At 33.6% G+C, this 41,361-nt stretch carries 37 protein-coding genes (1 of these 37 cut by a window edge); 17 read left to right on the top strand and 20 right to left on the bottom strand.

What is annotated here, in order from left to right:
• Positions 1 to 2,034, bottom strand: a 2,034-nt coding sequence (locus tag DUZ96_RS02520; RefSeq protein ID WP_147267045.1) for a PKD domain-containing protein, incomplete at its 3' end; no start/stop codon positions are given.
• 3 nt (positions 2,035 to 2,037) lie between these two features.
• The gene (locus tag DUZ96_RS02515; RefSeq protein WP_114300218.1) at positions 2,038 to 2,505 is read right to left on the bottom strand and encodes a hypothetical protein; all 468 of its coding nucleotides are present in this window, start codon (positions 2,503 to 2,505) and stop codon (positions 2,038 to 2,040) included.
• A 191-nt stretch (positions 2,506 to 2,696) separates the two neighbouring features.
• Here DUZ96_RS02515 and folE point away from each other — a divergent pair, with 191 nt between their 5' ends.
• The 5 genes from folE to DUZ96_RS02490 all read left to right on the top strand — a co-directional run bounded on the left by folE (position 2,697) and on the right by DUZ96_RS02490 (position 6,669).
• Positions 2,697 to 3,374 carry a GTP cyclohydrolase I FolE gene (gene folE / locus DUZ96_RS02510; protein WP_114300216.1) on the top strand — a complete coding sequence of 226 codons (678 nt, stop codon included), beginning with the start codon at positions 2,697 to 2,699 and terminating at the stop codon, positions 3,372 to 3,374.
• A gap of 59 nt (positions 3,375 to 3,433) precedes the next feature.
• The gene (cysS, locus tag DUZ96_RS02505; RefSeq protein ID WP_114300214.1) at positions 3,434 to 4,915 is read left to right on the top strand and encodes a cysteine--tRNA ligase; all 1,482 of its coding nucleotides are present in this window, start codon (positions 3,434 to 3,436) and stop codon (positions 4,913 to 4,915) included.
• Positions 4,916 to 4,917: 2 nt separating this feature from the next.
• On the top strand, positions 4,918 to 5,154 hold the full coding sequence (gene yidD, locus DUZ96_RS02500) for a membrane protein insertion efficiency factor YidD (protein WP_114300212.1): 237 nt from the start codon (positions 4,918 to 4,920) through the stop codon (positions 5,152 to 5,154).
• 184 nt (positions 5,155 to 5,338) lie between these two features.
• Positions 5,339 to 6,169 (top strand): prolipoprotein diacylglyceryl transferase, encoded by an 831-nt coding sequence (gene lgt / locus DUZ96_RS02495; protein WP_114300210.1) that lies wholly within the window; start codon positions 5,339 to 5,341, stop codon positions 6,167 to 6,169.
• 83 nt (positions 6,170 to 6,252) lie between these two features.
• The gene (locus tag DUZ96_RS02490; protein ID WP_309484643.1) at positions 6,253 to 6,669 is read left to right on the top strand and encodes a DUF192 domain-containing protein; all 417 of its coding nucleotides are present in this window, start codon (positions 6,253 to 6,255) and stop codon (positions 6,667 to 6,669) included.
• A 200-nt stretch (positions 6,670 to 6,869) separates the two neighbouring features.
• Here the strand turns inward: DUZ96_RS02490 and secDF are convergent, their stop codons facing one another.
• The 11 genes from secDF to asnB all read right to left on the bottom strand — a co-directional run bounded on the left by secDF (position 6,870) and on the right by asnB (position 21,502).
• A complete protein-coding gene (gene secDF / locus DUZ96_RS02485; protein WP_114300206.1) occupies positions 6,870 to 9,926 on the bottom strand; it encodes a protein translocase subunit SecDF in 3,057 nt (1,018 codons plus the stop codon).
• Between the two features lie 140 nt (positions 9,927 to 10,066).
• The gene (locus tag DUZ96_RS02480) at positions 10,067 to 10,684 is read right to left on the bottom strand and encodes a hypothetical protein (RefSeq protein WP_114300204.1); all 618 of its coding nucleotides are present in this window, start codon (positions 10,682 to 10,684) and stop codon (positions 10,067 to 10,069) included.
• A gap of 69 nt (positions 10,685 to 10,753) precedes the next feature.
• Positions 10,754 to 11,680 (bottom strand): malate dehydrogenase, encoded by a 927-nt coding sequence (gene mdh, locus DUZ96_RS02475; RefSeq protein WP_114300203.1) that lies wholly within the window; start codon positions 11,678 to 11,680, stop codon positions 10,754 to 10,756.
• 142 nt (positions 11,681 to 11,822) lie between these two features.
• On the bottom strand, positions 11,823 to 12,869 hold the full coding sequence (locus DUZ96_RS02470; RefSeq protein ID WP_114300202.1) for a DUF6588 family protein: 1,047 nt from the start codon (positions 12,867 to 12,869) through the stop codon (positions 11,823 to 11,825).
• Between the two features lie 216 nt (positions 12,870 to 13,085).
• Complete coding sequence (locus DUZ96_RS02465; protein ID WP_114300200.1) at positions 13,086 to 14,261, bottom strand: formylglycine-generating enzyme family protein; 1,176 nt, start codon at positions 14,259 to 14,261, stop codon at positions 13,086 to 13,088.
• Between the two features lie 6 nt (positions 14,262 to 14,267).
• Positions 14,268 to 14,960 carry a hypothetical protein gene (locus DUZ96_RS02460; protein WP_147267044.1) on the bottom strand — a complete coding sequence of 231 codons (693 nt, stop codon included), beginning with the start codon at positions 14,958 to 14,960 and terminating at the stop codon, positions 14,268 to 14,270.
• Between the two features lie 593 nt (positions 14,961 to 15,553).
• Positions 15,554 to 15,751, bottom strand: a complete 198-nt coding sequence (locus DUZ96_RS12875; protein ID WP_181855216.1) for a hypothetical protein — start codon at positions 15,749 to 15,751, stop codon at positions 15,554 to 15,556.
• Positions 15,752 to 15,817: 66 nt separating this feature from the next.
• Complete coding sequence (locus DUZ96_RS02450) at positions 15,818 to 16,483, bottom strand: hypothetical protein (RefSeq protein WP_114300195.1); 666 nt, start codon at positions 16,481 to 16,483, stop codon at positions 15,818 to 15,820.
• Positions 16,484 to 16,506: 23 nt separating this feature from the next.
• Positions 16,507 to 17,232 carry a DUF3575 domain-containing protein gene (locus DUZ96_RS02445; RefSeq protein WP_114300193.1) on the bottom strand — a complete coding sequence of 242 codons (726 nt, stop codon included), beginning with the start codon at positions 17,230 to 17,232 and terminating at the stop codon, positions 16,507 to 16,509.
• A 248-nt stretch (positions 17,233 to 17,480) separates the two neighbouring features.
• On the bottom strand, positions 17,481 to 19,418 hold the full coding sequence (gene gyrB / locus DUZ96_RS02440) for a DNA topoisomerase (ATP-hydrolyzing) subunit B (protein WP_114300191.1): 1,938 nt from the start codon (positions 19,416 to 19,418) through the stop codon (positions 17,481 to 17,483).
• Positions 19,419 to 19,840: 422 nt separating this feature from the next.
• Entirely contained in the window at positions 19,841 to 21,502 is a 1,662-nt protein-coding gene (asnB, locus tag DUZ96_RS02435) for an asparagine synthase B (protein ID WP_114300189.1), read from the bottom strand.
• Between the two features lie 238 nt (positions 21,503 to 21,740).
• Between asnB and DUZ96_RS02430 the strand changes: the two genes are divergently transcribed.
• Positions 21,741 to 22,286: a DUF2911 domain-containing protein gene (locus tag DUZ96_RS02430; RefSeq protein ID WP_114300187.1), complete on the top strand. Its 546-nt coding sequence runs from the start codon at positions 21,741 to 21,743 to the stop codon at positions 22,284 to 22,286.
• 45 nt (positions 22,287 to 22,331) lie between these two features.
• Here DUZ96_RS02430 and DUZ96_RS02425 read toward each other — a convergent pair whose 3' ends face one another.
• Together DUZ96_RS02425 and DUZ96_RS02420 are read right to left on the bottom strand one after the other, a co-directional pair.
• Entirely contained in the window at positions 22,332 to 22,964 is a 633-nt protein-coding gene (locus tag DUZ96_RS02425) for a 7-carboxy-7-deazaguanine synthase QueE (protein WP_114300185.1), read from the bottom strand.
• Between the two features lie 84 nt (positions 22,965 to 23,048).
• Positions 23,049 to 23,348: a Rid family hydrolase gene (locus DUZ96_RS02420; protein ID WP_258774294.1), complete on the bottom strand. Its 300-nt coding sequence runs from the start codon at positions 23,346 to 23,348 to the stop codon at positions 23,049 to 23,051.
• Between the two features lie 205 nt (positions 23,349 to 23,553).
• Here DUZ96_RS02420 and DUZ96_RS02415 point away from each other — a divergent pair, with 205 nt between their 5' ends.
• Genes DUZ96_RS02415 through DUZ96_RS02390 form a run of 6 tightly spaced genes read left to right on the top strand, consistent with a single transcriptional unit; the run spans position 23,554 to position 28,076 of the window.
• Positions 23,554 to 25,092, top strand: a complete 1,539-nt coding sequence (locus DUZ96_RS02415; RefSeq protein WP_114300181.1) for a helicase HerA-like domain-containing protein — start codon at positions 23,554 to 23,556, stop codon at positions 25,090 to 25,092.
• Positions 25,093 to 25,122: 30 nt separating this feature from the next.
• On the top strand, positions 25,123 to 25,683 hold the full coding sequence (locus DUZ96_RS02410) for a hypothetical protein (RefSeq protein ID WP_114300179.1): 561 nt from the start codon (positions 25,123 to 25,125) through the stop codon (positions 25,681 to 25,683).
• Between the two features lies 1 nt (position 25,684).
• Positions 25,685 to 26,056: a cupin domain-containing protein gene (locus DUZ96_RS02405; protein ID WP_114300177.1), complete on the top strand. Its 372-nt coding sequence runs from the start codon at positions 25,685 to 25,687 to the stop codon at positions 26,054 to 26,056.
• Positions 26,056 to 26,883: an alpha/beta hydrolase gene (locus DUZ96_RS02400; RefSeq protein ID WP_114300175.1), complete on the top strand. Its 828-nt coding sequence runs from the start codon at positions 26,056 to 26,058 to the stop codon at positions 26,881 to 26,883. The genes DUZ96_RS02405 and DUZ96_RS02400 overlap by 1 nt, the downstream gene beginning before the upstream one ends.
• Before the next feature lie 6 nt (positions 26,884 to 26,889).
• The gene (rluF, locus tag DUZ96_RS02395; protein WP_114300173.1) at positions 26,890 to 27,651 is read left to right on the top strand and encodes a 23S rRNA pseudouridine(2604) synthase RluF; all 762 of its coding nucleotides are present in this window, start codon (positions 26,890 to 26,892) and stop codon (positions 27,649 to 27,651) included.
• 2 nt (positions 27,652 to 27,653) lie between these two features.
• The gene (locus tag DUZ96_RS02390; protein ID WP_114300171.1) at positions 27,654 to 28,076 is read left to right on the top strand and encodes a VOC family protein; all 423 of its coding nucleotides are present in this window, start codon (positions 27,654 to 27,656) and stop codon (positions 28,074 to 28,076) included.
• 14 nt (positions 28,077 to 28,090) lie between these two features.
• On the opposite strand, the gene DUZ96_RS02385 is transcribed toward DUZ96_RS02390, so the two are convergent.
• From DUZ96_RS02385 to DUZ96_RS02375, 3 genes are all read right to left on the bottom strand, one after another.
• Positions 28,091 to 28,966, bottom strand: coding sequence for a bifunctional 5,10-methylenetetrahydrofolate dehydrogenase/5,10-methenyltetrahydrofolate cyclohydrolase (locus tag DUZ96_RS02385; protein ID WP_114300169.1), 876 nt, complete (start codon positions 28,964 to 28,966; stop codon positions 28,091 to 28,093).
• A gap of 30 nt (positions 28,967 to 28,996) precedes the next feature.
• Positions 28,997 to 30,328, bottom strand: a complete 1,332-nt coding sequence (gene ffh, locus DUZ96_RS02380) for a signal recognition particle protein (protein WP_114300168.1) — start codon at positions 30,326 to 30,328, stop codon at positions 28,997 to 28,999.
• 186 nt (positions 30,329 to 30,514) lie between these two features.
• Positions 30,515 to 32,797: a hypothetical protein gene (locus DUZ96_RS02375; RefSeq protein ID WP_114300166.1), complete on the bottom strand. Its 2,283-nt coding sequence runs from the start codon at positions 32,795 to 32,797 to the stop codon at positions 30,515 to 30,517.
• A 103-nt stretch (positions 32,798 to 32,900) separates the two neighbouring features.
• Here DUZ96_RS02375 and DUZ96_RS02370 point away from each other — a divergent pair, with 103 nt between their 5' ends.
• From DUZ96_RS02370 to DUZ96_RS02355, 4 genes are all read left to right on the top strand, one after another.
• Positions 32,901 to 33,416 (top strand): RNA polymerase sigma factor, encoded by a 516-nt coding sequence (locus DUZ96_RS02370; RefSeq protein ID WP_114300165.1) that lies wholly within the window; start codon positions 32,901 to 32,903, stop codon positions 33,414 to 33,416.
• Between the two features lie 69 nt (positions 33,417 to 33,485).
• A complete protein-coding gene (locus tag DUZ96_RS02365; RefSeq protein WP_258774293.1) occupies positions 33,486 to 34,379 on the top strand; it encodes a FecR family protein in 894 nt (297 codons plus the stop codon).
• Positions 34,372 to 36,687 (top strand): TonB-dependent siderophore receptor, encoded by a 2,316-nt coding sequence (locus DUZ96_RS02360; RefSeq protein ID WP_114300161.1) that lies wholly within the window; start codon positions 34,372 to 34,374, stop codon positions 36,685 to 36,687. The genes DUZ96_RS02365 and DUZ96_RS02360 overlap by 8 nt, the downstream gene beginning before the upstream one ends.
• Before the next feature lie 247 nt (positions 36,688 to 36,934).
• A complete protein-coding gene (locus DUZ96_RS02355) occupies positions 36,935 to 37,120 on the top strand; it encodes a hypothetical protein (protein ID WP_114300159.1) in 186 nt (61 codons plus the stop codon).
• Here DUZ96_RS02355 and DUZ96_RS02350 read toward each other — a convergent pair.
• Entirely contained in the window at positions 37,117 to 38,400 is a 1,284-nt protein-coding gene (locus DUZ96_RS02350; RefSeq protein ID WP_258774292.1) for a carboxypeptidase-like regulatory domain-containing protein, read from the bottom strand. The genes DUZ96_RS02355 and DUZ96_RS02350 overlap by 4 nt on opposite strands.
• Positions 38,401 to 38,530: 130 nt before the next feature.
• A complete protein-coding gene (gene argS / locus DUZ96_RS02345; protein WP_114300157.1) occupies positions 38,531 to 40,306 on the bottom strand; it encodes an arginine--tRNA ligase in 1,776 nt (591 codons plus the stop codon).
• Between the two features lie 654 nt (positions 40,307 to 40,960).
• Between argS and DUZ96_RS02340 the strand changes: the two genes are divergently transcribed.
• On the top strand, positions 40,961 to 41,361 hold the 5' portion of the coding sequence (locus DUZ96_RS02340; RefSeq protein WP_114300156.1) for a tetratricopeptide repeat-containing sensor histidine kinase. Its footprint extends 1,651 nt past the window's final position; only the first 401 of its 2,052 coding nucleotides appear in the window; the start codon lies at positions 40,961 to 40,963; its stop codon lies off the right edge, out of view.

The raw sequence follows: 41,361 nt of genomic DNA, 5'->3' as shown, positions 1-41,361 counted from the left end.
CGTCTGGGACTCCAGATTGAAAAGCTCGATGCCATCGTTCAAACCGTCGTCGCAACGCTCCAAATCTGATACCGGGTTGATTATAGGTTGGCCTGATAGATTCAAACTAAAGGAATAGACATCATTACAACCTGAATCTAGATATTCGATACGTACAAATATAATTTCACCATCAGTACCCAAATAATTATTTGTTCCAGTAATTGCTCCAACATCATTTTCTGCATCGGCTTGTGAATTATGGTAGGTAACTACTAAATCACCTGGAGTAGGTGCACTTGAAGTGACTACTGGTGTATTTAATTCTAAATCAAAACTATATGGTGGATTACCTCCATTACACACCTCTAAGTTATTGGGAAGTTCTGTTTGGAGCTCAAACCCATCTATAGTAATGGTAATCTCATCTTCAACTACAACAGGGTTACCCGTGCACGTATTATAGGTAACTCTTGCCTTGTATGTAGTAGTCTCTGTAGGTATAACTTCAAAATTAGCATCTGTTGAAATCACATTATCATTTTCATCTAACCACTCAAATACAATTATACTATCTCCTGCTGGTGAAAACCTCCAAGCCTCAGGAACATCAATTGTCCACCCTCCATTTTCATTGGTATTTCTTCCTGGTGGAACAAATGCTTCTGTACCAGCATTATTTTGAATTCCTATAGCTTTATTATTATTAAAAGCATCACAAAAAGGAGCTTTTTGAACATAGATGTCAATAACATTTGTTGTTTCATAAAAAACTGCCATATGGGTAGCCAATGCACTGCTACAACTGTACATTTGAACATTATAAAAGCTCACAGCTAATACCCTATTAGGCGCATTACCAATAATTTCCCATGCTATTTCTTCACCTGAGGAGGCAGCAGGATCAATATCGTGTACTGGGGTAAATACATTACCTTCAGCTAAAGCTTCATTGGTATTATTTGGTAATGGGTTATTTTGTAAATTATAAGCATTGTAGGTATCCAATGGATCTACATCGAATCTTATAATACCGTTTGAACCCACTTGAAATTCTTGTTCTAAATTTCCAAAAAAACAAAAATCGAAGGGTAAATTTCTTGGTTCATCCCACGAATCGTCAATATTTGTATTTACAGAATTTGATAACCCTTGAAAGGAAAACGGAGGTACAAATGGAATTTCATTAACAGTATAAGTATTTGTTTCACCTAAATCTAAAAACTGCGCACTTAATTGAACTGGTTCTGGGCAAGTAATAGAAATATCGTCTCCTGCCTCAACATAAGGATTGCCAGGTACTGAAGCCCCAACTTGAGCAATTAAACCAATATTATTTATGCTTTGACAACCACTAGGATTAGTATCTGTAATAACAAGGGTAACATCATAAATACCAGCATTGGTATACGAATGGGTTACAGAAGGCCCGAGCGCAGTGTTACCATCACCAAAATCCCATAAATAAGTCGCACCAGTTCCATCGGAGGAAAAAGTTCCACTACCGTTAAATGTAATTATTTCATTAACATCTGCGATTACCAAATCACCTGACGCTTCTAAATCTGGTAATGTACTATCTAAATTTGCTGTTATATCTTGACATGGTTCAAAGCATGAAATTTCTGCTGCCCAACCTGCAGATGGGCCAGTTGAATTACTTGTATATACAAATGTTAAGCATCCATCTGGATTAGGTTGTCCTCCAGTATTAATAGCTGTTAGTGAGGCTGTAATTAAACCAGGATTGGTTACTGCTGTAAACGTACCTATTTCGTCATATGTTGCATTTGGTCCATTATAAATAGTCAAAAAATCTAAATTAGCTTGAAGTTGAAAAAAGGTAAAATTCACTTGAGATTGAAAACCTGGGTTGTCAGGGCATAGTGTCAAGGTTAAATTTTCATTATTTCCAGCAGGCCCAAATTCTCCTCCAGAATCATAGAAAAATCCTGCTGAGCATTGATTAAATGTCGCATTTTGCATAATAAAGTCTTGCGCGCTTGCAAAAGAGGACAATAATATGATTATTAATAAAAGTAATCTTCTAATCATGTTCTATTGAAATTGGGACATTATTCTTATGTAATAGTTAGTACCATCTATCCTATATAGAATGTTTTCTGAAGGATATAAGTTTAGATTATATTTTAATGGATTGAATCCATATTTATCAAAAACCAAATCTCTTGTTAAATTTGGATTAAAGTGATTAAACAATTCAACCTCAGATAATAGAGTATGTCTACGGTGTTGGTCTTTTATTCCTAACTTTAAGATTTTGATTCTATTTCTTAATAAGTGTTTTATACGTTTTAAATGTGCTTTATCATTTAAAATCACATCTTCTGTTGACTGTTTATAAACCTCTTTAATCTTTGTCAATTCGTCATTTGTCAGTGGTGCATCAACGTTAGACTTATACTTAACGGCCCTATATTCAACTCTTTGTGCCGTTTGTGCAATAATACCATAAGAACAAAGTAATAAAAACAACAGAAAGATTCTTAGGTGGAATCGATTCATATTTATTAATTATTAAAGTTTTGAAAATTAAGAAAATTTTAGAATTATTAATGTTAATTTGTCAATGTAATGCGTAATTCATCGGATATATTAATAGAACAAGGTTAATTATAAAAGTCCTACCTTATTGATACTATTTTTATTACGTATCTTTGCACCTCCTTTTAGGAAATGAAAAATTATTAAAGACTATGAGAATTGATAGCGATTTTAATGATATAGATGCTCTTGGAGATGATCATATTTCTTCATCTAGCGAAACCCCTATGAGAGCCGATGCTTTTAAGCTCTCAAATGAGGAGAAAATGGATATCATTAAAGACGATGTTAGGCACATAATGGAAACCCTGGGCTTGGACTTATCCGACGATAGTCTCAGTGGAACACCAAGACGTGTTGCAAAAATGTTTGTTAACGAAATTTTTGGCGGATTAGACCCTGCTAAAAAGCCAAGTGCCTCTACTTTTGAAAACAAGTACAAATATGGTGAGATGCTAGTTGAGAAGAATATTACAGTCTATTCTACATGCGAACATCATTTATTGCCAATAGTTGGTAAGGCTCATGTAGCCTATATATCAAATGGAAGTGTAGTAGGTTTATCAAAAATGAACCGTATTGTAGATTATTTTGCAAAAAGACCACAGGTACAAGAACGGCTTACTATTCAAATTGTAAAAGAACTTCAAAAAGTATTAAACACAGAGGATGTTGCCTGTGTGATTGATGCTAAGCACCTATGTGTTAATTCGCGTGGTATTAGAGATGTTGAAAGTAGTACAGTAACATCTGAATTTGGAGGAAAATTTAAAGAGAAAGAAACTAAAAGAGAATTCCTTGATTATATTCAGCTAGATACAAAATTTTAGTTGCTAATTCTATAGCTTAATTATAGATTTGTTTTCACATTCCATTTGAAAATTACATTATGCCTTTATACGAATCTCAATCCATAAAAATATATAATTCACTAAACGGTGAAAAGCAAGATTTTGAACCAATAATTCCTGGTTATGTTGGCATGTACGTATGTGGACCAACCGTATACAGCAATGTCCATCTTGGTAATGTGAGAACTTTTATGTCCTTTGATATCATTTATAGATATCTGAAGCACTTAGAATATAAGGTAAGATACGTCAGAAATATTACTGATGCTGGGCATTTAGAAAACGATGCTGATGAAGGTGAAGATAGAATAGCTAAAAAAGCAAGGCTTGAGGCTATAGAGCCTATGGAGGTTGTACAGCGATATACAGTTGATTTTCACAATATTCTTAACACCTTCAATTTTTTACCGCCAAGTATTGAACCTACTGCAACAGGGCATATTATTGAGCAAATTGAAATCATTAAGAACATAATCGATAACGGCTTTGCTTACAAAGTAAACGGATCAGTTTATTTCGATGTATTAAAATACAATGAAAGTAAGAGTTATGGTATTTTGAGCAAAAGGAAAGTTGAAGACCTTATCCATAATACAAGAGCTCTAGATGGCCAATCAGACAAAAAGAATCCTCAAGACTTTGCACTTTGGAAAAAAGCAGAACCACAACATATTATGCGTTGGCCATCACCTTGGAGTGATGGTTTCCCGGGTTGGCACTTGGAATGTACTGCGATGAGTACGAAATATTTGGGTGAACAATTTGATATTCATGGAGGTGGTATGGATTTAAAATTTCCACATCACGAATGTGAAATTGCTCAGGCCGAAGCCACCAACGACAAAGCACCGGTAAACTATTGGATGCATGCCAACATGTTAATTATGAACGGCAAAAAAATGGCCAAGTCTACAGGGAATTATATTTTACCTAATGAAATATTCTCAGGTGATAATCCTCACATCACTAAGGCGTATTTACCAAGTGTTGCTCGGTTTTTCATGCTACAAGCACACTATAGAAGTATTTTAGACTTTACAAATAATGGATTATTGGCTAGTGAAAAGGGTTATTTTAGATTAATGGATGCTATCAATTTGATGGATAACTTAAAAACTAGCAGTACTTCATCAGTGGATATTCAAAACTGGAGGCAGAAATGTTATGATGCCATGAATGACGATTTTAACACACCAGTGTTAATCGCAAACCTTTTTGATGGCGCTAAGTTTATCAACCAAATTAAAGATGGTAGTGCAACTATTACACATGAAGATTTAGACCTTTTAAAATCTACAATTACCACGTTCACATTTGATATCTTAGGACTTAAAAATAGTGATAAAGAAGTAGTAGGAAGTGACAAATTATCTAGTGCTGTTGAAATTTTAATTAACCTGAGAAAAGAAGCACGAGTAAATAAAGATTTTGCTTTATCTGATAAAATTAGGGATGAATTAGCTGAGGCTGGTATTCAGTTACAGGATGGTAAAGATGGTACGACTTTTACGACCAACTAGTTGTGAAAAAGCTTCTTACATATCCATTTGTTTTAATAATTAAAATTTATCAAACCGTTATCTCACCTTTAACTCCAGCTACTTGTAGGTACCAACCTACGTGTTCTCACTATGCCAAAGAAGCATTGCAAGAACACGGTTTGTTTAAAGGAGGAAAATTAGCATTGAAACGTATTTTTAGCTGTCATCCTTGGGGTGGAAAGGGTTACGATCCTGTTCCTAAGAAGGATGACAACTAAAAATTTTCCCTCGCGCCAGCTCGCCCTTTCGCTAAAAATGTACAGTGTACATTTTCTTATTCGCTCTGTCGCCTTAGAGCGGAAAGGGATTTGACCCGGTTCCACCAAAGGAAGATTAATTATAAGTTAATCTCTCTATCAAAACCTATCAAAATATTATATTTACTGAATAAATAAAACACCTATGCATTCATTACATATTGTTTGGGATCCAATCAAATATTTAGATCTGGGATTTTTTAAACTTCACTTTTATAGCGTTATGTGGATAGTAGCCTTTGTTCTAGGTTTTTATATCATGAAACGTATTTATAGAAACGAAAACCAATCAGATGAGTCGTTGGATTCTTTATTTATTTATTCTGTAATTGGGATAATGCTAGGTGCGAGATTGGGCCATGTTATATTCTACCAGTCTGAATTAATCACTGAAGATTTCTTCAGTATATTTTTACCTTTTAAGTTTAAGGGAGGAATTGAATTTACTGGTTTTCAAGGCCTAGCAAGTCATGGGGCTGCAATAGCCATGATAATTTCAATGTACTTGTATAACAAAAAAATATTGAAAAAAACTGTGCTTTGGATATTAGATCGCGTCGTAATACCAGTAGCACTAGGCGCTGTATTTGTAAGGATAGGCAACTTTATAAACTCCGAAATAATTGGAAAATATACTAATAGTGACTTCGGTGTAGTATTTAAACAACTAGGAGAATCCGAACCAAGACATCCTGCTCAATTATATGAAGCATTTTGTTATGTTTTTGTCTTTTTAATACTCTTTTACTTTTATTGGAAAACCAAAAAGGCAGAACAACAAGGCTTTTTATTTGGGTTCTTTTTAGTTTTACTATGGACCATAAGGTTCTTTGTAGAGTATGTTAAGGTAAGCCAAGGTGGTATTGAGGAATACTTTGGTAATACATTATCTACAGGGCAATTATTAAGTATTCCATTTATACTTATTGGGCTTTATTTTATGTTTATGTATAAACCTAAAACCCAGTTATCATAATGCCTTATAAGCCGTTAATTAAATTTGGTTTTTTTATTTCAATTTTGATTTCTCTACAAAATTGCAAAGAAGAAAAGACATCTTTGACTTCCGATAAAATTGAAGTTTCTTTCAAAAAAGAGGGTGTTCTTAAGCTTAAAAAAGGACTTTCAGATTCAATAGTTAAAACTATTGATATTGAAATTGCAGATGATGAATACGAAACGCAGACAGGTTTAATGTACAGAACCGATCTGGGTACTAATCAAGGAATGCTCTTCATATTCCCAGATGTTTCTTACCGTAGCTTTTATATGAAAAATACCAAGATTCCATTAGATATTATATATATTGATGAGCAAAAAACCATTGTGAGTTTTCAAAAAAATGCAAAACCTTTTGATGAAACATCACTACCCTCTGAGGCACCAGCCAAATATGTTTTAGAAATTAAGGGCGGTCTTTCGGATGAATGGCAACTTGAGATTGGAGATCAGATTGAATTTGAGAAGACAAACTAAAAGGCTTTGTTTATTCATTTAGAATTATGTTGCCTGTACAATAATTGAAACTTTCATAGTAAATTCTTAATTCAACTCGTAAAATATGAAAGACAGTTCTTGTGCTTGGAATTGCTATCATACTTAGTGAGAAATATAAAATAAAAGTGCCTTTCCTAGGAGGAAAGGCACTTTAAATATTTATTTAAAAACGAGCCTAATTATTCCTCGTTATCGTCTTCTTTCACTTTCTTTTTTAAAGATTCTGCTGCATCACCCTTCTTAGCTGTATCATACATTAATGGTGTTGCTATAAACATAGATGAATATGTACCTACTATTACACCAACAATTAAGGCAAATAACAATCCTCTAAGAGAATCAGCTCCGAAAATGAACATAGCCAATAATACTACCAACGTAGTTACAGAGGTATTCAATGTTCTACTTAAAGTACTATTCAATGAAGCATTTATGGTTTTACCAAACTCCCATGACGTATGCTCATTTAAGAATTCTCTAATCCTATCAAACACAACCACCGTATCGTTAAGTGAGTAACCTATAACCGTTAATATCGCAGCAATAAAGGCTTGATCAATCTCCATGCTAAATGGCATAAACCTCCATGTTAATGAGAAGATACCAAGTACAATTAATACATCATGGAATACTGCTGCAACAGCACCTAATGAGAATTGCCACTTCTTGAATCTTATTAAGATATATAAGAAGACCACTACTAACGAACCAAGAACTGCCCAAAACGATGATTTTTTAATATCATCTGCAATCGTTGGACTTACTTTACTCGATAGCATCTTACCTATTTTTGCATCTCCTGAACCGTTATCAAATTCTTCATAAGTCATACCTGAAGGTAAATATGGTTTTAAGGCTTCAAATAACTTAGTTTGCACCTCTTCATCTGCTTCAACAGAATTATCTTCCACCTTATATTTAGTAGAGATTTTTAATTGATTAGGTGCACCAATAGTTTTAACTTCCGCACTTGCAAAAACAGCAGGATCATTTAAAACACTAGTCACCTCTTCTGTGCTTATAGGCTGCTCAAATCTTACCTGGTATGTTCTACCACCAACAAAATCTATCCCTTGGTCAAGACCCGTTGTAAATAGAGAACCTAAGCTTGTTAATAGTAAAACAGCTGATATTACATACGCAATTTTACGCTTTCTCAAGAAGTTGATATTTACATTCTTGAAAAGACCTTTAGTCATTGCAGTTGAGAAGTCTAATTTACCTCCTCTATTTACATACCAATCAATTAATAATCTTGTAATAAAGATTGCAGTAAATAATGACGTAACAATACCAATTATTAAAGTAGTTGCAAAACCTTTAATTGGCCCTGTACCAAAGACGAATAATATTAATGCTGTTAAACCAGTAGTAATGTTGGCATCTAAAATAGAAGACAATGCATTGGCAAATCCATCTTTTACCGATTCTTTCTGTGATTTCCCTTTATCTATCTCTTCCCTAATTCGTTCGAAAATAAGAACGTTGGCATCAACCGATATACCAATAGTTAAAACGATACCAGCAATACCAGGCAATGTTAATACCGCTCCTAAACTTGCAAGTACACCAAAGATTAATAAGATGTTTAACAATAAAGCGATATCTGCAAATCCACCTGCTTTACCATAGTAAAAAATCATCCATAACAATACAAATACTAATGCTATACCAAAAGACTTAATACCACTGTCTATTGCTTCTTGTCCTAGAGAAGGACCTACCTCATCTGCTTGCACTATCTCAGCAGAAGCAGGTAATTTACCTGCTCGTAATACATTTGCTAAATCTACAGCTTCAGTTAATGAAAAAGCACCTGATATCTGCGAATTACCACCAGCGATTGGTCCGTTTGAAACACTTGGCGCAGAATAAACAATATCATCTAAAACAATAGCAATATAGCCTTGAGTTTCGAATGCTTTTTTAGTCATTTCTTCCCAAGTCTTCGCACCCTTTGCATTCATTTGCATACTTACAGCTGGTCTACTAATCTGATCATAATCTTGTCTAGCATCAGTGATTACGGCACCACTCAATGGAGGAACACCGTCTCTATTAGCCTTAATTACATAAAGTTCAGAGTACTCTGAATCCTTATTTTGAATTCCCCAAAGGAATTTTGCATAACGCATTTCTGCCGGTAATAACGCTCTGTTCTTAGGGTCATTTAAGTGAGCTAATATTTTTGCTCTATCCTTAGCCAAGAACATTGCTGCTACAGAACCACCATTACCATAACTCTGAATACCTAATGGATTTAAATCGGCAACAGCTGTTGAGTCTGTTTCTATCTGACCTGTTAACTCATCAATTGCACTTTCTGTGCTATCAACTACCTCTTCAGTCTCAGCAACTTCAGATGTTTCTTCCTCTTTTTCCTTATTTGTTTCAACTAATGCTTGATTTACTTGAAGAATATACGGTAAAACTTCTTGTGTTTTATATGTTTCCCAGAACTGTAATTGTGCTGTTTTTGTTATGATATCAACAACACGTTTTTTGTCTTTTGCACCAGGTAATTCAATTAAAATTCTACCTGAATTTCCTAAACGTTGGATATTTGGAGATGAAACACCGAATCCATCAATACGATTACGCAATACCTCAAAGGCAGAAACTATAGACTCGTCTATTTTTGTTTCTAAAATACTTTTTACCTCGTCATCAGTCATGTCAAATTTAATCACATCACTTAAATCGCGATTAGCAAAAATATCTGGAGAGGCTAATTTTGTCTCACCTTTAATGGCATCAAAAGCTCTAAAGAAAGATTCTAAGTAAGATTCTTGTGCATCTTTCTGTAACTCTTCTGCATCATCAAGAGCCTTGTTAAAGATTGGGTCCTTACTATTGTTAGACAATCCTTTCAAGATGTCTTTAACAGAAATTTGAATAATTGCATTAATACCACCTTTAAGGTCAAGACCTAATTTCATGGCATTTTCTTCAATTTCAGTATAAGTATATTGAGATACACCTAACATATTGTATACTTCAATTGGTTCAGATTCATCTCCTACCTTAATTTTAGAAGTCTTTAAAGAATCTAGGTAATTGATTTCGGCTTGATTTCTTTTATCTTGATAATCCTCTTCGGATACGTCAAATTTGCTAACGGCATATGCTTTAGCGTCATCTTCTATTTGGTTAGCCTTAAATGTGAAAGACAACTGGTAAATACTTACCAATCCAAATAAGAGTGCAAACAGTTTAATTATTCCTTTGTTTTGCATTTTATTGTTTTTATGTCGAAAATTAGTCGGGCAAATATAGACTTTAGCGCCCTATTCGACAATTATTTTTAATTGTTAAATGGGTTTCAACTTTTTTGATTGAAAAAAGTATTTGATTTGAAAATGGGAATTATTTCAGATTAGCTATTCCCTAAAAATGAAGGTCCTGCACGTACCTGTGGAATTCGATGAGCGAATTTGCTCTTATTAAAATGATATATACTTGGTATTTTTAATCTTAAGCATTCTTTAAAACTATGATTCTCAATATCTTCTTTTGTAAACGAATACTTTAATTTAGGAAAATAATAACGGTCACTTTTATGGTTTAACTCAGTTACTAAGGTACCTTCAAAATCCCAATTATTTATTGGACTGTCTTGTATTTCTGATACATTAAACTTATAGAGTTCTTCTTTTTCAGGGATTGATTTATCATTTGATTGATTTTCCAATGAATAATCTAATACTAAATCATCATCAGTGAGTACCTTTTGGATACGCATTACATCAGTATCACTATAATAAGTGATTGTTAATTGACCACTGTTAAACTCACCAATATCTAGTTTTTTAGCACCAATATCCTTAAGTTGTTGTTTTAGGGCTTCTGCGGCAGAATTTGCCTCCTCCGAAGTTATTTGATGATTAGAAAATTGAATTACAATTTGTTGATTAGGTACTAAGTTATGCTCTATATATGTTCCTAAGAACATAAGTATAACCATAACAACACCTAAATGCAATTTAATTTTCATGCGCCAAATATAAAAAAATAAAGACTGTATTGCTACAGTCTTTATGATAATGTCTAATGTACTTATAGTTTAGAATTCTAAAAGGCCATTTGTTTTCTTAACGCCTTCTGCGCTTTCTGCCAAGTGTGCTTTTTCAGCATTACTTAACGGTACATCAATTATCTTTTCAATACCATTACGTCCTAAGATTACTGGCACACCAATACATAGACCGCTCAATCCATATTCACCTTCTAACAATGTAGAACATGGGAACATTTTCTTTTGGTCACATGCTATAGCTTGTACCAACCCGCTTACTGCAGCACCTGGAGCATACCATGCTGAAGTCCCTAATAGTTTGGTTAATGTTGCACCACCAACCTTAGTGTCTTCTTTAACTTGGTTTAATCTTTCTTCTGAAATAAATTCAGAAACATTGATACTGTTTCTTGTGGCATGTGATGTTAAAGGAACCATACCCTTATCACTATGGCCTCCGATTACCATACCATCTACATCACTAATTGGTGCACCTAAAGCTTCTGCTAATCTGTATTTAAATCTAGCAGAATCTAAAGCACCACCCATTCCTATAATTTTATGCTTTGGTATATCCGTAGTTTGATGAACCAAGTAAGTCATTGTATCCATTGGATTACTTACCACAATAATGATTGTATTCGGTGAGTGCTCAACCAAACTAGCTGAAACTGTTTTTACAATACCTGCATTGATACCTATTAATTCCTCACGTGTCATACCTGGTTTACGCGGAATACCTGATGTAATCACACAAATATCACTATTTGCTGTTTTAGAATAGTCGTTTGTGCTACCTGTAATTTTGGTGTCAAAAGCATTTAAAGATGCGCATTGCATAAGATCCATCGCTTTACCTTCTGCATAGCCTTCCTTAATATCAAGAATGACAACTTCAGAAGCAAAGTTTTTTATTGCTATATATTCTGCACAACTTGCGCCTACTGCACCTGCGCCAACTACGGTTACTTTCATTTTAAAATTTATTTATAACGTTAAAAAATCGAGTACAAATTTACGGCATTAGAGTCTAATTTCCATGACATAAGTCATAGTATTAAAAAATAAAAAAAGCAACCAATTAATGGCTGCTTATATCAAAATATGCGTGAAGATTTTATCTAAAACTAAAGGCAATGCCTACCGATGCCGTATTGTATTCTTGAAACGTATAATCAGCAAAAATCTTAAAAAATGCAAGATTTAATCTGGTACCTAAGGTAGCTCGCATACCATTTGCTTCAAAATCTAGATTAATTGGATCACTAATTGTCTCATCAACAGTCTCAATTTGATTTCCACTACCATCTTCTATATCATAGGTTAGGGTATAATCCCCCTTCATCTTAGCTGTAGTTTTACCACTATTATAACCAAGACTTCCATAAAAGGTAATAATTTTAAAATCTAGCGATGCTAATGCTTGAACTGTCCATGTATTCATTTTAAATTCTAACTCTCCATTGCTTACAGTCACATCATCAGTTATGTTGTCATCTTCAATATCATAAGTTACAGTCATATTAGTAAAAGCGCCTAAAATTGAAATACTTAAAGGTAAATTATCTAATGGACCAAGGTATTGCGTTAAATCATGCTGAAGACCAAAACCAACTAAACCAGACTCAATATCTTCGTCAAAAGCTAAATTAGGTACATACCTAGCTTTAATATCTGTTTTAAAAGGAAGACCAAAACCAACCTGAACTCCAGGAGCTGGTACTGCACTTGCGGGTAAGTCACCCGCAATACCTCCAGGCATATCAAAACTGGCAACCTTAAAGGTACCGTCTCCGACAGGTATAGATATATCTATAGTTGTCTCAACGTCATCTTCACTCATAATAGTAGGCAACTGATCCTCATCATTAGGTAAAGTCAGAAATTCATATTGATCTGGAATAAAGTCAAAAAATTGAGCTTCATCTGGTACAAATGACAAATTAGCTCCAATTGTAATATCGAATCCGAATTTTTTGTGAACTTTGGCTGTTGTAGCCCAACCACCATTCATACTGTACATTAGTCCCTCCATTGCAGGAGATAAATAATTTTGAGTGAGTAGGCTAGCATCATCAGCGGCAAGCAAAATAGTTTCTAGCTCTTGAGCTTTACAAAGCTGAATACTAAAAATAACAAGTATTGAGGTAAATAACTTCTTCATAATTAATAGGTTAAGATTGGTGTAAATCTATAAAAAATAATTTAAATATTACGTTTTATCGGTGTTTTTTGTATTTAATCGTAAAATATTCTACAAATTCTATGCAATTCACTGAGCCTTTATCTAATTCCTACCGTAGTCTAATTTAGTACCGTTGTGCAAAACTACTTAAGCAAATAAGGAGTATTACTATAGTCAAGGTTTTATTCATTTTTACTATTTTGTATTAATTTCTCTTATGCATCTGAAACCTATGTGCTCCATAGATGTATCTGGTGTATTACGCATCCGTCTTGAATTTCTGAAACCTGAACACCAATAATCATTGCACAAGAAAGATCCACCGCGTATTGATTTTTTCTTCTCATTATTATTGTATGCATCAAATCCTGACTCAGGCCCCATGGGATTTATTGCTATTCCGCCCTTAAGTTTGAGCTCATAATAATATTTTGAGCTATACCAGTCATTAGTCCACTCCCAAACATTACCAGCCATATCAAAAAGACCGTAGTTATTTGCAGGAAAAGACTTTACAGGTGCTGTTCTTTCGAATCTGTCATCAACTGTATTTACATATGGAAATTCCCCTTGTAAATGATTAGCAAAGTGCTTTCCCTGTTCAGTTTTTTCATTTCCCCAAGGATACATGTTATTACTTAATCCACCACGCATAGCGAATTCCCACTCTGCTTCAGTTGGTAATCGTTTACCTGCCCATTTTGCATAGGCCATCGCATCATACCAACTTACATGCACTACCGGATGATTCTCTTTACCCTCTATTGAAGTTCCTGGACCATTTGGATTTTTCCAGTTTACGTTTTTTTTAAAGGTCCACCAATTGCTTAAATTATTTTTAGAAGCGCCTTTATTGGCATAATTAAATACCAAAGATGCAGGTAAAAGGTTTTCATCTGGTGGTTTTGGCGTCCCAGGTGGTAGTTGTTTTTTGAGTTCTTGCCAATCGATTGGATGTTCTGCCGTCGTAACATAACCCGTAGCCTGAACAAATTCCTTGAACTGTGCGTTAGTGACCTCATGTTCATCCATCCAAAAACCACTCACTCGTACCGTATGTTTAGGAAGTTCATCTCCTTGTGGTACGGCTGTTTTCGGCATATCTTCAAACCCCTCAACAATATCTCCGCCCATTTCAAAAACGCCTCCACTAATCTTTACCATCCCATTAAAATCGGTAGCTTTTGAAGCATTCTCTCTTATGGATTCAATTGACTTCACAAATGCAGGATTTAAATCGGTAAAATCAATCCGCACAATATCTGACTGCTGAGGTATAGGCATGCATTCGTTGCCACTTGATATGACTTTATCATCTTTACAGTTAAAGCACAGGCATAAACCACATATGACTAAAAGTCGCTTATACATGGATTATTATTGCTTTTTAAGACTAGCCATTATTTCTTTTACATAGGCATCCGCAGTTTTATATGCTTCCTTCGGGTCGTTTATCTCTGTTGTAACAACAGCGACTAATTGGTTGCTTTCAGGTTCGTCTAAATTATAAACCACAGTTTCTAACACATAATCTGTTTTAACATAAGTTGAACTAGAGGTTGGTATATAACCACCAAAAGAATTATAGTAAGAACCATAAGCATAAGGATACGAGAAGTAATCGTAAAAACCACCGTAATAACCAGGATAGTAATTACTATACGTTGCACCAACATAAATACCGCTAGAAGAGGTATGGATAGACTGTTGCTTATCTTTTACTACCGTTAGTACAATAGCATTAAACCCTTCATAACCTAAAATTTCTTTTATAAAAGCAACACGCTCTTCCGATATTTCCTTATTAGGATAAATTTTTGGTGCCTTTGTATAACTCGGAGTTGCCTTAATTCCTCGAGCCTTCAACTCATCTGTTAGAGCAATTTCAAATGCTAATCTTGCCTGATTATTAGACGTCCTAGCAATAACTAAAACATTTTTTTCTTTGAATTTGTTAACTACATTTTCTTCTGCTTTCCATGCACTTAGTACTTTAGTACTACCACAATTTTGTAATGTAATTGCAATTAATAAAGCAAAAGCTAGTTCCTTTAGTTGTTTTAATTTCATAGTTGTTTTTTGAATTATTAAATATTTGTTCATAGATACTAAAATGCTTCCTTAATTCCAAAGTAAATCCCTGTATTTCCATCTCTTCCAAAACCAATATCCATTCTTAGATTTACATTTTCTTTTTTATTGAATAAATAACGTAATCCGCCACCCAAACTATATTTAATGTCTATTATAGAGAGGTCTGTGATTTCCTTACCTACATCACCAAATCCTGCAAATGCGACAAAACCAAATTTTGGTGAAATTTACTGTCTTAGTTCTGATTAAAAAGTCACATAATTTCTATCGCGATAACGGCCCATAAAATAGCCACGCATTCTGTTTTGACCACGTAATGCTGGTAATTCATAAAATGGTGCATTACTGCCAACGGTTTTCAAATATAAATTAGATGCAACACTTGATTTTTCATTAACTTTTTATAATATCTCACGTCAAGTTCGAAAGTTGAAAAGACAAAACTATAAATTTAATATATTGGTAATGTCCTTCAGTTGGGTAAAAGACATTATCCCTCCCATCCCAAACTAAATTAATATCCAAGCCAAAAAGGTCTCCTCCATTAAATCCATTAACTGATTCATCTATTAAAAATTGAGTTTTAAACTTATAGCATATCTAAAGGCGATAGTATTAAAAACACTTTTACTATTACTTCCATTAAAATTAAAATCTGCATCCACCAAATCAAATACATTAATATTATCCAGAGCATCATTTAGATCTTCAAAAAATTCATCCGGCAGAGTATCTAATTTACATAACAAAAAACTATAATGGCACATAACCAATGATACCCTTTCATTTTTGAGCTTTCGAGCCTATTATTCATTCTGACTTGTATAAAACGCTTAATTAAATCTTTTAGCAATAGCCTTTACATATGTACTTGCTGCTTCTGTAGCATTGTCCGGCTCCTCAAGTCTTGTCGTAACTACAGCTACTAATTCCTTATCAGCCGCATTATCTAAATTAAAAACCAAAGTTTCAAGCACATAATTTGCTGAAGTATATGTGGTTGATGTTTCTTCAACATAGTTACCTAAGGTGGTATAAGACATTGGGTTAACATAAAATCTGGCAAAACCTCCATAATATCTGGGATAATACCCATAATAAGTCCCACCTGCATAGTGACTTCCTTCAATTTCGGTTTTAACCAATTCTTGTTTTTCTTTCATAACGGTAAGAACTACAGCATCATACCCTTTATTTTGAATTATGGATTTAATTTTTTTCTTTTCTTCTTCTGTTAATTCTTGGTTAGGTTTCAGATCTGGAAATACATTAAAACTTGCTGAAGCCTTTAAACCTTTCTTGGTCAGTTGTTCAACAATTTCATTTTCAAAGACAATGCGTGCTGCATTATCATTTGTTCTTGCGACAACAAGCATGTTGTTATCTTTTACTTCTGCAATATCATCTGCTTTCCAAGTATTCAAAACTTTTGCGCTAGAGCAAGAGTTCAATAAAAATAATATTCCTAGTAAAAATGGTAATGTCAATTTGTTTTTCATAATTGTTATTTAATTGGTTTTGATTAAAATGAATAGCCTAGTGTAATGCCGTATCTAAAAGCCGGAGCGGTGAAAGTCGTCTTACCCTTAACTTCAGAAAATTTAAAATCGGCATCAATAAAATCGAATAAGCTGTACTGATCCAAAGCATTATTTAAATCTTCATAGAATTCATCTGGTAGGTCTCTTTTATTTTCAATTTCATAGTTATGGAAACCTGCTCCTGGCCCTACAATTAAAAAATTAATCGAAAATCGGTCTGATATGGCCCATTTATAACCCGCCATAAATCCAACAGACAATACTGAGATATCAGCATCGAATTCTACAATAAAATCATCACCAGCATCATCGGTATACAAACCATCAAGATCTGATTTATAGTTTGAGTATTTTGTATAAGCACCAAAATAGAAACCATCCATACTATACTTTGTTGTGCTATTTAGGTAATAACGAACAGCAGGCACAAATTTAAAACCAGAATATGTAAGATCACCAGTTTGAATCTTATCCGTATCTAAACCTGATAGCCTGATTAAACCATTGTCTCCTTTAAAACCAATACCAAGCCCAACAGATATATGGTCTCCTATCATACGTTCATATTGAAATTGATAAGCACCATTCAGCAAGTCAGAAACTGAAAGTCCAATTTCATTTTTTCGCTCATCTCTTAAGTCCTCATTCTGAGCATTTATGCAAAAACTCAAACTAATTAGCACAATGATTAATACCTGCTTTATCAATTTAATTGATTTAATTGATTTAAGTTGTATAAATATGGCTTAAATACAAATTAAATATGCCACATTTTGGGGTGGAAAATAACACCTTAATTATTAATTGTATGAATTTAACAAGTATTCTTTTAATTACATATTTCTTAATAAATTATTTTTAAGATTTTAACTTCTTTGTACTAGAGTTAAACAAAAAAACCACACTAATTATGGTGTGGTTTTTTACCTTTTTTAGAATTTGTTATTTATTGTTGCTAAGCATCAATATTTGCATAAATTGCATTTTTCTCAATGAACTCTCTACGCGGTGGCACTTCATCTCCCATTAACATTGAGAAAATACGGTCCGCTTCAGTACCATTATCAATCTGTACTTGGCGCATTGTTCTAAACTCTGGATTCATAGTTGTATCCCAAAGCTGTTCTGCATTCATTTCACCGAGACCCTTATAACGCTGAATTTTTGAATTATCACCGAAAGTTTCTACAATTTCATCACGTTCTTTATCAGACCATGCATATTGCTTCTTAGCACCTTTCTTAACCAAGTATAGCGGTGGTGTTGCGATATAAACGTGGCCGGCTTCAATTAATTCTTTCATATACCTAAAGAAGAAGGTTAGAATTAATGTTGCAATGTGACTACCATCTATATCTGCATCACACATAATCACGATTTTGTGATATCTCAATTTTGATAAATTCAAGGCTCTCGGATCTTCCTCTGTACCAATTGTAACGCCCAAGGCCGTAAATATATTTTTAATTTCTTCGTTCTCAAAAACCTTATGTTGCATCGCTTTCTCAACATTTAGGATTTTACCTCTCAATGGTAAAATAGCCTGAAATGCTCTATCCCTGCCTTGCTTGGCCGTTCCACCTGCAGAATCACCTTCAACAAGAAATACTTCGCATTTAGCAGGATCTTGCTCTGAACAGTCTGATAATTTTCCAGGTAAACCACCTATACTCATCACAGTTTTACGCTGCACCATTTCACGCGCTTTTTGCGCTGCGTGACGCGCTTGAGCTGCCAAAATTACTTTTTGAACAATTATTTTAGCATCGTCTGGGTGTTCCTCTAGATAATCCGTAAGCATTTCTGAAACCGATTGACTTACCGCAGCAGAAACTTCCCTGTTACCAAGCTTGGTTTTTGTCTGACCTTCAAATTGTGGTTCTGCTACTTTAACTGAGACAATTGCGGTTAACCCTTCTCTAAAATCATCACCAGAAATATCAAACTTCAATTTATCTAACATACCTGAACCATCAGCATACTTTTTAAGTGTATGTGTTAATCCACGACGAAAACCAGATAGGTGCGTACCACCTTCATGCGTATTAATGTTGTTTACATACGAGTGCAAATTCTCAGCATAAGATGTATTGTATACCATAGCTACCTCAACTGGTACTCCATTTTTCTCACCTTCAAAAGAAATAACATCTTTCATTAAAGGTTCTCTATTACCATCTAAAAATCTAACGAATTCTGGTAAGCCATTTTCAGAATGGAAAGTTTCTCCTTCGAAAGAGCCGTCTTCTTTTTTATGACGACGATCTACTAAATGTACCGTTATACCCTTATTTAAATAAGCAAGCTCACGCATCCGACTTGCCAAGGTATCGTAGTTATATTCTAAAGTTTGCTGAAATATCTGTGCATCTGGTTTAAATGTTACGACCGTTCCTGTCTTATCAGATTCACCAACGACTTTCACAGGATACATTGTTTTACCTCTTTCATACTCTTGCTCCCAGATTTTCCCTTCTCTAAAAACTGTAGCTTTAAGATGCTCAGATAATGCGTTAACACAACTAACACCAACACCATGAAGTCCTCCAGAGACCTTATATGAATCTTTATCGAACTTACCACCTGCTCCAATCTTGGTCATTACAACCTCTAAAGCTGAAACACCTTCTTTTTTATGAAGGCCTACAGGTATACCACGACCGTCATCTTCAGTGGTGATAGAATTGTCTTCGTTAATAGTTACAGTAATATTATCACAATGTCCGGCCAATGCCTCATCGATAGAGTTATCTACAACCTCATATACTAAGTGATGTAATCCTCTAGTACCAACATCTCCAATATACATTGATGGACGCATACGCACGTGCTCCATCCCTTCGAGGGCCTGGATACTGTCCGCACCATATTGTTTTTTATTCTCTTCGCTCATAATTTTATATTAATCAATATTTTGTTTTGCTATACATTAAAAAAGACGCTTTTAGCGTCCCTTTTGAGTACTATCAAAGATACAAAATAATAGAGCTAAAAATTAGCTTTTTATGCACTTTACGCAATAATTATCAACAATTGTTAAAAACATAAAAGTGTCTTAAAATAGCTAAAAAGCGCCTTAAATTTGATTTGTGTTGATTTTTTTCTGTTTGAAAAAATGAAAGTAATAAAAATTGATTAGAGGTCTTAATATGGATTTTTAGTATGAATTTAATTATTGCTTACAGGTAATTTGTAAACAGGTAATTAAATTAGAATTTCATGATTAATACCTCTAGGTATAAAAATGAGCTAAAATTGTTACAAAAAAAGGAGCATTTAAATGCTCCTCAATTATTTATAGTATTTAAAATCAAATTAATATGCATCTTCATGCACTTTTGCTACTGCTCTACCAGATGGATCGTTCATATTTTTAAAGGCTTCATCCCACTCTAATGCAATTTTTGTACTACAAGCTACACTTGGTTCTTGAGGTACACTCAAAGCGGCCGCATCACTAGGGAAATGACTTTCAAAAATAGTTCTGTAGTAGTACTCTTCCTTGTTTTGTGGTGTTTGTATTGGATAACGGAAGTGTGCATTTGCTAACTGCTCATCACTAACTTCTGCATCAACAACTTCCTTAAGGGTATCTATCCAGCTGTAACCAACACCATCACTAAATTGTTCTTTTTGTCGCCATGCTACGCTTTCTGGCAACATGTCTTCAAACGCTTTACGTACAACCCATTTTTCCATACGTTCTCCATTAATCATTTTGTCTTGTGGGTTAATGCGCATCGCAACATCCATAAATTCTTTATCTAAAAATGGTACGCGTCCTTCAATTCCCCAAGCCGCCAAACTCTTGTTTGCCCTTAAACAATCGTACATATGCAACTTGCTCAATTTACGTGTGGTTTCTTCATGAAACTCTTGAGCGTTTGGTGCTTTATGAAAGTATAAATAGCCTCCAAATAATTCATCTGCTCCTTCTCCAGACAATACCATTTTAATTCCCATTGATTTGATAACTCTTGCCATTAAGTACATTGGTGTACTCGCCCTAACGGTTGTAATATCATATGTTTCTAATTGGTAGATAACATCCTTTACGGCATCTAGCCCTTCTTGAATTGTAAATTGAATCTCGTGATGCACAGTACCGATATGGTCAGCTACTTTTTGAGCAGCAACTAAATCTGGTGAACCTTTCAATCCTACTGAAAAACTGTGCAACTGTGGCCACCAAGCTTTCTCTTTATCATCTGCCTCAATTCTACGTTCTGAATATTTTTTGGCAATGGCAGATGTTACTGAAGAGTCTAATCCTCCCGATAAAAGTACGCCGTAAGGTACATCACTCATTAATTGTCTGTGTACGGCATCCTCTAAAGCTTGTCTGACCTCAGCAATACTAGTTTCATTGTCTTTTACTGCTTCGTAATCTTCCCAATCGCGCTTGTACCATTGTACCAATTCACCATCTTTACTACTTAAATAATGTCCTGGAGGAAACAATTCTATCTTGGTACAAACGCTTTCAAGAGCTTTTAATTCTGAAGCAACATAGAATGTACCATGCTTGTCCCAACCCATGTAGAGAGGAATAATCCCCATATGATCCCTTGCTACAAAATATTCATCTTTATCAACATCATATATTGCAAATCCAAAGATCCCGTTCATATCATCCACAAAATCAACACCCTTTTCCTTATATAGCGCCAAGATAACTTCACAGTCACTTTCAGTTTGAAATTTGTAATCAGGAAATTGCAAACGCAACTCTCTATGGTTATAGATTTCTCCATTTGCTGCTAAAACAAGTTTCTTATCCTCACTAAATAATGGTTGCTTACCTGAAGCCGGATCTACAATTGCTAAACGCTCGTGTGCTAAAATTACTTTATCATCACTATATATACCGCTCCAATCTGGTCCGCGATGACGAATGGTTTTTGCCATCTCTAAAACCTGTGGTCTTAAGGTTTCACTTTTCTGCTTTATATCAAACGCACATACTATTCCGCACATAACTTTTCGTTTTATTATTAATTATGAAGCAAATATGAGTTGAAAGTTTTATATATTAAATATATAATCTAATATTGATTATAAATAAAAACTTATTATACAATTTTTTAATAAATATGTAAGTACTATACCATTAAACAAACTATATTAGTGTCAATGTATAAATTTTAATATTTCATTACGACAAAAAGCACTTTATAAATTCTAATTTTAACATCTACATAAACAAACTTAAATTATGAAGACTATAAGACTATTTACATCCATTGCATTTGCATTTATGATGCTATTATCATTTAATGCTGAAGCTCAAGAATTCAAACCACTTGACAAAAGTCCAATGGACGCTGCAACTTTTCCAAGCTCTTACAAAGAATCTAACAAGCTTATCAAAATCACTTACGGTAGACCACAATTAAAAGGTCGTGGTATGAATGATTTAGCACCTGCTGGTAAAGTTTGGCGAACTGGTGCTAACGAAGCCGCAGAATTAACTTTATATACAGATATGATGTTAGGCGATTCAAAGGTTAAAGCTGGTACTTATACTTTTTATGTTATTCCAGGTGAGAAAGAATGGACGGCAATAATTAGCACAGATTTGAATGTTTGGGGAAGTTATTTCTACAAGCAAGAAAATGATGTAGCACGCTTAGCTGCACCTGTTTCTATGGCAGACGAATCCTTAGAAGCTTTTTCTATTGCTTTTGAAAAGTCTGATGATGGCGTACATATGCATCTAGGTTGGGACAAGGTGAGAGTAGCCGTTCCTTTTACTAAGTAAACATTAAACTCAAATAAAAAAAGCCTTGATTTCTCAAGGCTTTTTTTATGGAATATTTAAATATTTATGTGTTTGAAGAGACACTTTCCACTTTGGGTTTGCCATAACATAATCTACAATTTGAGACATCATCTTTTCGCGCTTACTCCACTCTGGTTGTAGATACAAAATACAGTTCTGATTTACCTTTGCCGCCTGTTCTTCAGCAAATTTAAAATCGTCTTTATTATAAATAATACATTTAAGTTCGTGTGCCTTACTATAAATCTCTTCTGTTGGTAATTTTTTTTTCTTTGGCGAAAGACAGATCCAATCCCACTCTCCAGTGAGTTTATAAGCACCCGAAGTTTCAATATGAGTTTGAACACCTTTTGCCTTCAGTTGCTCAGTTAAAGGACCCATATCCCAAGTAAGAGGCTCTCCACCAGTTACAACGATGGTATTGCTATATTTTACCGCATTCTCGACAATTTTAGAAGTCTCTGTTGGTGGATGTAATTCTGCCAACCAACTTTCTTTAACATCGCACCAATGGCAACCTACATCACAACCACCTATTCTTACAAAATATGCTGCAGTTCCTTTATGATAGCCTTCGCCTTGGATGGTATAGAATTCTTCCATTAAAGGAAGCAAAAGCCCCTTATCAATTAATTCTTGTTGTTCTCTTCGCGTCATAGTTGGCAAAGATAGTTATTTAGTAGATAGATTTTAGCCTTTAGCAAAACTGAATACTGAGACTATAGATTGAAAACTATTGACTTATTTAGCAGCAATGACATCGATTTCTATGCTAGCTCCACCTGCTAAACCTGCTGCTGCAAATGTCGTACGGGCAGGTTTCTTTGTGAAATAAGTAGTGTATACAGAATTAAAGGCTTTGAAATCATTAATATCTTTGAGAATCACTGTACACTTTACAACATGGTCTAATGATAAACCATGATGTTCTAAAACATCCTCAATATTTTCAATGACTTGTTTGGTTTCGGCTTCTATTCCACCAAACACAAGCGCACCTTTTTTATGATCTTTTCCTATTTGGCCGGTTAGAAATAACATATCATCAGTTTCAACAGCATCACTGTAAGAAACATTTGCCCTGCTCGGCTCATGCGACTTATGAAACTTTATTTCCCCATTTTTTGAGGTACAAGATGAATGAATAATTAAAAAAAATGATAAAAAAAGAGTATTGGGTTTTCATAGCAAATTGAGTTTTATACTTGATTAAAATTACATTATTTTTATGCAAAATATGTGATCCATGACGAAATCAGACAAATTCAGAAATGACATTGCAAAAGGCAACACCTTTAAAGGTGACTATATAACACTTGGTGCTGCAATGCTTGAAGGTGTAACTATGACTAATGCATATGTAAATGTTCCTTTAAAGACCATGAACAGGCATGGTCTTATAGCGGGTGCTACCGGAACTGGTAAAACTAAGACACTACAAGTATTGGCTGAAAATTTATCTGAAAAAGGTGTACCTGTTTTATTAATGGATATTAAAGGTGATTTAAGTGGATTGGCAAAAGCCAGTCCTGGTCATCCAAAAATTGATGAACGTCATGAAAAAATTGGAGTTCCTTTTGAAGCAAAAGAATTTCCTGTTGAGATCTTAACCTTGTCTGAACAAAATGGTGTTAGATTACGAGCAACAATAAGTGAGTTTGGACCTGTATTAATTTCGAGAATTCTAGATGTTACAGAAACCCAAGCTGGTATTATCTCAGTAATTTTTAAGTATTGTGACGATAACCATTTGCCACTTTTAGACCTTAAGGATTTCAAGAAAATACTACAATACTCTACAGGTGAGGGTAAAAAAGAATTTCAAGAAGCTTATGGTAGAATTTCAACGGCATCAACGGGAGCTATCTTAAGAAAACTGATTGAACTAGAGCAACAAGGTGGTGATTTGTTTTTTGGAGAAACCTCTTTTGATACTCAGGATTTATTAAGAGTAGATGAAAATGGTCGTGGTTATATAAATATTATAAGATTAACCGATATACAAGATAAGCCTAAGTTGTTTTCAACGTTTATGCTTAGTTTATTAGCTGAAATATACTCTACATTCCCTGAACAAGGTGATAGTGGTAGACCAGAACTAATCATGTTTATTGATGAAGCTCATCTTATCTTTAATGAAGCTTCAGATGCCCTACTTAATCAGATAGAAAGTATCGTTAAGCTTATTAGAAGTAAAGGTGTTGGTTTATATTTTGTTACTCAAAATCCAACAGATGTACCAGAAGCTGTACTTGGCCAATTAGGGCTTAAGGTGCAGCATGCCTTACGCGCATTCACTGCCAAAGACAGAAAGGCAATTAAGCTAACTGCACAAAACTATCCAGATACTGAATATTATGATACGGCAGATGTTTTAACTTCTTTAGGTATTGGTGAAGCTTTAGTCTCTGCTTTAGACGAAAAAGGAAAACCAACTCCATTGGCAGCAACCATGATGCGAGCACCAATGAGTAGAATGGATATCTTGACGGAATCTGAGTTAGGTAGTCTACTCACTGCTTCTAAATTAGCAAGAAAATACAATGAAGAAATTGATCGCAATAGTGCTTATGAAATGCTAAATAAAAAAATAGAGCAAGCAGAGGCAGAAGAAGCAAAACAAAAAGCAAAGGAAGAACAAGAGGCGCTTAAGAAAGCAGAAAGCAAAAGAAGAACCTCTTCCTCTCGTAGAAGAAGTACAAGACAAAATCCAATTGTTAAGGTTTTATCTAGTCCAACTGTTATCAGAAGTGTACTTGGTATACTCACAAAAATGCTCAAATAAATTCAAACCTGAATTAATTTTATAAACGCCATGAAAAACATTTTAGTTATTTCAGTAATATTTGCTTTGCTTTTTGCAAGTTGCAAAGAAGTCAAATCTACAGATCCCTTCTTGGTTAAAAAAGGCCAAATAGGATTATTAACTGATTCTACCCAAGTGAAGGATCTCGATATGATTTTCGCAAATGATTCGGTAGTGCGTTATGTTGCTGGAGATGAGTTTGCCGGTTCTGTAAATAGTATTGAAGTCTTTGAAAAAGGTGGTAAAAAACTCCTAGATCTTTCCCCTAGAGAGGCCTTAGACTCCACATCAGTAATTTCTAGCATTACAATAATGGACAGTCGATATAAAACGGATAAAGACATTTCCACGTTGAGTACGTTTAAAGCAATAAACGACAGCTATAACATCTCTAAAATTGATAAGCTCATCGATAACTCCCTGGTTATTTCCGTAAATGAAATCGATGCTACATTTACAATTGATAAAAATGATTTACCTGCAGCACTAAGATTTACTACAGAACGGACTATTGACGCAATTCAAATTCCAGGAGAGACGAGAATTAAATATTTTATGATTCATTGGTAAAATGAAAGAGAAAAAATATGTTATTCAGAAATCACCTTTTATTGTACCTACTGACGATGGTAAAGTAATAAAGGAACACTTTGGCTTAGCGTCAGATGGTAACGCCAATATTAGTATTGCTCACATGGTTGCGCCTCCAGGCTGGAGTGAACCTTTTCAAACACCTGAATTTGATGAATACACTTTTATAATTAAGGGTAAAAAACAATTTATCATAAATGACGAAACTATAATTTTGGAGGCAGGTCAGTCCATAAAAATTGAGAAAAATACTCGACTTCAGTATTCAAACCCATTTACTGAACCTTGTGAGTATATTGCAATTTGCTTACCAGCCTTTTCCATAAATTCAGTTAATAGAGAGGACCTATAATGAGCAGTTTTGTAATTAAATCAATTGGCAAGGCATTAAATGCTACGAGTATTGTTTCGGCTAAATATGCATCAAAGAAAGCTTTAAACTTATTTGCCTCACCCAGGAAAGGTAGATACAATGAATCTCAAAAGAAAATATTAGAGCCAGCGGATTTTCAAGAACTGTCTTACAACAATCTTAAAATAGCGACGTATCATTTTAAGGGCACAAATAAAACCATTTTGTTGGCCCATGGATGGGAAAGCAATGCGTCTCGTTGGTCTTATATATTAGATGATTTATTAAAACAAAAGTATAACGTCATTCTACTGGACGGTCCAGCACATGGCATTTCAGATGGTAAACAGTTTAATGCTATATTATATTCTGAATTTATCAATGTAGTTGCCAATGCTTATAAACCAGAAGTATTAATTGGACATTCTGTTGGTGGAATGGCAAGTGTTTTTTGCATGCATAATCATCAACTAGATTTTATAAATAAAATGGTGCTCTTAGGTGCACCTGCACATTTTACTGGCGTTTTTACTAGATATAAAACAATGATGGGCTATAATCATCGTATTTCTGAAGGATTAGATAGAATTGTTCTTGAACGATTTGGCAAACCAACCGATTACTTTTCTGCGGCAAATTTCACAACAGTAATAAATGCCAAAGGACTGATAATACATGACAAAAAGGATAAAATAATTCCTTACGAAGATGCGTTGTTATTTGCAAATCGTTATAAAAATTCAGAACTTATAACAACCTCTGGTTTTGGACATAGTTTAAGAGATAAGTCCATAACACCTCCTATTATTAAATTTATAAATAATTAAGGATTAATGTCCAACGAATTAAAACGGTTAAATAAATATTTGAGCGAAGCAGGTTATTGCTCACGCCGGGAAGCAGATCGATTAATTGATGCTGGACGAGTAACAATCAATGATGTTATACCAGAAATGGGTACAAAAGTAGCTTCAGGTGATGTTGTAAAAGTGGATGGTGAAATTGTTGGAAAACGAAAGAAAGATTTTGTCTACTTAGCATTTAATAAACCTGTAGGTATTGTGTGCACTACAGACACAAGGGTTGAAAAGGATAATATTATTGATTATATCAATTACCCAAAACGAATCTTCCCTATTGGTAGATTAGATAAGCCAAGTGAAGGATTAATTTTACTTACAGACGATGGTGATATTGTAAACAAAATTTTAAGAGCTAGCAATAACCATGAAAAGGAATATGTGGTTACAGTTGACAGGCCAATTTCTCAAACATTCATTGAACGAATGGCAGGTGGTATCTATATTGAAGCATTAGGACAACGCACCAAAAAATGTAAAGTAAACAAGATTGATAAATACACCTTCAGTATTATTTTAACCCAAGGACTGAATAGACAGATTAGACGTATGTGTGACTATTTAAATTATAATGTCAAAACTTTAAAAAGAGTTAGAATAATGAATATTGAATTAGATGTTCCGGTAGGTAAATACCGTGAGTTAACTAGTGAGGAGTTTAAAACACTGACAGATCTAGTTAGTGACTCAAAAAAAACATTTCAACCACAAATAAATCGTATCAAAAGAAAATAAAAATGACTCAGCTTTCCCCTTTTCATCTCGCAATACCTGTACACAATTTAGCAGAGTGTAGAAACTTTTACTCTAATGTTTTAAAGTTTGAAGAAGGTAGAAGTAGCGACCACTGGGTAGATTACAACTTTTTCGGACATCAACTTGTTATTCATTATAAGCCAAAATCTGAAGAAGAACTGCATACTAATGCCGTAGACGGTAAAAACGTACCTGTACCACATTTTGGTGTAGTATTACCTTGGGATTCATTTCAAAAATTCGCAGATTTATTAAAATCAAAAGGCATTGAATTTATAATAGAACCCTACATAAGATTTGAAGGACAAGTTGGTGAACAAGCAACAATGTTTTTTTTAGACCCTTCAGGCAATGCCTTGGAATTTAAGGCATTTAAAGATATGAACCAGCTATTTGCTAAATAATTGTTGTTTGATTATTAACTACGATGTTGCTCTCTCGCCAATAGCGTATTTTTTAAGAGCATAGCAATTGTCATAGGTCCTACTCCGCCAGGCACTGGGGTTATAAAACTAGCCTTCTTACTTACATTTTCAAAATCTACATCTCCAGTGATATAATATCCCTTATCTGAATCATCCGGTACTCGAGTAATACCAACATCGATAATAACAGCATCATCTTTCACCATTTCTGCCTTCAAAAAATTTGGAATACCTAAAGCAGAAATAATAATATCTGCTTGAGATGTAATTTGAGTTATATTTTTGGTATGACTATGTGTTAATGTTACTGTAGAGTTACCAGGAAATCCTTTACGACCCATCAATATACTCATTGGTCTTCCCACAATATGTGAGCGACCGATTATTACAGTATGCTTCCCATCAGTTTCAACACCATAACGGTCTAATAATTCCAAAATTCCAAATGGAGTAGCTGGAATGAAGGTAGACATATCTAATGCCATTTTACCAAAATTCATTGGATGGAATCCATCAACATCTTTATTTGGATTAACTGCCATTAAAACCTTACGAGTATTAATCTGAGGTGGCAGTGGCAACTGAATAATAAAGCCATCTATATCATCATTGTTATTGAGTTCATCAATTTTATCAAGTAACTCAATTTCACTAGTTGTGTTTGACAAACGTAACATTGTAGATTCAAAACCTACACGCTCACAAGCTCTAACTTTACTACCAACATAAGTTAAACTTGCACCATCATTACCAACAATTACAGCTGCTAAGTGCGGCACCTTTTCACCATTAGCCTTCATTTTATCAACTTCGGCCTTTATTTCATCTTTAATATCTCTACTGGTTTTTCTACCGTCTAAAATTGTCATACTAATGGTTTATAAATTTATATACTTGATTTATCTTGGCATGTTTTTCATCATTTGCATCATGCGTTTTCCGCTTCCACCTTGCATCATTTTCATCATTTTACTCATTTGAGTAAACTGCTTCAACAATTGATTTACTTCTTGTACAGTTGTACCAGACCCTTTCGCTACACGCTTTTTTCTGCTTGAATTTAGAAGAGATGGATTAGAACGTTCTCCAGGAGTCATAGAATGTATAATTGCCTCAATTCCTTTAAAAGCATCGTCATCAATATCTATATCTTTCATCATTTTACCAGCACCAGGAATCATTCCAATAAGATCCTTCATGTTGCCCATCTTTTTGATCTGCTGGATTTGCTTTAAGAAATCATCAAAACCAAACTGATTCTTCGCGATTTTCTTCTGTAATTTTCTCGCTTCTTCCTCATCAAACTGCTCCTGTGCCCTTTCAACAAGAGAAACAACATCACCCATACCAAGGATACGATCTGCCATACGTGATGGATAGAAAACATCAATCGCTTCCATCTTTTCACCAGTACCAATAAATTTAATTGGCTTATTAACAACAGATTTAATAGATATAGCAGCACCACCTCTAGTATCACCATCTAATTTAGTAAGGATAACACCATCAAAATTTAAAATATCATTAAAAGCTTTAGCTGTATTTACAGCATCCTGTCCTGTCATGGAATCCACAACAAACAAAGTTTCTTGTGGTTGAATAGCTTTATGAATATTTGATATTTCGGTCATCATAGCCTCATCAACAGCTAAACGACCTGCGGTATCAATTATAACTACATTATGTCCATTGGCTTTTGCATGTGCAATACCTGCCTGAGAAATTGCAACAGGATCATTATTACCTCTATCACTAAATACCTCAACATCTATTTGGTCTCCAACTACATGCAACTGATCTATCGCGGCAGGACGATAAACATCACAAGCAACCAATAAAGGTTTTTTAGTTTTTTTGTTTTTGAGATAGTTGGCTAGTTTACCAGAAAATGTTGTTTTACCAGAACCTTGTAAACCAGACATTAAAATTACACTAGGATTACCAGATAAGTTAATACCTTCTGCATCACCTCCCATTAATTCGGTTAACTCATCCTTAACAATTTTAACCATTAATTGTCCTGGTTGCAATGTTGTTAATACATTTTGACCAAGTGCTTTTTCTTTTACTTTATTGGTAAATTGTTTGGCAATCTTAAAGTTAACGTCGGCATCTAAAAGCGCACGTCTTACTTCTTTTAGAGTCTCGGCAACATTTACTTCAGTAATGCTCCCATGTCCTTTAAGAACGTGTAACGCTTTATCTAACTTTTCGCTTAAGTTATTAAACATAATATTTATCTGTTATTGAAGTTGCAAATTTAAGAATTTACAAGAGATAAACGAACTCGATATTATTAATTTAAGACATAGAAAACTGATAATAATGCAATAAAAAAGAGTCGCCTAGCGGTGGGCAACTCTTTTCATCAACTTAAACTTACTAAAAATACTAACTTACTTTAGCGGTTCTTCATGTTAATCACAGGTTCTTTCTAATATTAAGTTTATGTCTCCATTCTGTAAATGTAAAAACTCAGAAGAGCATTCAACCACCAACCAGCTACCTGTCAATACTTGAATATCTGGTCCAGTAATATTTGAAAACTCTACAATTACACCATCAGCAGATCCTGACGTTGTGTATGTTGCAGTTACTGCAGTTTCTCCATTAGTCATTACAACTGCTTGGCTATTAGCTTCAAAGTTTAAGACCCAATCAATTAAATTATCATCTCCATTAAAGCTTGTTGGAATCCAAAAACATTCGGCTAATATCTCATCAACATCACCCTCTGCACAAACACCTTGAGAACAATCCTCTAAATATAAAAATATTGGAAATATTTCAGTCTGATTTTCAATTTGAACTCTTATAAATAATATTTGTTCTGCATATACATTAGTGTATGCTTCAGGGTATAAAATCGCATTAATACCATTTAACGCATCTGCTTCTGTTTCGTGATATGTTACAACTTCAGCCGATGGCGTACAGTTGGAAAAAGCCACAGTTAAATCAAATACTTCTATTCCGTCATTATCTTCGTCACATTTCTCTATAACAGCTTCGAAGCTTTCAAAACATTCAAATGGACTACAATTTTCTGAAATCAAATAAACAGGATAGATATAAAACTCCTCTTGGTTATCAAATAATGCTACTTTCACATAAACAGCCTGGGGATTACTTATACTTGAATAAGCTTGTGCTACTTCTAAAATATCTGTATTTGAAACAGCACCCTCTTCTGTTGTATGGAATGAAATAATTAAAGTGTTTTGACTACTACAATCTGGCACAGCTTCGTAAATATTAAACACGGCATAGCCATCAGCGTCTTCATCACATTCTACTAATTCTATTCCATCAGTCTCATAGCACTCAAATGGATTTTCATCATCACATTCTTGGTATAATTGGATATAGTTCTCCTCGTTTATTAGGTAAAGCTCATCATCTTCACATTCAGCAACTTTCCATAAGCCGTTTAATACTTCGAATTCACTTTCAAATTCAAAATCAAAATAAATATGAGACCCTGTAAGTGTTAACTCCCATGCTCCAATTACTGATTCCGTTCCATCTGCGTTAGCATTTAATATCTGACCATCTGGAGTAAAGTAAACATATACAGCAACAGTTGTATCAATTAAATTAGTCTCAAACAACCACGCACATTCTACAATACTTTCATAAATTTCCCCTACAGAACAATCTACTTCATCATCATCACAATCTTGATCTAACTCAATTGTGAAATCTCCTCTTTCTATGATTAATTCATCATCATCACATTCTGTAATTATCCAAATACCTCCTAAGTCTTGTTCAAATGCGGTTAGATCAGAAAGTATTAACTTAAGTCCATCATCAGTAGCTGTTAACTCCCAATTACCTCCTATTGCCGACGTTGCATCATCTTCAGATATTTCTAAAGTACCATCTTCATTAAAAGTAATTTGGTAGTCATCAAAATCATTGAATTCATCGTCAATATCCCAAGGGCATTCAACTAATAACTCAGTGATATTGTCTTCATTACACTCATATTCTTCATCATCATCGTCACAATCATTAGATGCCAATTCAATAGCTTCTGCTAATTCTTCATTAGAATTTACTTCAATGGTTTCACCATTGGCATATTCTAATGTAACCGGATAGTTTAAACTAACTATCAAGGCGTTATCGTCTTCTTCTAGTTCTTCTAGAAAGTGATAAAGCGCCTCGTCATTTTCAATAGTTACCGTATCAATAATATCAAAATCAGCATTGAATACAGAAAATGAAATTGGATAAACAAAATCAATACACTCTATAACATCATCTTCATCATCATCACAATCAGTGATAAAATTTTCTAACTGACCTTCATTTTCAATAACTATTTCTGTGTAGTCATTAAAAATGATTGTAATAGGAAAGATAAAATCTAGAATATCTTCGTTTCCCTCGAATTGTTCAAACAAATCTTCTAGTTCATCTAAATCTTCTTCTGATTCAATAGTTATTGTAATATCACTAATAACTATTGTTACTGGCAGGTCAATAGAGAAACATGGAGAACCATCTAGAACATCGTCATAAGCGCCATAATTAGCAGTTGTGTTACTCATTAAACCGGCTAATGCAGAACTAGGAACTATTGTTTCTTGTTCAGACGGATTGATAACCTGTGTTTCTTCATTTTGACAAGCTGTGAAGCTTAATAGGGCAAAAAAGGCTAGTAGGATAAATTGATTGAATTTGGTCTTCATAACATATTTATTTTTTGATTTACTTATATAACAGGCTAGTCTAAAAAACTCCTACCCTTTATTTAAAAAAAATATTTATAATTTGTGCAACACTAAACAAAATATGAGTCAACCTATTAAAGATAATATTTGCGAGAATGCTTTCTTTGAGCATTTTTATAAAAAATATGCCAAAGATCTGCACAACTTTCTCTATTATAAATTTGGAGAACGGTTAAATCCTGAAGACAAGGTCCAGGAAGCTTTTATTAAGGTTTGGCAGAACTGTTCTAAAATTTCACCAGATAAAGCCAAGAGTTTCTTATTTACTACTGCAAATAATTTGATGTTAAATGCTGTTGCACATGAAAAGGTAGTACTAAAATATAACAAGCAACCTCAGAAAAGTGCTACAAAAGAATCTCCTGAATTTGTAATGCAGGAAAAAGAATACCATCAAAAACTCCAAAAGGCGCTCTCAAATTTAACCGAAGCCCAACGTGTGGCGTTTTTAATGAACAGAGTTGAAGGCAAGCGTTTTAAGGAAATTGCATCCTTATTAGATATATCAACAAAAGCCGTTGAAAAAAGGATTTATGGTGCACTAAAAAAACTAAGGGAAGACATAAAAGAACTATAGTTTTAAAAATAATGCATAGATAGGGTAGGAAAAAATAAAAGTAAACTGTTTTATGTTTGAATGTGAATTATGAATAAAGACGAACTCATAAAAAAATGGTTAGATAATAACCTCAATTCTCAAGAGCAAAAAGCCTTTGAGCAGTTACCGGATTACAAAGAAATAATCCGCTTAGGTAACGCCATGACAAGTTTTAAGGCTCCTGAATTTATTGCAGATAAGAGTTTTGAGGCATTAAAACCTAAAATTTATTCTAAATCGCATAAAAATTGGTATAGACCTTTTTTAAGAATTGCAGCTGTTTTGGCCCTAGGATTTAGTATATATTATTATTCTGGTTCTTTAGATACAAATATCAATACTGATATTGCACAGCTTACTACAGTTGAATTACCTGATACTTCTGAAGTTGAATTAAATGCGAATTCCTCAATTACTTATAATAACAGAAAATGGGAAGAAAACAGAGAAGTTCACCTTAGTGGAGAAGCCTTCTTTAAAGTTGCAAAAGGTAAAAAATTTGATGTAATAACAAACGATGGTATTGTTTCTGTACTAGGCACACAATTTAATGTAAAGCAAAGAAAAAACTATTTTGAAGTTACATGTTTTGAAGGATTAGTTTCTATTAAGTATAATGGAAGTGAAACAAAATTAAAACCAGGCAACACAGTTAAACTAATCGATGGAAAGCATCTAATTGCAAAAGAAAATATATTTGCCTCTGCACCAACTTGGCTAGAAGGCGAGAGCAGTTTTACAGAAATTCCATTAAAACATGTAATAACTGAATTAGAAAACCACTATAATCTGACTGTAGACAGCGATGAAGTTGATACGTCTCGTCTATTTACCGGAAGTTTTACCCACAAAAATTTAGATTTAGCATTGAAATCCATTACAATACCACTAAATTTAGGTTACAATAAATCAGGTTCATCTATTGTACTAAGACGTGAGTAAACTATTTCATTGTGTAGTTTTTTATCTTTTTTTAATCACCTTCTCTAACTTAAGTTATTGTCAAAGCGAAAAGGGTGAACAGCTACCCTTAGCAACAATTCTGCAAGGAATTGAAGAAAAATTTGAGGTTAAGTTCTCTTATGAACCTAAAAGCATTGAAGGAATTACATTACCTCAACTCAATCCAAATTACACATTAAGACAAGTCTTACGAGAATTGAGGTTATCTACTGATTTAGAGTTCAAAATTCTCAGTGATAGATTCATTGCCATATCAAAAAATCCAACCTCTAATAATTTTATTGTTCAGCGCCTAGAAGAAGTGGTCATTAAAAACTACCTCACTAAGGGAATCGCAAAAACCAACAATGGCGCTATTACAGTAGATACCAAAGCTTTTAAAATATTACCAGGTTTAATTGAACCTGATGTATTACAAATAATACAAAAATTACCAGGCGTTGTAAGTGTTGATGAGAGAATTTCTAACATAAATGTAAGAGGTGGTACAAATGATCAAAATTTAATTTTATACGAAGGGATTAGAATGTATCAAAGCGGTCATTTTTTTGGGCTGATATCGGCATTTAACCCTTACTTAACAAATGAGGTGAACATTTCAAAAAATGGCACTAGTGCTAGATTCGGTAATGGTGTATCTAGTATAATATCTATCAATAATTCTGATAATTTAGATAATCAATTCGAGGCAGGCATTGGCTCTAACCTAATTAGTGCCGACGGGTTTGCCAAAATTCCATTATCTCAAAAAACCGAGCTACAACTTTCAGCTAGACGATCATTTACTGATGTATTTGCAACACTAACTTATGACTCTTATTTTGATAGGATTTTTAGAGATTCTGAGCTAAATGCATCTAATAATAACAGCACTCAGCTTTCTTTGGACGAACGCTTTGTATTTCATGATTTTAACTTAAAATTCCTTTACGATATAAACGACACCGCCAAATTAAGAATCAACTTTTTAAACATTTATAATGGATTAGATTATAATCAAGTCTACACCACAAGTCAGAATAGTTTTCAAGAAAGCGAAAGTGACTTGTTTCAAAACAGTTTTGGAGCAAGCATAAATTACTCAAAACTGTGGGATAATAGCCTAGAAACATCTGTAACAGCTTATTTTTCAAATTATGATATTGAGGCTTCTAATAATGATATTACCAATAACCAAATATTGGTACAAGAAAATAAAGTCGAAGATTTAGGTATTAGAATTGACTTTTCTAAAACCGTTAGTGAAAACCTTGCTATAAAAAGTGGTTATCAGTTTAATGAAGTAGGTGTTACAAATTTTGAAGATGTTTCAAATCCTATATTCTCAAGTTTAATAAAGGAGGTTGTACGAACACACGCTTTATTTGGTGAGGTAGAATGGAATTCTTTATCTAAAAATAGTTCGATACGCTTTGGTGCAAGAATGAGCTACTTTGATAAGGTTTCTGAAGTATTAATGGAACCACGAATTACATTTAACCAAAAGTTCCTTGATAATTTTAGACTAGAATTTTTGGCCGAATTAAAAAGCCAATCTATTACTCAAATTATAGACCTTCAACAAGATTTTTTTGGTATTGAAAAAAGACGTTGGCAACTCGCAAATGGAACTGATGTTCCTATCATTAAAAGTCAACAGGCATCACTTGGATTGAGCTATGATAAAAATGATTTATTAATTTCAGCTGAGGGCTATTACAAGTTTGTAGACAATATAACAGCAAAAAGTCAAGGGTTTCAAAATCAATTTCAATTTGTAAATGATATTGGTTCGTACGCAATTAAAGGTGTTGACTTTCTAATTAATAAAAGGTTTGATGATTTTAGCACTTGGTTAAGTTACTCTTACAGTAAAAATGATTATACATTTAGAAATTTAAATGATGGAAGTCCGTTTCCAAACACATTAGATTTAACACATACTGCTAATGCTTCATTTACTTATAATATTGATAACTTTAAAATAGGATTAGGTATCAATTGGCATTCTGGAAGACCTTATACTGAGCCAAGTGAAACCCAAGATGATACTAATAGCACAATAGAATACAAAACACCAAATAGCTCTAGAATTAGCAATTATTTTAGAACTGACGTTTCCGCTATATATAATTTTAATTTTAAAAATAATATCAAAGCAGAAATTGGCGCCTCAATTTGGAATTTATTTGATCAAACCAATATCATTAATCGCTTTTATACTTTTGATTCTGACAATACCATTGTTCAAATAGACAATAGGTCTTTAAAATTTACACCAAATTTAAGTTTAAGAATAAGATTTTAGTTATTAATTTTAACCTTAACTGAAAAATTGAGTGAGGTTGAACTCAACTATAAATATAGATCAGAAGAATGGACTATTAAACAAGTGGTTCACCATCGTGCAGACAGCCACATTAATAGTATCACACGGTTTAAACTCCCACTAACTGAACATAGACTTACAATATGACCATATTTCGAGGAAAGGTTTAGCCAAATTATCTGATTATGATGAACCTTTAGATTATTCAATTTCAATACTCAAAGGCGTGCATCAAAAATTAGGTATACTTCTTAAAGGTTTAAATGATGAAGAATTAAAAAGAGAATTTGTCCATCCAGAATACGGTAAAATTTATACCATAAAAGAAACCATAGGAGTCTATGCATGGCATAGCGACCATCATTTGGTCCATATTATGCAAGCTATAACTGGTAAGGGAAAATACAACTAAGGAAGACTATTTTTCTCTTGTTCTTTCTTAATGTTCTTTCTTATCTTTTCAATTGCAGATTCTATTGATTTATCTGGTTCAATAAGATTGTACTCTCCCCAGAAATCAGGGTCTGAAAATCCTGAAATGGCATCAGTAATAATTACAGTAGGACGTAATTTGTCCTTGTTTTTTATTTTAATGTCATCAGCATTTAATTCCCAATCCGTTACAGCCATTTCACTAGAAAGTGTATAGACTTTATTAAAGATTTCCCGTTTTTTATTGACCTTAAATTTTAAGCTCAGGTTAGAGTAACTGTAATACCATTTACCTCGATTTTGTTTGTAATCAACCTTGTATTTAGCTTCTAATGGATAAACAACAATATCTCTTGGTTTTCTCTTAACCAATAGGTTTCTTGATTTGCCTTTGTTACTAACATCCAACAAATAACTAGCACTTACCAATGCCAGAGTTTCTACATCAATATATAACTTACCGAAATAGCTTAAATCCAAGGTCTTGTTTTTAGGCTTAAAATCAACCACATAAACATTTCTATTATTCACAGTGGTAGGAGCATCAAAAGAAAATCTATAGGTATCAAAACTTTCCTCAGTAAAAATATATTCAGGATATTTCATAATATCCAAATATAATGTTGAAAACGGACCACCTTGTAATTTTAAGGACACCGTATCTAATCGTTTATAATCTGTACTTTTTCTAGCTTTACCTAATTTTACGGCATCTCTATTTGCCGAAGTATAAGGTTGTTTTAGAATATTAACTACGGCCTCAGTTAAAGAAACATTTCTATTTCTACGTTTTATAGTTTCCCTATAAAAAGCTGTCATGTACACTGACTGATTTTGAATGGTCTTACTTTTTTCCGTAAATACCTTTCTAACTAATTTATCAGCATCTTTAAAAGCTGAAACATTAACTTCCTTAAGTTCTGTGTACGCCTCTTCCAATTTAATTACAGATGTGTTCTCTGATAAATCGGCAAGATTAATTACCTTTTTAGTGTACCCTAATAAGGCAACAACAATTTTAGAATCCTTATAAGCCTGTGGGACCTTTAGTAAAAATTCTCCTTCAGAATTTGTTACAGTGCTTATATTAGTCTCCAACACATTTAGACTAACATATTCTAAAGCCCTGTTATTTATAGCGTCAACTACTTTTCCTTTATATTCGAAATATGTGTTTTGAGCAAAGCTTGGTGATTGTAAAATAAACATCAAACCAAGATATATAAATCTCAATTTATTCATAAAAATTAACCGTTCCATAACTGCATTTTTTAGATTAAACAATACTATGGATTTTTATAAAATGCCATTAGTAAAGTTACGAAAATCGTTGCATTTTTCTATCCAAAAAATGGTTAAAATATGCATTGCACCACTTGTTATTAAAGAATTACATGCGTTCAGGAACATCTATTCCCAGAATACTAAAAGCATTTTTTATAGTTTGACCAACAGTTCTGGATAAAGCTACTCTAAATGTTTTTTCCTTATCTGAATCAGCTCCCAAGATTGAAACATTTTGATAGAAGGAATTGAAATCTTTAACCAAGTCGTATGTGTAGTTTGCAATTAATGCAGGACTATGTTGTATCGCTGCATTTTGTATCACTTCTGGGAACAACTCCAATTGTTTTAACAACTGTTTCTCCTTTTCATGAAGCGAAATATCCAATACCTCTGTATTTTCAGAGTTCTTTGATTTTCTTAGTATAGATTGGATTCTTGCATATGTATATTGAATAAAAGGTCCTGTATTCCCTTGAAAATCTATAGATTCTTTAGGGTCAAACAAGATTCTTTTCTTAGGATCCACTTTTAAAATGAAATATTTTAATGCACCAAGTCCTATAGTTTTGTATAGAGCTTTCTTTTCATCTTCATTATAATCATCAAGCTTCCCAAGTTCTTTAGAAATCTCTTCAGAAGTATCCGCCATTTCCTGTATTAAATCATCAGCATCAACTACAGTACCTTCCCTACTCTTCATTTTACCACTTGGTAAATCTACCATACCATAACTTAAATGATATAAATTCTTTGCCCATTCAAAACCAAGCTTCTTTAGGATTAAAAACAATACTTTAAAATGATAGTCTTGCTCATTACCTACGGTATAAACCATACCTCTAACATCTGGGTAATCCTTTAATCGCTGAATCGCAGTACCTATATCTTGTGTCATATAGACCGCTGTACCATCACTTCTTAAAACTATTTTTTCGTCTAATCCATCTTCGGTTAAATCGCACCAAACAGAACCATCCTCCTTCTTAAAAAAAACGCCTGTTTTTAATCCTTCGGCGATAAACTCCTTGCCTAACAGATATGTGTCACTTTCATAATAATAAGCGTCAAAATCTACTCCAATGGCTTTATAGGTTGCTTCAAAACCATCATATACCCATTGGTTCATAGTTTTCCATAATTCCACTACCTCTTCATCTCCAGCTTCCCATTTACGCAACATTTCCTGTGCCTCCAACAAAATTGGAGCATTCTTTTTAGCATCATCTTCTGATTGTCCTTCATTTACCAATTCAGAAACCTCTGCTTTAAAAGCTTTATCAAATTCTACGTAATAATTTCCAACGAGTTTATCTCCTTTTAATCCAGTAGTCTGAGGTGTTTCACCCTTACCAAAACGTTGCCAGGCCAACATACTTTTACAAATATGTATTCCTCTATCGTTAATAATCTGAGTTTTATAAACTTTTATACCAGATGCCTTCAATATTTCAGAGACACTATATCCCAATAATACATTTCTAACATGACCTAAGTGTAATGGCTTGTTTGTATTTGGTGAAGAATATTCTACCATTACAGCTCCTTCATCTAATCTATCCACAAAACCATAATTACCCTTATCCTTTATAGCATTTAAGAAATCTAAATAGTACGAGTCATCAATTTCAACATTCAGAAATCCTTTGACAACATTAAAGTCTTTAACCAAATCTAAATTAGATTTCAAATATTTTCCAATTTGCTCACCTATTACAACAGGATTGCCTTTTACTACGCGAAGCATTGGAAAAACTACTACGGTAATATCACCAGCAAACTCCTTGCGTGTTGATTGAAATTCAACTGATGGCAGTTCAGCTTGAAACAATTTTTGTACTGCTTCTTTAACTTGTATTTCTAAAGTTTCCTGAAGATTCATTTTAAGTTTAATATTGTGTTTCTAAACGCCTGCAAAGATAGCAGATTAATTGTTTTAATATTAGAAGCAATGTATAAATTGCCAACACTAATGCTTAAAGTCAATCTGTGTCATAAAAGACAAAAACTTCTAATTAAAAGCATACGAGTTCTGTCTTTTTTGAATTAAGAGAACAAAGTTTAGGCTAGGTAGGATTTTGCAATTCTAGTCAATGATGAAAGCCACATGAAATTTTGACAAGAATTAGTCTAAAAATTGATTCTTTATTTAAGTTTATTTATCACAATAAACATATGTAACTTGCAATGATCAAAGACCTAACTTACTGTAATATAGATGATTAAAAGAAACGTGCATTTCATCGATAAAATGGTAGTTTTTCTATGTTTTTTACCGTTGGTCGATTTAGCTTTTTTTTAGTGATTTTCATCTGCCCTTTTATCTGATTTATTGGTATTAAATCCCGATAATTAGTGATTTTGACAGCATTGCTGCATTTTTGATAGGCTATTAACAAACGTCCCAAACTTTGATGAGGCTTAAGGAACAAACATTAACTAGGTTGTTTTTGTTTTGCGTGAACTTACATTTTGTATATCTGTATAAAAGTTTTTCTACCCAAAACAACACAATACTCTGTAACATCTCCCCAGCATGAGGTGGATACTGACATTGTTGTTATTTGTTGTCTCATTTTCAGGTTTTGCCCAAAATGAGAGAATAGATAATCTTACCGTACAGTTGGCATTTCAAGACCAAGATTCTACTAAGGTCGATTTGTCAATTGAACTCATAAATGAATTATATGACATTGAAGATTATAAAAAAGCGATGCTCTATGTCAACCAAACCTCGAAATTATCTGAAGACTTAAATTATCTAAAAGGACTAGCTGAGAGCAATTATTACAGAGCACTAATTTACACTCAAAGAAATGACTATTTCAATGCTATTGACAATTATAACAAATCACGTCAGTACTTTTTACGAATAAAAGACTCTTTAGGAGTTGCCAAAGTAAGTAACAGCATTGGACTAATAGAAATAAAAAGAGG

It is taken from the genome of Winogradskyella sp. KYW1333, assembly GCF_003335675.1.
Lineage (GTDB): Bacteria > Bacteroidota > Bacteroidia > Flavobacteriales > Flavobacteriaceae > Winogradskyella.
The sequence above is the reverse complement of the archived record's forward strand: the minus strand, read 5'-3'. Positions and strand labels throughout refer to the sequence as shown.

Bases quoted from the DNA above. Each gene is read 5' to 3' on its own strand.
- DUZ96_RS02515 (WP_114300218.1), bottom strand. From the start codon at position 2,505: ATGAATCGATTCCACCTAAGAATCTTTCTGTTGTTTTTATTACTTTGT.
- folE (WP_114300216.1), top strand. From the start codon at position 2,697: ATGAGAATTGATAGCGATTTTAATGATATAGATGCTCTTGGAGATGAT.
- cysS (WP_114300214.1), top strand. From the start codon at position 3,434: ATGCCTTTATACGAATCTCAATCCATAAAAATATATAATTCACTAAAC.
- lgt (WP_114300210.1), top strand. From the start codon at position 5,339: ATGCATTCATTACATATTGTTTGGGATCCAATCAAATATTTAGATCTG.
- secDF (WP_114300206.1), bottom strand. From the start codon at position 9,926: ATGCAAAACAAAGGAATAATTAAACTGTTTGCACTCTTATTTGGATTG.
- DUZ96_RS02480 (WP_114300204.1), bottom strand. From the start codon at position 10,684: ATGAAAATTAAATTGCATTTAGGTGTTGTTATGGTTATACTTATGTTC.
- mdh (WP_114300203.1), bottom strand. From the start codon at position 11,680: ATGAAAGTAACCGTAGTTGGCGCAGGTGCAGTAGGCGCAAGTTGTGCA.
- DUZ96_RS02470 (WP_114300202.1), bottom strand. From the start codon at position 12,869: ATGAAGAAGTTATTTACCTCAATACTTGTTATTTTTAGTATTCAGCTT.
- DUZ96_RS02465 (WP_114300200.1), bottom strand. From the start codon at position 14,261: ATGTATAAGCGACTTTTAGTCATATGTGGTTTATGCCTGTGCTTTAAC.
- DUZ96_RS02460 (WP_147267044.1), bottom strand. From the start codon at position 14,960: ATGAAATTAAAACAACTAAAGGAACTAGCTTTTGCTTTATTAATTGCA.
- DUZ96_RS12875 (WP_181855216.1), bottom strand. From the start codon at position 15,751: ATGTGCCATTATAGTTTTTTGTTATGTAAATTAGATACTCTGCCGGAT.
- DUZ96_RS02450 (WP_114300195.1), bottom strand. From the start codon at position 16,483: ATGAAAAACAAATTGACATTACCATTTTTACTAGGAATATTATTTTTA.
- gyrB (WP_114300191.1), bottom strand. From the start codon at position 19,418: ATGAGCGAAGAGAATAAAAAACAATATGGTGCGGACAGTATCCAGGCC.
- asnB (WP_114300189.1), bottom strand. From the start codon at position 21,502: ATGTGCGGAATAGTATGTGCGTTTGATATAAAGCAGAAAAGTGAAACC.
- DUZ96_RS02430 (WP_114300187.1), top strand. From the start codon at position 21,741: ATGAAGACTATAAGACTATTTACATCCATTGCATTTGCATTTATGATG.
- DUZ96_RS02425 (WP_114300185.1), bottom strand. From the start codon at position 22,964: ATGACGCGAAGAGAACAACAAGAATTAATTGATAAGGGGCTTTTGCTT.
- DUZ96_RS02420 (WP_258774294.1), bottom strand. From the start codon at position 23,348: ATGTTATTTCTAACCGGCCAAATAGGAAAAGATCATAAAAAAGGTGCG.
- DUZ96_RS02415 (WP_114300181.1), top strand. From the start codon at position 23,554: ATGACGAAATCAGACAAATTCAGAAATGACATTGCAAAAGGCAACACC.
- DUZ96_RS02410 (WP_114300179.1), top strand. From the start codon at position 25,123: ATGAAAAACATTTTAGTTATTTCAGTAATATTTGCTTTGCTTTTTGCA.
- DUZ96_RS02405 (WP_114300177.1), top strand. From the start codon at position 25,685: ATGAAAGAGAAAAAATATGTTATTCAGAAATCACCTTTTATTGTACCT.
- DUZ96_RS02400 (WP_114300175.1), top strand. From the start codon at position 26,056: ATGAGCAGTTTTGTAATTAAATCAATTGGCAAGGCATTAAATGCTACG.
- rluF (WP_114300173.1), top strand. From the start codon at position 26,890: ATGTCCAACGAATTAAAACGGTTAAATAAATATTTGAGCGAAGCAGGT.
- DUZ96_RS02390 (WP_114300171.1), top strand. From the start codon at position 27,654: ATGACTCAGCTTTCCCCTTTTCATCTCGCAATACCTGTACACAATTTA.
- DUZ96_RS02385 (WP_114300169.1), bottom strand. From the start codon at position 28,966: ATGACAATTTTAGACGGTAGAAAAACCAGTAGAGATATTAAAGATGAA.
- ffh (WP_114300168.1), bottom strand. From the start codon at position 30,328: ATGTTTAATAACTTAAGCGAAAAGTTAGATAAAGCGTTACACGTTCTT.
- DUZ96_RS02375 (WP_114300166.1), bottom strand. From the start codon at position 32,797: ATGAAGACCAAATTCAATCAATTTATCCTACTAGCCTTTTTTGCCCTA.
- DUZ96_RS02370 (WP_114300165.1), top strand. From the start codon at position 32,901: ATGAGTCAACCTATTAAAGATAATATTTGCGAGAATGCTTTCTTTGAG.
- DUZ96_RS02365 (WP_258774293.1), top strand. From the start codon at position 33,486: ATGAATAAAGACGAACTCATAAAAAAATGGTTAGATAATAACCTCAAT.
- DUZ96_RS02350 (WP_258774292.1), bottom strand. From the start codon at position 38,400: ATGGAACGGTTAATTTTTATGAATAAATTGAGATTTATATATCTTGGT.
- argS (WP_114300157.1), bottom strand. From the start codon at position 40,306: ATGAATCTTCAGGAAACTTTAGAAATACAAGTTAAAGAAGCAGTACAA.